Genomic DNA, 57522 nt, shown 5'->3' on the forward strand with positions numbered 1-57522 from the left:
GGTGGTCGCTGACGGCGTCCGCTCGCCGCTGGGCAAGGTGCTCGGCCGCAGCTGGCACCGCGACACCGTGTACGGCGTCGCCGGCCGCTCCTACATCCGCTCGACCCGCAGCGACGACCCCTGGATCAGCTCGCATCTCGAACTGCGTGACGAACAGGGGAGTGTCCTCTCCGGGTACGGCTGGATCTTCCCCCTCGGCTCCGCCGGCGGCGGGCCCGGCGAGGTCAACCTCGGCGCCGGCACCCTGGCCACGGCGAAGCGACCCGCCGAGGTGGCGATCAAGCCGCTGATGCGCCTGTACGCCGAGCAGTGCCGTGCCGAGTTCGGCCTCGAGGGCGAACTCCGCGCCGAGGCATCCGCGCTCCTCCCGATGGGCGGCGCGGTGAGCGGGGTCGCCGGCCGCAACTGGGCCCTGATCGGTGACGCCGCCGGGTGTGTCAACCCGCTCAACGGCGAGGGCATCGACTACGGCCTGGAGACCGGCCGGATGATCGCGGGCGTGCTCACCGAGGGCGCCGGCCCCGAGGACCTCGGCGTGATCTGGCCGGCGCTGCTGCGCGAGCACTACGGCGAGGCCTTCTCCATCGCCCGCCGGCTGGCCGGCATCGCCACCAACCCGAGGCTGGTCGCCGCGCTCGGGCCGGTGGGGATGCGCTCGGACCTGCTGATGACCCTCGCCCTGCGGTGGATGGGCAACCTCGTCACCGACGAGGACCGCGACCGGGCCGCACGGGTGTGGCGGTGGGCCGGGCGGCGTTCCCTCGCCCACGACCACAGGCCGCTGTTCTCATGAACACCCCACGTCGTTCTTCTCCTCCGCTGCGCTCCCCCGAACAACGCCGAGGGGGCCCCGCATGAACACCCCACGCCGTTCTTGTCCTCCGCTGCGCTCCCCCGAACAACGCCGAGGGGGCCCCGCATGAGTTCTGGTCCTTCGCGACGCCGGCCGCGTCATCACAAGCTGCCCAAGGTGCAGCGGGTGGCGGCGTACGCCGTGATCCTGCGACCCGACGCCAAGACCGGCGAGCTGATGATCCTGCTCAGCCGACTCTCCGATGCCCTGGTACGCCGGCCGACCTGGACCCTTCCCGGGGGCGGGCTCGACCACGGTGAGGACCCGCGCCAGGCGGTGGTGCGTGAGGTCTACGAGGAGACCGGGCTGCCGGTGGAGATCGGCGAGACGGCATGGGTCTTCTCCGCGCACCGGGCCAACACCTGGCGGCGCGGCCGGCGGGTCGACTCGCACGCCCTGCGGATCGTCTATGACGGCTGGGTGCCCCTCGACGCGCCACCCCCGCAGACGACCGAGGTCGGCGGCTCCACCGAGGAAGCGGCCTGGCTCCGTCTCGACGACGTCCTGGCCGGCAAGGTCGGCACCCTCGAACTCGTCCGCGAGGCGCTGGCGGTGCACCGTCCCACCCGGTTGCAGCGGGTCGCTGCCTACGCACTCATCACCCGACCCGAGCAGGTGCTGCTCACCCGTATCTCCGAGCGGGGCTTCCACTCCGGTGCCTGGACGCTGCCGGGGGGCGGCATCGACTTCGGCGAGTCCCCGCGGGAGGCGCTGGTCCGGGAGGTGCGTGAGGAATGCGGCCTGAAGGCCCGGATCGGTGAGGTGCTGGAGGTCGACGACGTGTCCGTCACCGGCACCGCGCCCAGCGGTCGGCACGAGGACTTCCACGGGGTCCACCTGGTCTTCGCCGCGACGGTCCGGCCGGGCGCCGAGCCGCGTGTGGTCGAGCAGGACGGCACCACCGACGAGGTCGCCTGGATCTCCCGCGCCGCGATCGACGCCGGCGAGATCGAGGTCCTCGACGTCGTCCGCTCGGCCCTCACGGCCGCCTCCCGGCGGGGCCCCGGCGACGACCTCGGGTCCTGACCACCGGTCGACACCGGCCTGTCGAGTCCCCCGCTCGGTCCAGGCGGGTGTCCGTGTGCGCGGGCGCCGTCCGTAGCGCCGGGCGGCGATGGGAGACTGCACCCGTGCGGTTGCTCTTTCGGCTCATGGTGGCGGTGTACGCCGGCGCCTGGGTCGTGGCCGTCGTGCGACTGCCCGCCGAGGTGCCCCTGCACTTCGGCGCGACCGGCGTCGCGGACCGGTGGGGGTCCCGCACCGAGGCGCTGGTGTTCTTCGGCGTACTCGGGGTGGGCATGACGGCGCTGTTCGAGTACCTGCCGCGTCGGGTGTCACGTACCGGGATCGCGTCGGGTTGGCTGAACCTGCCGTACAAGCAATGGTGGCTCACGACCCCGGAGCGGGCACGCGAGGCGACGCGGCGGCTGCTCGACGACCTGTGGCTGATCGGCGCCCTGGTGATGGCGCTGCTGAGCGCGGTGCTGCTGCTGACCGTGCGCGCCGCCGAGGCGCGACCGGCCGAGCTCGGCGCTTCCGGATGGTCGGTGATCGGTGTGTTCCTGGCCCTGCTGCTGGGCTGGACGGTGTGGATGACGACGGGGCGGTACCGCCCGGAGGAGGGGCGATGACCGAGACGGTGACGTCGACGCAGGTGACCGGCGAGGCGGCCGAGGTGACCCGCGAACTGATGCGGGCCGGTGTGCAGGGTGTGGACGACTCCACCCTGGCGCGGGCGCTGTACAGCTCCGATGCCAGCCTCTACCGGGTCGTGCCGCGGGTGGTGGCGGTGCCGCGGCACCGCGATGAGGTGCTGGCGGTGCACGAGGTCTCCCGTCGGCTGGGGGTGCCGGTGACGATGCGCGGGGCGGGTACCTCGATCGCGGGCAATGCGGTCGGCCCCGGGATCGTGGTCGACACCCGGCATCTGAACCGGGTGCTCGAGATCGATCCCGCGACCCGGACCGCACTGGTCGAGCCGGGCCTGGTCCATGCCGACCTGCAGCGGGCGGCGGCGCCGTACGGGCTGCGTTTCGGGCCGGACCCCTCCACGCACACCCGCTGCACGATCGGCGGGATGATCGGCAACAACGCGTGCGGGTCCCGGGCGCTGGGTTATGGGCGCACGGTGGACAACGTCGAGGGACTCGAGGTGGTCTTCGGCACCGGCGAGGTGGCGAGTCTCGGAGCGTCCGTGGGCGCGGCCGGTGCCGCGGTGGGCGGGGCCGCGGCCCGGCTGGCCGAGCTGGCCGAGGGGCACCTGGGCCACATCCGGACCGAGTTCGGCCGGTTCGGCCGGCAGGTGAGCGGCTACTCGATGGAGCATCTGCTGCCCGAGCGTCGGCGGGTGGAACGCTTCCTGGTCGGGTCCGAGGGCACCTTGGCCACGGTGCTCCAGGCCCGGGTGCGGCTGGTCGCCGACGAGCCGGGCCGCCTGCTGCTGGTGCTCGGCTACGCCTCGATGATCGAGGCGGCCGAGGCGGTGCCGGCGCTGCTGGCCAGTGCGCCCGGCCGGCTGATCGCGTGCGAGGGGATGGACGCGCGGATCGTGGAGTTGGTGCGGCAGCAGGGCAAGCCGGTCCCGGCACTGCCCCGCGGCGCGGGCTGGCTCTTCGTCGAGATCGCGGGCCAGGACGCCCCCGAGCTGGTCGAGCGGCTCCGCGCCGACGGTCAGGCGCTCGACTCCAGACTGGTCACCGACCTCACCGAGGCCGCGGCGCTGTGGCGGATCCGGGAGGACGGCGCCGGACTGGCCGGACGCAGCCTGCCCACCCCCGCCTACTCCGGCTGGGAGGACGCCGCCGTCCCGCCCGAGCACCTGGGCTCGTGGCTGCGCGACTTCGAGGAGATCCTGGCCGCGCACGGCGTCCAGGGCATCCCGTACGGCCACTTCGGCGACGGCTGCCTGCACTGCCGCATCGACTTCCCGTTCGAGGCGGGGTCGCCGGACAGCGCCGCGGTGTTCCGTGAGGTGATGACCGCGTGCGCGGTCAAGCTCAGCGAGTACGGCGGCACCCTGTCCGGCGAGCACGGTGACGGCCGGGTCCGCTCCGAACTGCTGCCCTACATGTACGACCAGACCTCGATCGGCCTCTTCGGCGCGGTCAAGCAGATCTGCGACCCCGACGGCCTGCTGAACCCCGGCAACATCGTCGACCCGGCGTCCATCACCGACGACCTGCGCCCGGTGCGCCCGGTCCACCTCCCGAAGAACCGCGGCCTGCGGCTGCTCCACGACGACGGAGACCTGGGCGCGGCCGTGCACCGCTGCACCGGGGTCGGCAAGTGCGTGGCCCCCAGGACCGGCGGCGTGATGTGCCCGTCCTATCTCGCGACGAAGGACGAGAAGGACTCCACCCGCGGCCGGGCGCGGGTGCTCCAGGAGGCGCTGGACGGTGCCCTGGTGGACGGGCTCGGCGACGACGCGGTCGCCGGGGCGCTCGACCTGTGCCTGGCCTGCAAGGGTTGTTCGACCGACTGCCCCAGCGGTGTCGACATGGCGACCTACAAGGCCGAAGCGCTCTACCAGACCTACGACGGCGAGGACGCCACCAAGCGGCGTCCGCTCTCGCACTACCTGCTCGGCCGGCTGCCGGTGTGGTCGCGGCTGGCCGCACCGCTGGCGCCGCTCGCCAACGCCTCGATGAAGGTCAGGCCGATCGCGGCCCTGGCGAAGAGGACCGCCGGGATGGACCGGCGCCGCGGCGTACCCACCTTCGCGACCACCACCCTGCGCCGGGGCGCCAAGCTGGCCGGCCGCTCGGCCAGCCGGCGTACCGCCGACCACGCGCCGGACGTGTGGGTGTGGGCCGACTCCTTCACCGACCACTTCTTCCCGTCCTCGGGGCGGGCGGCGGTGCGCTATCTGGAGGCGCAGGGCCTCACCGTGCGGGTGATCTCCGAACGGGCCTGCTGCGGTCTGACCTGGATCTCCACCGGTCAGCTCGACCAGGCCAGGGCGATCATGGACCGCACCGTGCGCACGCTGGCGCCGTACGTCGCCTCGGGGGTGCCGGTGATCGGCCTCGAACCCTCCTGCCTGGCCACCCTGCGCAGCGACTCCCGGGAGCTCAGCGACCTACCCGAGGCCGGGACGGTCGCGGCCGGGATGAGGAGCTTCGCCGAGCTCGTCACCGACCTCGACCTGCCACTGCCCGACCTCACCGGCTACGAGGTCGTGGCCCAGCCGCACTGCCACCAGAACGCCGTCTTCGGGTGGGCCGCCGACCAGGCGCTGCTCGAACGGGCGGGCGCGAAGGTCACCAAGGTGCCCGGTTGCTGCGGGCTGGCGGGCAACTTCGGGGTCGAGGACGGGCACTACGAGGTCTCGGTCGCCGTGGCGGAGACCCACCTGCTGCCCGCGGTCCGTTCCCAGCCGGACGCGGTGGTGTTGGCCGACGGGATGTCCTGCCGGGTCCAGCTTGACGACCTCGCCGACGTCCCGACGCTGCACCTCGCCGAACTGTTCGCCTCCCGCCTGTGAGGATGCGACGAGCGCTGCGCGCGCTCCTACACTGGAGCGCGTGAATCCCCGCCATCGCCGTTTCATCATCCCCGCGGCGCTGGTGGGGCTGTTGCTGATCGTGCTCGTCGCGCAGGTGCTCCGCTGATGCCCGCCGAACCGTTGCTCCGCGCGCTCAACCGGATGCGTGGGTTGATCCTGGATCCCGACGTGCTGGTCAAGGCCGTCGCCTCCGGCCGACGGCGGGGCGCCGAGCCCGCCTGGCGGCGGGTGGAGGTGCGCTACGTCGACCTGAAGTCCGGCACCCACCTGCAGGTGGTGAGCTACGACGCCACCCAGGCGCACACCGCCAACCACCCGGCAGGTGCGGCGGCCCGCGACGCCGTGGACGCCCTGCTGGATGAGCCCTTCGGCCACTGGAACGTCGAGACCACGACCGAGCACCACGCCGTCCGGGTCACCAAGAAGCTCGAGGCGATGGTGAACACCAAGCCGCGCACCCCGGCCGACCCGGCCGGAGGCGAGGGCGGCGAGGGCGACGGCGTCCCCGACCGGTCGCACGACCAGGCCAAGCAGCGGCTGCTGCCCGAGGACGACCCGGTCTTCCGGGCCCTGGGCATCAGCGACCACGAGGGCCGGATCAAGCCGAGCCGGCAGGCGAAGTACCGCCAGGTGGAGGAGTTCCTCCGGCTGCTCGAGACCAGCGTGGCGGAGGCGATCGGCAAGGGCCACCTGCGCCGGCCGACCGCCGAGGACCCGCTCCGGATCGTCGACCTGGGCTGCGGCAACGGCTATCTGACCTTCGCCGCGCAGCGCTACCTCACCACGGTCAAGGAGCTGCCGGTCGTGGTGACCGGCGTCGACGTCAAGCAGCAGTCCCGCGAGCACAACAGCGCGGTCGCCACCGAGTTGGGCATGGACGCCGTCTTCGAGGTCGGCACCATCGACGGGGTCGAACTGGACCGGGAGCCGGACGTGGTGCTGGCCCTGCACGCCTGCGACACCGCCACCGACGACGCGCTCGCCCGCGCGGTCCGCTGGGGTGCGCCGCTGGTTCTCGCCGCTCCCTGCTGCCACCACGACATCGCCGCCCAGCTCCGCCGCGCACCCACCCCGGCGCCGTACTCCATGCTCACCCGGCACGGCATCCTGCGGGAGCGGTTCGCCGACACGCTCACCGATGGGTTGCGGGCCTCGCTGATGCGGCTCCAGGGCTACCGCGTCGACGTGGTGCAGTTCGTGGAGAGCCAGCACACCCCGCGCAACACCATGCTCCGCGCGACCCTGACCGGCAGTCCGGTCAAGGGCGGTTCGGTCCGCAAGGAGTACGACGAACTGGTCACCACCTGGCAGTTGCGGCCCAAGCTGGGGGTCCTGCTGGGCCTGGACCCGGTCGGCGACTGACCGTGCGGATCCCGCTCGGCGGCGTCGTACCGCTGCTGGTGGCGGTGCCGTTCCTGATCGGGGCGGCCGCGGCGCCGAGCGACCAGGCGCGGGAGGTCTTCCGCTTCCAGGACCCCGAGATCACCGAGTCCTCGGGCCTGACCGCGGCCGGGGGACTCTTCGCCACGGTCAACGACTCCGGCGACACCGGTCGGGTCTTCACCGTGGACGGGGCAGGGGAGACCGTCGGCACCACCCACTGGTCCGAGGAGCCCCTCGACGTCGAGGCCCTCGCCCCTGCCGGCGCCGGCCAGGTGTGGGTGGGCGACCTGGGCGACAACCGGGCCGAGCGGGAGAGCATCGAGGTCCGCAGGGTGCCGGTCGGACCGGGGGAGCGGACGGCGACCGCCACCGTCCACGCACTGACCTATCCCGACGGGGCCCACGACGCCGAGACCCTGCTCGCCGACCCGGATACCGGCCGGCTCTACGTCGTGACCAAGGGCCTCCTGGGAGGACAGGTGTACGCCGCGCCGGCGCGCCTGGGTCGGGGCACGGGCGAACTCCGACCGCTCGCCGGCGGCGTCCTCCCGCTCGCCACCGACGGCGCGGTGCTGCCGGACGGGCGGCACGCGATCCTGCGCAACTACACCAGGGCGGTGCTCTACACCTTCCCGGACTTCGAGCCGCTCACCTCCTGGGCCCTGCCCGACCAGGAGCAGGGAGAGACGCTCGCCGTCGACGAGGCCGGCCGGGTCTACGCCGGCAGCGAGGGCGTCCGGGCCCCGGTGCTGTGGCTGCGGCTCCCCGCCGACGTACGCCGCGCGCTCGCGCCGCCGGCCCCGGCCGATCCCAAAGCCGGCGCGACCGGTTCCACCCGAGACGGTTCGGCACCAGCCGCGGAACGTTCGGCCGATCCGGCCGATCCGGCACTCGAGGACAACCTCCCCCGAGACCCGTGGCCGTGGATCCTCGGTGGGGCCGTCGCCGTCCTGATCGTGGTGGTCCTGCTCCGCTCGCTGCGCCCACGCTGAGCGCTGGGGTCAGGCAGGACCCGGGCCCCCAGGGTGGGGACCCAGGGCGGACCGGCCGCCTCGGGCGCCGGTCCGGCATCGGGCTTCGGGCAGCCCTGCACTCCCACGCCCCGATCCCGGGTGACCCGCGAGGCCCCGGATCCCCGGTGCCTCCGGACCCGGGGTTGGGTCGTGGCGAGGTTGTGGCCTAGGTTGACACGCCGAAACCGGATGTCGAGCTCGGGTCGGGGGACCGCCTGGCCTCCGGAACAGCTGACCGCGGTGCTCACTCGGGAGCCTGTCGGTCTGTCCGCGCCGAGTCCGGAGGAATCACATGGCCGAGCCATCGACGAGGGACACCTCGCGCCGTCGAGGGCTGCACGGGATCCGTCCGCGCCTGGTCGGCGTGCTGCTGGTGCCGGTGCTCGCCGTCCTCGCGCTCGGCGGGGTCCAGATGCGGGCCGCGCTGACCGACAGCGCCGAGGCGGCGCGCGCGGCCAGCCTGGCCGAGACCCTCCCCGACACCTTCCGCCTCGCGATCGCGATGATCACCGAGCGCGACACGCTCTACGCCGGCGCCCCCGACCCGATGGTGGAGCAGGTCGAGTCCGCCACCGACGGGTACGCCGACACCTGGCGGGCCGAGACGCCCGGCATCGACGCTTCCGAGGACACCGCGCTACGGCAGGACCTCGCCGCGGTGACCGGTTCGCTGGACGACCTCGGCACGATGCGCGAGGACGTGCAGCAGCGGCGTACCGCCGACCGGGCGCGGCTGCAGTACACGGACACGGTCAACACCCTGCTCGGTCTCACCGGGCACCTGCCGGCGCTGGACGACGAGCGGATCTACCAGCAGACCCAAGCGCTGGGCGAGACCCGCACCGCCTCCGAGGCGCTGGGCGCCGAGCGCCTGATCGTGGCGGAGGCCCTCGCGGAGGGCGAGATCTCGCACGAACAGCTGGTCGCGCTCACCCGGGCGCAGGACGCCTGGACGGCTGCCAGCCGGACGTTCTACGAGGAGACCTCGCCCGCGACCCAGGCGGGCTTCGACGAGCTCACCCACGACACCAGCACCGAGGGCGGCATCGGTGCCCCGATGCAGGCCCGGGTGGCGACGATCATCGAGGACGGCGACGTCGACGGGATCGACATGAGTCCCGAGGAGTGGATGTCGCTCTCCGCCGACTTCGTCCAGGAACTCCAGGGCGTCATCATCCGCGCCGCCACCGACCTGGCCTCCGAGGTCACCGCGGCCCGCGACGACGCCCAGCGCACCGCCCTGATCACCGCGGTCACCATCCTCGCCGTCCTACTGGTAGCCCTGACCCTGGCCGCTCTCGCGGCCCGCTCGATCATCGCTCCCTTGCGCCGGCTCCGGCAGGACGCCCTGGAGATCGCGGGGAGGAGCCTCCCCGCGCGGGTGCGCGAACTCGAGGACGCCGAGGGCCCGATGGACACCTCGGTCGCACCGATCGGGGTCGCCCGTCGCGACGAGATCGGCGAGGTCGCCCGAGCCTTCGACGAGGTGCATGCCGAGGCGGTCCGGCTGGCCGGCGAGCAGGCCAGGCTGCGGGCCAACGTCAACGCCATGTTCGTCAACCTCTCCCGGCGCAGCCAGAGCCTGGTCGCCCAGCAGCTGCGCCTGATCGACCAGTTGGAGGCCAACGAGCAGGACCCGGACGAGCTGGCCCACCTGTTCCGCCTGGACCACCTGGCCACCCGGATGCGCCGCAACGACGACAGCCTGATGGTCATCGCGGGTGGCGACACCGGCCAGGGGAGCCGCACCCCGGCGCCCGTGCTCGACGTCCTCCGGGCCGCCTCCGGTGAGATCGAGCAGTTCGCCCGGGTCTCGGTCGACTCGGCCGAGACCGCGTCCTTCCAGGGCCGGGTGGCCGGCGACGTGGTGCACCTGCTCGCCGAGCTGATCGAGAACGCGACGAACTTCTCGCCGCCGCAGACCCCCGTCACCGTCGGCACCACCCGCGACCAGCAGGGCCGGCTGGTGATCGAGGTGCGCGACCAGGGCATCGGCATGTCCGCCGAAGAGCTGGCCGCGGCCAACCTCAAGCTGCAGCGCACCACCGGCCTCGATGCCGACGCCGGCCGGATGATGGGCCTGGTGGTGACCGCGCGTCTCGCCGCCCGACACGGGCTCGCGGTCGACCTGGTCCCGAACGCCCCGACCGGGGTGAGCGCCCGGGTCGTCGTACCGGCCGAGGCGCTGGCGAGCGATCTCGCCCACGACACGGGTTCACTCGAGGACACCAACCTCGCCCTGCGGCCGGTCACCGACCGGGTGCCCGCCAAGGCGCCGATCCCGCCCCCCGCTGCCGCCCCGGTGGCGGCAGGATGGACGGCGCCCGCCCCCGTGGTGCGCTCGGAGCGAGCCCCCGACGACACCGCCGACGTGCCGATCGTGACCGCGCCGATCGTGCCGCCGGCTCCGATCGTGCCGGCCGCGTCCGGCTGGGCGCACGAGGCCACCCACGACCCGCTCTCCGCGCCCCTGGACCCGGTCGGCTCGGCGGCCGCGGGTCCGGGCGACGAGTCGCCGATCTATGCGCGGATGCAGTCCGAGTGGTTCACCCGGCGTACGTCGCTGGAGTCTCGCTACCGCGGCAAGCGGATGCGCGCCGAGGCCGGCGACGCGACGGCCGGCGGTTGGTCCTCACCGGGCGACGAGGGCTGGCGCCGGGCCGCCGAGGTCGGTGCCCGGCAGGATCAGACCCAGCCTGCGGTCACCGCCCACGGGCTGCCTCAGCGGGTGCCGGGGCGCAACCTGGTGCCGGGCGCCGCCGAGGGGCCCGCCCGGCCGGCCGGCACGTCGCGCACCCCCGACGAACGCCGCGCCCGCGGGCTGGCCAGCTTCCAGCGCGGGGTCAGCCAGGCCCGCAGCGCCGACCCGGCGGCCGCACCCGACCCGACCGCCGAGCACGACGCCGAGCACGACGCCGAGCACGACGCCGATCGGGTCGACGAGTGGGCCGATCGGTGATGACACAGCAACGGAGGGACCACGCATGACCACCGCTCCCGCAGGCCTCGACTGGCTCGTCGAGGGCCTCACCCAGCGCACACCGGACATCGCGCACGCGATCCTGGTCTCCGCCGAGGGCCTGCCGATGGCCAGCTCGTCCGGCTTCCCGTCCGACCGGGCCGACCAGCTCTCCGCGATCACCTCCGGGCTCACCAGCCTCACCCAGGGCGCCGCCCGCTGCTTCTCGGCCGGTGCCGTGCAGCAGATGGTGATCGAGATGGACGGCGGCTACCTGGTGGTGATGCAGGTCGGCGAGGGTTCCAGCCTGGCGGCGCTGGCGAGCCCCGAGTGCGACCTGGGCCAGGTGGGCTACCAGATGCAGCTGCTCATCGCGCAGGTCGCGACCGCGCTCACCCCGGCCACCCGCGGACCGGGGCAGTGAGCGAGCCCGAGGACCCGCTGAGCCTGGTCCGGCCCTATGCCCTCACCGGCGGACGGACCAGGCCGAGTACGGCGTACCCGCTCGAAGCGCTGGTGCACACCGACCGCCACGTGCTGGAGGGCCACGTGCGCTCACCGGAGGAGCGCGCCATCGCCGAACTGTGCCGGGAGAGCCGCTCGGTGGCCGAGGTCGCCGCCCTCGCCCAGGTGCCGCTGGGTGTGGCCCGGGTGCTGGTGTCGGACCTGGCCGACCGTGGCGTGGTCCGCGTGCACGAGCCGGCCGGACCGGACTCCGTGTCCGGCGGGCCCGACGAGTCCCTGTTGCACCGCGTCCTGCGCGGCCTGCGGAACCTGTGAGGAGATCCCGTGACTGACAGCAGCCAGGCGACCCAGTCGGCCAAGATCGTGATCGCCGGCGGCTTCGGCGTCGGCAAGACCACCTTCGTGGGCTCGGTCTCCGAGATCGTGCCGCTGACCACCGAGGCCGTGATGACCGCGGCCAGCCTCGGCGTCGACGATCTCAGCGCCGTCCCCGACAAGACCACGACCACCGTGGCGATGGACTTCGGCCGGGTCTCACTGGACTCCGACCTGATCCTCTACCTGTTCGGTACGCCGGGGCAGAACCGCTTCTGGTTCATGTGGGACGACCTCACCAAGGGGGCGATCGGTGCGGTCGTCCTGATCGACACCCGTCGTCTGGCCGACTCCTTCGGGGCGATCGACTACTTCGAGTCGCGGGAGATCCCGTTCGTGGTGGCGCACAACGTCTTCGCCGCCGACCAGGGCTTCACCGCCGATCAGGTCCGCGAGGCACTCGCCCTGCGCGCCGACATCCCCGTGGTCACCTGCGACGCCCGCGACCGTCGTACCACCAAGGCCACCCTGATCACCTTGGTCGAGCACGTACTGCGCCGACTCGCCGAGCCGGCGCCCGCCCGCTGAGCCCACCCGCCCGCTGAGCCATTTGGCGTCGGCGGGTGGGTCAGGGGCGGTCCATCACAGACGCTCGACGAGCCAGTCGATGCAGGCGGTGAGGGCCTCGATGTCGGCGGGGTCGACGGCGGGGTACATGCCGATGCGCAGTTGGTTGCGGCCGAGCTTGCGGTAGGGCTCGGTGTCGACGAGACCATTGGCCCGCAGTGCCGCGGAGAGGGCCGTGGCGTCCACCTCGGGGACGAAGTCGATGGTGCCGATCACCAGGGACCGGTGGGCGGGCTCGGTGACGAAGGGGAACGCGACCGGGGAACGCTCCGCCCAGTCGTAGAGCGTGGCCGAGGAGGCGCTGGTGCGCGCGACCATGGCGGGCAGTCCGCCTTCGCCGTTCATCCAGTCCAACTGCTCGGCCATCAAGAACAGCGAGGCCACGCCGGGGGTGTTGTAGGTCTGGTCGAGCCGGGACTGTTCGATCGCCGTGGGGAGGGAGAAGAACGCCGGGATGTGCCGGTCGCTCGCGCCGATCTCCTCGGCACGGGCGATCGCGGCGGGGGACATGGCGGCCAGCCACAGCCCGCCGTCGGACGCGAAGGACTTCTGGGGGGCGAAGTAGTAGACGTCGGTCTCGGCCAGGTCGACCGGCAGACCGCCCGCCCCGGAGGTCGCGTCGACGAGGACCAACTGGTCCGCGGTCGCCCCCTCCGGCCGCAGGACGGGCGCCATCACGCCGGTGGAGGTCTCGTTGTGCGGCCAGGCGTAGACGTCCACGTCGGCGTCCACGACGGGGGCGGTGCGGGCGCCCGGCTCGCAGGCGATCACCTGCGGCTCCTCGAGCCACGGAGCCAGGGCCGCGGCCGTGGCGAACTTCGCGGAGAACTCGCCGAAGCGCAGGTGCTGGCTCCGGCGACGGATCAGCCCGGCGGTGGCAATGTCCCAGAACGCCGTCGCGCCGCCCAGGCCGAGCACGATCTCGTAGCCGTCGGGGAGGTCGAAGAACCTCGCCAGCCCCTCGCGGACCCGGCGTACCTGGCCCTTGACCGGCGGCTGGCGGTGAGAGGTACCCATCAGTGCGGTGCCGGTGGCCGCGAGGGCGTCCACGTGGGAGACCTGGATCTTGGAGGGACCGGACCCGAAGCGTCCGTCGGCGGGGAGGAGGTCGGTGGGAATCCGCAGGTCCATGCGACGTATTCTCGCAGCGTGCAGTCCACGCCTCTCACCGGTGTCCGTGACGGTGATCTGACCATCCGGCCGGTCGGCTACGACCACCCCGACGCCCACCGACTGATCGGGCTGGTGCAGAAGGAGTACGTCGTGCGGTACGGCGGCCCGGACGAGTCCCCGGTCGAGGTCGCCGAATTCCTACCGCCGGAGGGCAGCTTCTATGTCGGGTACGCCGACGGCGAGGCCGTCGCGACCGGTGCCTGGCGTCGCAGCGGCGTGGACCGGCTCGGCACCACCCGCACCGCCGAGATCAAGCGGATGTACGTCGTCCCGGCGGCCCAGCGACGAGGCCACGCGCGCCGGATGCTGGCCGCGGTCGAAGACGGTGTCCGTGCGGCCGGCTTCGAGGCGGTCGTGCTCGAGACCGGCGTCCGCCAGCCCGAAGCCATCGCGCTCTATCTATCCTCCGGGTACGAAGCGATCCCCGGCTTCGGGCACTACGCCGGCGAGCCGCTCTCCCGCTGCTTCGGCAAGCGGCTGTGAGTCCGCGTCACGCCCGCTCACGCGGCTGACTACGCACCCGCCGCGCAGATCTCCTCGATCGAGTCCTGGTCCAGGCCGACCTCCTGGAGCACGGCTCTGGTGTGCTCTCCCAGTCCGGGCGCCGGTGCCGGTGGCAACGGCGGTGCGCCGAGGCTGAGCGGTGAGCGAGCCAGACGTACCGGCCCGACCCCCGGCTGGTCGAGGGTTTGGAAGTAGTCGGTGGCGCGCAGGTGGGGGTCCGAGAAGAGATCCTCCACGGAGTTGACTGGTCCATGAGGGATGTCCGCCTCGGCCAGTGCCTCCAGCCACTCCGAGGTGCTCCGGGTGCGGATCTCATCAGAGAGCAGTTCGTAGAGTTGGTCGATGTTCTCGGTCCTCGCACCGAGGTCGACGAAGCGCGGGTCGGCGGCCAGTTCGGGTCGGCCGATCAGGTCGAAGAATCGAAGCCAGTGCCTGTCCGTATAGATCATCACGGCCAAGTGACCATCGGTGGTCTCGTAAGGGCGTCGATGTGCTGAGTCGGTGCGCACGTAGCCGGTCGGACCGCTGGGCGGGTCGGTGACCCAGCCGCCTTGGCGGTCCAGAAGGGTGAAGGAGGCCATCCCTTCGAACATCGGGATCTCTACCGGGCGGCCGACTCCGCTGACCTCGCGGGCGCGCAGCGCGGCGCAGGCCGCTGCGGCGCCGTAGATCCCCATCACCTTGTCGGCGGCGGCAGAGCGCCAGTACGCCGGGGCGGAGCCGCCGACTGCCTCCGCCGCCGCGATGCCGCTGGCCGCCTGGATGACGTCGTCGTAGGCGGGGAGGTCGGCGTACGGACCGCCGGCGCCGTACCCTCGAAACGCGCAGTGGACCAACCGAGGGTTGAGCGGCGAAAGCGCCTCCCAGGTGATGCCGAGCCTGGCAGCGGCCGAGGGACGAACGTTGTGCATCAACAGGTCGGCGTCGCGTACCAGCGCGTGTAGGGCCCGCCTACCGCTGTCGGACTTGAGGTCCAGGGCGGCCGACCGCTTGCCGCGGTTGGCGTTGACGAAGACCGGCCCCAGGCCGCGCCCGGTGGCGTCCGCAACTTTGCGCACCTGATCCCCGTCGGGTGTCTCGACCTTGATCACATCGGCGCCCCACTCGGCCAGTATCTGGGCGGCGTAAGGACCCATGAAGACGGTGCTCAGGTCCAGCACCCGGATACCGGTGAGTGGTAGCTGGGGCGCAGGCGCGCTCAGGCCGTCCTGGGGATCGCGCGGAAGCATGGGAGTGGACATGGCCGCCTTACGAGAATCAAGATGGGGTTACGTAATTACGTAGCACGCTACGATGCCTATCGACTCGGGTCAATGGCAGGCGGGTGTCGCGGCCTTCCGTCATGATGTGCGGGTCGGTCCCGATGCGCGAAGGAGTGGTGATGGCCGAGATCGAACGTCCGTCGCGCGTGCGCCAGAGACATCGCATGGTCGATCGGGTGGCGGCGATCCTCGAGCTGGTCGCCCGCTCCGATGGACTGTCCCTGACCGCGATCGCTCGACACCTGGATGCGCCGGTGTCCTCGGTGCAGGGATTGGTGGACGGGCTGGTGGCGGCCGGCTACCTCGACGAGCGAGCTCGCGAGTACCGGCTCGGTGTCGCGCCGTACTTCATCAACTTGCTCGCCGGTCGCGGGGTGGTCAACCGGATCGTCCATCAGGATCTGGTAGAGCTCCATGCCGAGACAGGGAGTACCACCGCTGTTCTCGCGGTCGCGGTCGGGCCCGATGTGATCTACATCGATCACTGCTCGACCGATCCACGGACCGCCTACCTTGCCGAGCGCTTCTTTCGTCGCTCACTGATCCGGACCTCGACCGGGTGGGTGCTGCTCGCCGACTGGGAGAAGCGCGACCTGTGGGCGTATCTCGACACGCTCGGTGATGAGGACGAACATCGGGTCGCGGAGTTCCTCTCCAGCCTGGACGGGATTCGTGAAACGGGCACTGTGGTCCTTCCTGGGACAGCGGAGGACACGGAGGTCGACGGCATCTCGGTCGCGGTTCGCGAGCGTGGTCGAGTGGTCGCGGCGGTGGGGGTGGTCGGTCCGAGTGTGGAGATCGCACCGAGGTCTGCCTCGATCGTGGAGTCGCTGCAACGGCATTCGAAGGGCTGGCATCAGCGCGGCTGAAGTGGCGGCTCGGGCCGTCGAGGGAGATGGTGAGTGATCGTTGACACATCCTCCCGGGTCTGGGTACGTTGCCGCGTCGTTACGTAATTACGTAGCCGCACACGTATTCGGGGCGAGGAGCGGTGGATGGACAGGCATATACGTCAGCGCGTGCTGGCCGGAGGCACGGTTGGTGTATTGATCGCCGCCGTCCTCGGCGGGTGTGGGGGACCGCAGGCAGAGCAGGAGGCTCACGGCGCAACCGTGCTGCGGATCGGGGACAGCTTCCCCGCCACCCATCCGATCGGAGTCGGGGGTGTGACGCCGTTCCTCGAATACCTGGATGAGCACGGGCCGGAGGCAGGGCTCGAGGTGGAGTACTTCGCCAACGGACAGGTGGGCGACCAATCTGACATGCCAGCCCTGCTGCGCAAGCGGGTGGTCGACATGGCGCCGGTCTCGCCGGCGTACGTCGGCACCGAGCTCCCTCTCTCCAACGTAGGCGATCTCCCCGGGCTCGTACCGGACGCCTGCACCGGCGCGGATGCGGTGCTGGCCTCGATGCAGGAGGGGACAACCCTGTTCGAGGAAGAACTCGCGCCGCACGGGATCCGCCCACTGTGGGTCGCCCTAGTGCCTGATTACGAACTGCTCGGGACCAACAAGCCCGTGCTGACCCCGGAGCAGGCCGCAGGCCGGCTCCTGCGTTCCACGGGCGGCGTCGCCGACCGGGTGGTCGACGAGGTCGGCGCCGCCGGGGTGTCGATGCCGCTGGGTGAGCTCTTCGAGGCACTGTCGCGAGGGACGGTGGACGGCACCGTGGCCAGCCCGGTGAGCATCGCGTCGTACAAGCTCGGCGAGGTACTGGACTTCGCCACTGACGGTGCCCGGCTGGGCTCTTTCACGGTGACCTTCTCCATCAGCGAGACCACCTGGGACACGCTCACCGAGGAGCAGCGGGAGATTCTCCTCGCGGCCTCCCGGACGGCCCAGGAGGGCGTGTGTCGCGAGATGGTCGAAAGCGGTGAGACGGCCGTCCAGGAGATGCGTGACCAGGGCGTCGAGCTGATCGAGATCGGCGCCGCCGAGCGCGCACAGTGGGATGCCATTGCCGAACCTGTCCGTGAGGGCTGGGCTGAGGACCTGGAATCGATCGGTCGGCCGGGACGTCAGGTCCTGACCGAGTTCGAGCAGGAACTCGAGAAGGCAAAGCGCGAGCGAGGGAGTGCATCGTGACGGCGTACCGTGACCGTGCCGATCACCTGTCGACGCTGGTGCGTGTCGATGGCATGGGGGAGGCCGCCGAGGAGACTCTCACGGGTTTTCGCACCCTGGACCATCCGGGTCTCGATCGGATCCAGAACACCATCTCGGGTCTCTGCGCCGGTTTGGCGGGAGCTGCGCTGCTCGGCATCGTCGGACTGACCGTCGCAGAAGTAGTGGTGAGAGCGGCCTTCGACCGACCCCTCGGCTGGAACGTGGGTCTGGTCGAGCAGTACCTGATGACCGCAATGGCGTTCTTCGGAATGGTGACCGCGTACCGGTCCAGCGCGCATATCGCGGTTGCGACTTTGTTCGAGCGGATGTCTGGCCGCGCGCGCAAGCTCGTCATGGTGCTGGGCCAGCTCGTCATTCTCTTCGCGCTCGGATGGCTGCTGGTGGCCGGCGCCGACGCTGCGATCTTCTCCTTCCGGACCGGCGAGCAGCCCGCACCCGGCACGGCCGAGCTGCCGCTGCCGACCTGGTGGTGGAAGGCGATCATGCCGGTGGCAGCCGGGCTCGGGATGACCCTGGTCGTCATCGATCTCTGCCGCGAGCTCGTGGGCCCGTGGGATCGCCCCGCTACCGACTACGCAGCAAGTGACGTCGACCGCGAGATCTCGCACGCCGGCACCGCCCTCGGTGGGAGACCCGCCGCACCTGATGCCGAACTTGATGCGGAGGATGCTCGATGATCGCGTTGCTCTTCACCGTGTTGCTGCTGGCGCTCATCATGCTGCGAGTGCCGGTCTCTTTCGCGGTCCTGTCCACCGGAATCCTCGGGCTTCTCTACCTCGGCACCGCAACACAGACGATCGGCGTACTCGAGACGGCACCGCCCAGTGCGGTGATGAGCTACACCCTGTCGGCGGCACCGTTGTTCATCTTCATGGCTCAGCTCATCCTGCTCTCCGGCCTAGTGGACAGCCTGTTCGACGCTGCACGGGCGTTGATGGGTCGGGTGCGGTGCGGCACCGCGGTCGCATCGGTCGCTGCGGGAACGGCGTTCGCCGCCGTGTCCGGATCGAGCACCGCGTCGGCGGCCACGCTCGCCTCGACCTCGACCGCCCAGCTCATCGACGACGGCTATGAGCCTCGGACGGCAGGCGGCCTGATCGCGGTGGTCGGGACCCTGGCCGCGATGATCCCGCCGAGTGTGATCCTGGTCTTCTACGCGATCACCGCCGAAGTGAGCGTGGGCGACACCATCGTGGCTGCGGTCTTTCCGGGGCTGCTGGTCGCGCTCGTGTTGGTCGGCACCCTCTACCTGGTGGTCGGGTTGCGCCCCCATGCCGCGCCGCGCGGTGCTGCGGCCTCCTGGCAGGACAAGGGGCTGGCCGTGGTGGCCGCGCTGCCGATCCTGGTGCTGTTCGCGGCCGTGGTGGGGAGTATCTACACCGGACTGGCGACAGCCACGGAGGCAGCCGGCATCGGCTGTGTGGCGGCGTTCCTCCTGGCGCTCGCCCGCGGTCGGGTCACCTGGATGGGGGTCAAGGTCGCCGTGGTCGAGACGGTGAAGACCAGCGCGATGATCTTCGCGATCATCATCGGTGCGGAGGTCTTCGGTCACTTCCTCACCGAGACTCGGGTCACTGAGGGGCTGGTCGAGTGGATCGGTCGGATGTCTTTGCCTGCGTTCGTGATCATGCTGTTCATCGGGGCGATCTACGTCGTGCTCGGGTTCTTCATGGATCAGATCGCGATCATCGCGCTCACGGTTCCGATCACGCTGCCGATGGTCACTGAGTTGGGCTATGACCCGATCTGGTTCGGCATCTTCATCGTGCTGCTTGCCGAGGTCGGGATGGTGACCCCGCCAATGGGGCTCAACGTTTTCGTGGTCGCCCGGGTGACTCGACGGCCGGCCGGGGAGATCTTCCGGGGCGCGCTGCCCTTCGCGGTGGCGATCGTTGCCCTGGGCGTGGTGCTTCTGGCCTTCCCTGACCTGGTGCTGTGGAGTCTCGGGTGACCTCAGTCGTGGGAGCACGCGACATCGTTCGAAGGTGGCCCCGGCGTACGCGATCCTGCGTACGCCGGAGCTGCGATTCGCCGTACGCGGCGGGGGTGCGGCTCGCCTAGCTTCGGGCCATGGATCTCTCGACCTGGTTCTCCCGCCGCTGGTGGCTGCTCCTGTTCCTGCTCGGTGTCGCCGGTGCGACTCTCGTCAGCAACCCGGGTGATCCGGTGGCGGTGGGCCTGGGAATCGCGGCCGGGCTCGTCGTCGTGGCGGTCGACCGATGGCTGGTGGCGCTGGCGGTCAACGGCGTCCTGATCGGTGTCTACTGCGTCGTGGGCGGCGAGAACGGCCCGGTCTTCTTCACCATCGTCGCCGCGGTGTTCCTGGCCGCGCTGCGGACCGAGGTGCGCCGCTGGCTGCCTGTCCTCCTGGTGTCATCGGTCGCGGTGTGGGCCGGCCTGCTGGTCCGCGGGCTCCGCTTCGAGGTCTCCGGCGACGGGGCCTGGCAGAGCTTCGGGATCGGTGCCCTGGTGGCCGCGGCCGCGGCGGTGGGGACGGCCACCAGGCTGCGACGTGGCGCCGAGCGGGACCGGCGGGGCCGGGCCGCCGCGGACGAGAAGCTGCGGATGGCCCAGGAGTTGCACGACGGTGTCGGACACGGACTCGCCGTGATCGCGATGCAGGCCGGCGCCGCCCTGCACGTCCTCGAGACGGATCCCGCCCGCGCCCGGGAGAGTCTGGAGGCGATCCGCCAGACCAGCCGGGAGTCGCTGGCCGCCCTGCGCGCGGAGCTCGCGGCCATGTCCGGGGGACCGATCGGGGAGCCTGCACCGCGGCGACCGGAGGCCGGCATCGCCGAGCTTCCGGTGCTGCTGGACCGGGTACGCGCGGCAGGGTTGCCGGTCTCGGTGTCGGGGTCGCCGGACCTGGTGCCCGAGCACCTCGGCGGGGTCGTGCATGCGGTGGTCCAGGAGTCGCTCACCAACGTGTTGCGCCACGCCCGGGCCCGCCGCGTGCGGGTCGGCTTCGAGTGGCAGGCACCGGCCACGCTGGTGGTCACCGTCGCCGACGACGGTCCGGAGGCGAGCGCGGTCACCAGGCCTGGCATGGGCATCGCCGGGATGCGGGCCCGCGTCGAGTCGGTCGGGGGAACGCTCAGCGCGGGACCTGCGGGGGAGGGGTTCCAGGTGCGCGCCGAGTTGCCGGTGGCGACTACGGACCGGCCGGAGGTGCAGGATGGGGCGGTGTGATCCGAGTAGCGCTGGTGGACGACCAGCCCCTGGTACGGATGGGGCTGGCCACCCTCGTCGCCGCGGAGGCCGACCTCGACCTGGTCGGTGAGGCCGGCGACGGTCGTGCGGCGCTCGCGCTGCTGCGCCGTACCCGCCCGGACGTGGTGCTGTGCGACATCCGGATGCCGGTGCGGGACGGGCTCGAACTTCTCGCCGACGTCGGGGCCGAGGAGGCATTGGCCGGCGTACGGGTGGTGATGCTGACGACCTTCGAACTGGACGAGTACGTCTTCGAGGCGCTGCGTCTCGGTGCCTCTGGCTTCCTGCTCAAGGACGCCGAACCAGCCGCACTGATCGACGCGATCCGGGTCGTGGCGGCCGGCGGCTCGCTGCTGGCCCCGTCGGTGACCCGTACCGTGATCGAGCATTTCGGGGCCGCCCGCGCCACCCGGCATCACCCCCGACTGGTCGACCTCACCGAGCGGGAGCGTGAGATCCTCGGGTGGGTCGCCACCGGCCGCTCGAACGCCGAGATCGCCGCGGTGCTCGTGGTCAGTCCCGACACGGTCCGCACCCACGTGAGCCGGGCGATGGTGAAGCTGGGCGCCCGCGACCGGGCGCAGTTGGTGGTGTGGGCGATCGAGTCCGGGCTGACCCACTGATCCTCGCTACCCGGACACCCGATCACAGGCCCGGGCGCGCGGTTGTGCAGGTCGGCGAACGGGGCAGAGGTGGCGCCGACTTGGGGCTTATCTGTAACTACAGATATAGTGGAGTCACTGCTCGCCCCTTGGAGGATGGAATGTCGGCATCGTTGAGCCCGCGCCAGGAGATCTGGCGAGGCCTCCTGCTCGGCCAGCGCTCGATGCTGACCGGCTTGGCGAGCGAGCTCAAGAAGGACTACGGCCTCACTGTCGCCGCCTATGAGGCACTGCTGTCGCTGTGGGAGGCGCCCGAGCACACCCTGCAGGCCACCCAGTTGGCGCACTCGTTGGTCTACAGCTCGGGTTCGGCATCCAATCTGATCGGGCGGTTGGTCCAGGCCGGCCATGTCGTCCGCCGGGCGGGGGCCCACGACGCGCGCATCGTCGAGGTCTCGCTGACTCCACGGGGACGCGATCTGGTCGAGCGCGCGACCAAGGCGCACCGGGCGAGCATCGCCCGGGAGTTCGAGCCCCTGGTCGCGGATGCCGAGATCGCCACTCTGCTGGCGTTCGCTCGCCGCCTCGCCGAGCGCGAAGGCGTCACCGCGGCCCCCTGAGCGCGGATCCGGGCTGAGGCGCCGGCGCTCGCCACCGCTCGATCCATCGCGTCCTGCAGTCCGGGGCGACCTCGATAAATATCTGTAAATACAGACAGAAGTGCCGCTGTCGGACCGAAAGGAACCACCATGACCAACCCCGGCCGCATCGCCGTCGTACGCCGTTTCGGCGCACCGGAGGTGATCTCGATCGAGACCCACCCCGTCGCGCCGCTGCGATCCGGCGAGATCCGGGTCGCGGTCCGGACCGGCGGGCTGAACCCGGTCGACGCCCGCCTCCGCTCCGGCACCTTCGGCGGCAGCGTTCCGATGGCGCTCGGCACCGAGTTCGCCGGTGTGGTCCTCGAGTCGGCCGACGCGCGGTGGGTGCCTGGTGCCGAGGTGATCGGCTGGGGCGTCCAGGGCGCCGACGCCGACCTGGTCACCACCGACGCCACCCGGCTGCACCCCAAGCCCGCCGAGCTGGACTGGGCGCTCGCCGGCGGCATCGGCGGGGTCGGCTCGACCGCGGTCACCGCCCTTGACACGATCTCGGCAGCTCCGGGCGACGTGATCGTGGTGCACGGGGCGGCCGGAGGGGTCGGGACCGTGCTGGTCCAACTGGCGGCAGCCCGGGGCCTGGTCGTGATCGGCACCGCCGGTCCGGCCAACCAGGAGCACCTGGTCCGGCTGGGTGCCGCGGCGGTCGAGTACGGGTCCGGCCTGAGCGAGCGGGTCACTGCTGTCGCGCAGGGCAGGCCGATCGCTGCCTCGATCGACCTCGCCGGGTCGGCCGAGGCCGGCGACCTGGCCACCGCTGTTCTCGCAGCAGGAGGACAGGCGATCACCCTGGTGCCCGAGACCATGGCGGGTCACGGGATCCGCCTGGTCCGTGTCCAGCGCAGCAGCGCCACCATGGCTGTGCTCCTGGACGCCATCGCCGCCGGGACGCTCACCCTTCCTGTCGAGTCGCTTCCGTTCACCGAGATCGTCGAGGCCCACCGACGCCTCGACGCCAAGCACGCCCGCGGAAAGCTCGTCCTCGATCTCTCCGACAACCCCCACCTGCCCGTTCTTTGAGCAGCACCGCAAGGAAGCTCGGCATGACCTCACTCGCGCTCATCGGTCATCCCTGCCGCCCCGGAACCGCGGTCGGCGGGGAGCACTGAGCCGACCACGGCTACCGCCCTCGACTCCCACGATCGCGGCTGAGTACGCGATCACCCAGCACCCCTCACCAACAACCCGCAACACGAGAGGAACCACCACCCCATGACCACCATGACTCAGAACACCGCCGCCGAGATCGTCGCCGGCACCTGGACCATCGACCCCACCCACTCCGAGGTCGGCTTCACCGTCCGTCACCTGATGACGAAGGTCCGCGGACACTTCGAGGCATTCGAGGGCACGCTCACCACCGGTGAGGAGGTCGCCGACACCCGCGCCGAGGCGACCATCGAGACCGCCTCGATCACCACTCGCGCCGACCAGCGCGACGCCCACCTGCGCTCGGCCGATTTCTTCGACGTCGAGAACCACCCGCAGATGAGCTTCCGCACGGTCTCCTTCGACGGGACCACCGCGACCGGCGAGCTGACCATCCGGGGGATCACGCGCCCCGTCCACCTCGAGGTCGAGTTCCTCGGCCGCGGGAACGACCCGTGGGGCGGCGACCGTCTCGGCTTGGCCGCGACCGGCGAGATCAGCCGCAAGGACTTCGGCCTCGACTTCAACATCCCGCTCGAAGGCGGCAGCGTCGTGATCGGTGACAAGGTCGGCCTCCAGATCAGCGTCCAGGCCGTTCTCGCAGGGCAGCCCGACCAGGCGTGATCGGCGGCGTCGGGTCAGTTGGTGAACCACCTCCAGGACCTCCGATCGCCGAGGATCCGTGTCGCTGGCACGGCGTTCTCCTACCCTGACTCGGCTTCGTGCCCGGGCCCTTCGTTGTCGGAAACACGGATCGGACCGGCGAGCCCGTGCTCGATGGTGAACATCGCGGCCGCGGCGCGACTGCTTACCCCGATCCGCGCATAGACGTCGCTCACGTGCCGGTCGACCGTCCGCGGCGACAGGCACAGGCGACTCGCGATCTCGCGATTCGAAAGTCCGCGGGCGACGAGCCGCAGGACATCGAGCTGTCTCGCTGTCAGGCCGGCGGCGCCGCTGGGGCGGTGCCGGCGCGACCCAGCGGCGGTCGCGACAACCGCGGCGACGGCGTCAGCGTCCAGCCGGCCGGCGCGGACGTCGGCGTCCAGCCGCTGCCGTGCCCGGGCGGCGGGCAACCCCGAACGATGCGGCCGGTCCTCGACCAGCGTGCAGTATCGATCCGCCGCCGCCAGCACGCGCGCACCTATGGTGAGCCGGTCCGCGCGCAGCCCGCGGTGGTAGCCGCTGCCGTCACATCGCTCGTGGTGCGCAGCGGCCAGTTCCGCTACGTGCGCCAGTTCGGGGGTGCGTGCCAGGACCCGCTCGGTGTAGTAGGTGTGTAGCCGAGCCTCGTCTTCCTCGGCGGCCGTCCACGGGCGGGTGAGATTCCAGATCCGGCTGCTGATCGCAACCCGTCCCACGTCGTGCAGGTGCCCGGCGACGCGAATCTCCGCTGCCTCGACGAGGCCGAGCGCCTCCGCCGCCGCACCCGCGAGGTTTCCGACTCCGGAGGAGTGCCCGTGCAGCCACGGGCTCTTGAGATCAACGAGGTCCCCGAATACCCGGGCGACCTCGAGCAGGTCAATGTCGTCCACCCAGACCACCGGATCGGGCTCGACGTCGAGGGCTGCCCGGAGGGGGTCCTCCGTGTCCAGGCCGGCCAGCAGCTCGGAGGATCTGTTGACGAACACCGCTGCGAGCTCGGGGTCGAGCTCACCCCCGGCGCGTCGGCGTACCTGCTCCACTGCGGCCCGGTCGCCACCCACCCCTCGGAACAGCATTGCCGTCCCCGCGACGTGCATGACCCGAGCTGGGAAAGGGATCTGTTCCCCTCCGGTGCGTGGGAACCCCTTGCCATTCCACATCGCGGCCATGTGTCCGAGCGAGTCCTGCGCGACGGTGTCCAGGCCCAGCCGCCGGCCGGCCTCCTGAGCCACCTCGCAGGTTGCACGTGGCGCGGCGCGAAGCATGCCGCGCATCGACCCGGCCATCGTGAGTGCCACGCGGGCCGGCGAGCGTCCCGTGCTCGAGGCGACCGTCGGGAGGAACGTCCGGAGAACGTCGGACGTCGAGCCCGCGTCCGTCATCAAGACGGCATGCGTCGTGGCGATGTCGTCGCCCCAGATCCCGGCAGCCTCGTAGGAGTACGCCGTGCAGCCGATGTGCTCGAGCAAGGAGACCAGCACGACGTTCCGGACCATCGCATCGTCGGCCATGACGACCCGAGCCAGCCGACCGGCCACGACGCATCGGCGCAGGGACTCGTCGTGCTGACCCCCGGTCCCGAGATCGGTAGCGCCGGCGAGTCCGGCCAGCAGACCCAGCAGCCGGATCACACCTTCAGGGTGCCGCCACGAGTGCGATTCCGCCAGAGCCGGAGCCGCGTAGGCACTGCGCCTGCGAACGCGCGCATGGGTAGTTCTGCACATGCGGCGACGTCTGGGACGGACCACGCTGAGATGGATGGGAGATGAGAGGAGCAGGGCGATGAGCACGAGCTGGGGAGTCCCGATCCGCGACGCGACGTCCTTGAGCACGACTGCGGAGCGGGCTCCGGTCAGCCTCCGCCGAGCGAGCGGTGCTGGTGACCATGCGCGGTGACGGTGTACACGTACTGGTGGTCGGTGCGGGGATCGCCGGGCTCGCGTCCGCACGCACCCTGCACGAGTGGGGAGCCACGGTTGAGGTCATCGATCGACAGCCGGCCCCTCCGCTCGGCGGCACCGGGATCTTCCTCCCCGGGAACTCGGTGCGTGCCCTGGGCCTTCTCGGGATTGGCAGCGAGGTAGCCCGCCGGGCCATCGGCATCGATCGGCAACAGACCCTCGACCACCGAGGCCGCACCTTGTTCGAGATCGAGACCGACAGTTTGTGGCACGGCGTAGCGCCGTGTCTGGCCCTGCACAGGGCCGATCTGCACAGGGTGCTCCTGACAGGTCTTGGTGACATCTCTGTGCGCTGGGCCGCGAGCCCCGAGGCCGTGACGTTCGACGACGCCGGCGTCACCGTCACCGTGGACGGGACTCCGAGCCGGTATGATCTCGTGCTCGGGGCGGACGGAGTTCACTCCACGGTCCGGCACCTCACCTTCGGGCCCGGCGCGGTCCAGAAGGTCGGCCAATGGGCCCGACGCTTCGTCGTCAAGCACGACGTCGAACCGGCGACCTGGTCGGTGCGTCTCGGACGTGGGTCGGCGTTCCTCACGATCCCGATCGGAGAAGACCAGGTCTATTGCTATGTCGATGGTCCGCTCAACGATCACCGCTCCTTGCGCGACCTGCTCGCCGGCTACGCCGATCCGGTGCCGAGTCTGCTCGACGCGCTCGACGCTCACAACGACACGGCGGCGGCCATGCAGACGGGCGACATCGAGGAGGTCATCGTCGGCTCCTGGGTGCGGGACACGGTGCTGCTGATCGGTGACGCTGCACACGCGACCTCACCGAACATGGCCCAAGGCGCCGGCTTGGCGATCGAGGACGCCGCAGTCCTGGCCGAGACCCTCGATTCGGCCACGGATCTCGGCGCGGCACTGACCATGTTCGAGCGGCGCCGTCGACCGCGCACCGATTGGGTTCGCGAGCAGACCCATCGGCGCGACCGCGCCAGGGAGCTGCCTCCCGCCCTGCGTAACGCCCTGCTGAGGTGGTTCGGTGCCCGGATCCAGCGCGCCAACAACCGACAGCTGCGTGAACAACCATGACACAGCACGTGGAGGTCGGCGGGCTGCGTATCGCCTTCGAGCGCACCGGAACCGGACCGGCAGTGGTGCTGGCCCACGGCTTCGTCGGCGACGCCCGCGCGACCTGGGGACGCCAGATCGAGGCGCTTTCCGAGGAGTTCACGGTGGTCGCCTGGGACGCACCCGGTGCAGGTGGGTCGTCCGACCCACCTGAGGAGTTCGGAATGGACTCGTACGCCGATTGCCTCGCCGAGTTCATCCGGGCGCTGCGCATCGAACGAGCCCATCTGGTCGGGCTCTCCTTCGGCGCGGCCTTGGCGCTCGCGATGTTCCATCGGCACCGTGGGCTCGCATTGTCGCTCGTCCTGGTGAACGGCTACGCCGGTTGGGTCGGCTCGCTCGGCCGGGACGAGGCAGATCAGAGGTTGGCGCGATCGCTGGAGGCCTCGCGGTTGAGTCCCCACGAGTTCGTTGCCGTCATGGGTCCGTCGATGTTCTCGCCGTCGGCCGACAGCGAACTCGTGGCTCAGTTTCTCGACAGCGTCCGTGCGTTCCATCCGAGCGGCTTCCGGGCCATGGCGCGCGCCAGCCACTCCGACCAGCGTCACGTGCTGGCGGAGGTCGACGTCCCGACCCTGCTGCTCTGCTCAGACCACGATGTCCGCGCGCCGATGTCACTCGGCCTGGCGATGCACGCCGCAACACCAGGGTCGGCAATCGTCGTCCTCACCGGGCCTGGCCACGCCAGCCCGGTGGAGGCGCCGGACGACGTGACCCGCGAGGTGCGCCGCTTCCTGCGCCGGGCTGCGCCGCACTCCGCCTGACACCAGCAGCGGGCCCAGCTCCGAACGGCAGAGGATCCAGCACCATCGCGATGCGCAGAATCGTGGCAAGTGGAGCGTGTCCCGCACGGGGAGATCCGCTGCGGGACGGGCAGCTCGCGCGGTGACGTCTACGGAGAGGGTTCGGCATTGCGTCGGCGGAGCCGACCTTCGTCGAAGCTCACCGTACGATCCCGGCGCTCAATGGGTGTGCGGAGGTACGGCGCCGCTCTCGGCGGGCTGCACGATGACGAAGCCGTGCCCCTGGAACGCCACCTGCATGGCCTCGCCCGAGCCGCGCCCGATCAGCGCTCCGGCCGACATCGTGGACCGGATCGAGGTCTGCAGGTCGACCGACCACGCGACCAGGGCGTCGGTGTCGGTGAAGGTCGGAGCCTCCGCGGTGTTGAGCACCACCGGGTCGCCGTTGGTGGTGATCGCCACCCACCCGGAGCCGCGCAGGGTGGTGTTGAACAGGCCGCCCGCGGCCATGCTGCCGCCCTTGACCCGCTCGACGTTCCAGTCCAGGCTCGCGGAGAAGGCCAGGATCGAGTCGCTGTTGATCGAGATCCCGCTGCTGGTCAGGTGGAGCAGGTGCACCTTCTTGGCCGCGTCGGCGAGGAAGACGTCACCGCGGCCCTCGACGCGCATCAGGGAGAGTCCCTCCCCGGTCAGGGCCTTCTTCAAGAACCTGGCGGTGCCCGATCCCTGATACTGGAACTGGATGCCGCCCTGGTAGGCGACCATCGCGCCCTGCTTGGCCATGAAGGGCTCGGCCACCCGCACGCGCAGCAATCGGTCGTTCTGCCGCATCGGGCCGGGCCGGTCGCTCGCCGACTCGGTGTAGCGGCCGTCGACCAGATCGCCGCTGACCCCGGGGATCACCCCCGCTGCGGCCGCACTCCCGGCCTGCGGTGCCGCGTGGTGGTCCTCCCGGGGCGGGCCGTGGTGCGCGGCCGGCATGCTCGAGGGCGGCGGCTCGGGGGCCGGGGCGGGTGCGGGCACGGGCAGTGGGTCGGTGGTCTGGACGCCGGCGTCGGCGACGTACTCGGTCCACTGGCCGCCGTCCCAGTAGCGGAACTCGTGCTTGCCGGAGGGATCGGGTTGCCAGTTGGCTTCGGTCATCGGGCTCTTTCATCGGGGTGTGCGGAGACGGGAGGAGTCGGCTCAGTCGGCCCAGGCAGGATCCCAGCCCTCGACGGACTCCGCCGGCCGCGCGGCCGGCCCGGTGTAGATCGCCGAGGGACGGATCAGCCGGCCGGTCCGCTTCTGCTCCAAGATATGGGCCGACCAGCCGCCGGTGCGGGCACAGGTGAACATCGAGGTGAACATGTGGGCGGGCACCTGGGCGAAGTCGAGCACGATCGCCGCCCAGAACTCGACGTTCGTCTCCAGCACCCGGTCGGGCCGGCGCTCGCGCAGCTCGGCCAGTGCGGCCGCCTCGAGGGCCTCGGCCACCTGGTAGCGGGGGGCGCCGAGCTCCTTGGCGGTACGGCGCAGCACCCGGGCGCGGGGATCCTCGGCGCGGTAGACCCGGTGCCCGAACCCCATCAGTCGTTCGCCGGAGTCGAGCAGCGCCTTCACATAGGCCCGGGCGTCACCGGCCCGCTCGACCTCCTCGATCATGCCGAGCACCCGTGAGGGTGCCCCGCCGTGCAGCGGGCCGGACATGGCGCCGATCGCGCCGGAGAAGGCGGCGGCGACGTCGGCGCCGGTGGAGGTGATCACCCGGGCGGTGAAGGTCGAGGCGTTCATGCCGTGCTCGGCGGCCGAGGACCAGTAGGCGTCGATGGCGTGCGCGTGCTTCGGGTCCGCCTCGCCGCGCCAGCGGATGAGGAACTTCTCCGCCAGGGTGTGGCCCTTGTCGACCTCGGACTGCGGCACCACCGGCTGATGGAGGCCGCGAGCGGACTGCCCGGCGTAGGAGAGCACCATCACGGCCACCCGGGCGAGGTCGGCGCGGGCCTGCTCGTCGCTGATGTCGTAGGTCTGGCGGAACCCGAAGGCCGGTGCCAGCATCGGGATCGCGGCCTGGACGTCGACCCGCACGTCACCGGTGTGCACCGGCAGGTTGTAGGCCTCGGCCGGCGGCAGACCGGGGGAGTAGGTGCCATCGATGAGCAGACCCCAGACCTTCTCGAACGGGACCCGGCCGACGATGTCCTCGATGTCGACGCCGCGGTAGCGCAGCGCCGACCCCTCCTTGTCGGGCTCGGCGATCTGGGTCTCGAACGCGATGACGCCCTCAAGCCCGTGGTGTACCTCGGTCATGGCAGCTCCTTCGCTGTGCTCCGGTGTCGTGATTGTGCCCCAGATACCCGACGGGCGGCCATGCCCTACGGTCTGACCATGTCCGACGAGCAGGCCCCAGAACCGACCCCGGTGCAGACCTCAGAACAGACCCCACAAGAGTCCCCAGCGAAGGCGCCGGAGAATCCCACGGAGCGGGCGGCGGCTCAGTCGGCGGAACAGGCGCGACGGGAGGAGTCGGACGCTTCTGGGGGTGGACTCCTCCGGCAGGCGCCGGACGTGGCGGTGCTGCGAGCGGAATACGGCGAGGCGGGCCTACTGGAGGAGGACGCCGATCCGGACCCGATGGGGATGTTCCATCGCTGGTTCGAGGAGACCGTGGCGGCCGGGCTGCCCGAGCCGAACGCGATGATCGTGGCCACCGGGTCCGCGGTCTCCGGCCCCTCGGCCAGGTACGTCCTCCTCAAGGGGGTGCGCGCGGACGGCTTCGTGTTCTTCACCAACCTCGCCTCCCACAAGGGCGCCGACCTCGCGGCCGACCCCCGATGCGCGCTCCTGTTCCCCTGGCACCCCCTGGAGCGCCAGGTCCGCGTCGAGGGGAGGGCGAGCCTGCTCCCGGCCGCGGACGTGGCGGCGTACTTCGCGACCAGGCCGCGCGGCTCGCAGTTGGGCGCCTGGGCCTCCCCGCAGTCGCGGGTGGTCGCGGGCCGCGCAGAACTGGAGGGGACCTACGCCGAGATGGAGAGGCGTTTCGGCGGGGCCGAGGTGCCGGTGCCCGAGGAGTGGGGCGGATATCTCGTACGGCCGGAGATGATGGAGTTCTGGCAGGGCCGTCCGGGTCGGATGCACGACCGGCTGTGCTACCGGCGGGCGGGCTCCGGCTGGCGGCGGGAGCGGCTCGCTCCCTGACCCCTCCCGCACCGCCCGCAGGTCCTCTCGAAGGTCCCAGCCCCTCTCCTTCCGGGAAGACGGCCGCGCGCGGAGGCCCTTCGGCGCTGGCGTAAGTTGGGCAGGCTATGTCTTCGATCTGCGCCACCGGGCGCTCCCACGAGATCGCAGAGGTCGGCTGATGCTCCTCCGACTGCTGCGCGAATATCTCTCCCCCTACCGTCGCTGGCTCGGGATCGTGGTGGTGCTCCAGTTCCTCAGCACCTGCGCGATGCTCTACCTCCCCAGCCTCAACGCTGCGATCATCGACGACGGGATCGCCCAGGGCGACACCGGCTACATCCTGCGCGCGGGCGGCATCATGCTCGCCGTCACGCTGGCTCAGGCGCTCTGCTCGGTCGGCGCGGTCTGGTTCGCGGCGCGCAGCGCGATGGCCTTCGGCCGTGACGTCCGTGCGGCCGTGTTCGCACGGGTGTCGAGCTTCAGCGGCCGGGAGGTGGCCCAGTTCGGGGCGCCCTCGCTGATCACCCGCAGCACCAACGACGTGCAGCAGGTGCAGATGCTGACCCTGATGAGCTGCACGATGGCGGTGACCGTGCCGATCATGATGGTCGGCTCGATCCTGATGGCCATGCGCCAGGAGATCGCGTTGTCGTGGATCATCGCGGTCCTTTTGCCCGTCCTGCTGGTGGTCGTGGCGTTCATCGTGAGCCGGATGGTGCCCAACTTCCGGCAGATGCAGACCCGGATCGACGAGGTCAACCGGGTACTGCGCGAGCAGATCACCGGTATCCGGGTCGTGCGCGCGTTCGTGCGCGAGCGGCAGGAGACCGAGCGGTTCCGGACGGCCAACGACAGCCTCACCGACGTGTCGGTCCGGGCGGGCCGGTGGATGGCGACGATGTTCCCGGTGATGCTGCTGGTGGTCAACGTCGCCTCGGTGATGGTGATCTGGTTCGGTGGCCACCGGGTCGACGAGGGCCTGATGCAGGTCGGCCCGCTCACGGCGTTCCTGGCCTATCTGATGCAGATCATGATGAGCGTCATGATGGGCACCTTCATGCTCATGATGATTCCCCGGGCGGCGGTCTGCGCCGACCGGATCACCGAGGTGCTGGAGACCGAGAGCACCGTCGTACCGGCCGTCGACGGGGTCACGGAGACCGCGACCCGCGGCCACCTCGACCTGGAGGGGGTCGGCTTCACCTACCCCGGTGCCGAGGCCCCGGTGCTGCAGGACATCACCTTCTCGGCCCGGCCCGGGCAGACCGTCGCCCTGATCGGCTCGACCGGAGCCGGCAAGACGACCCTGCTGAGCCTGGTGCCACGCCTCTTCGACGCCACCGCCGGCAGCGTCCGCGTCGACGGATTCGACGTGCGCGACCTCGACGAGGAGACGCTGCACGCCCGGCTCGGACTCGTGCCGCAGAAGGCCTTCCTGTTCTCGGGCACCATCCGCTCCAACCTGCTGCACGGCCGACCCGGGGCCACCGACGACGAACTGTGGCACGCCCTGGAGATCGCCCAGGCCCGTGACTTCGTCGAGCGGATGGCACCCGAGGGCGGCACCGGCCTCGACGCTCCGATCGCCCAGGGTGGGGCGGGGGTCTCGGGCGGGCAGCGGCAGCGCCTGGCGATCGCCCGCGCCGTCGTACGCCGGCCCGCGATCTACCTCTTCGACGACTCCTTCAGTGCCCTGGACACCGCCACCGACGCCCGCCTGCGGGCCGCGCTGGCCCCGGAGACCCGGGAGGCGACGGTGATGATCGTCGCCCAGCGGGTCGCGACGATCCGCGACGCCGACCTGATCCTGGTGCTCGACGACGGCCGGGTGGTCGGCCGGGGCACCCATGAGGAGCTGGTCGCGAACAACCCGACCTATCAGGAGATCGTCGAGTCCCAGCTGAGCGCGGAGGAGGCCGCGTGAGCGCCACGGACCAGCAGAGGAAGAAGGGCGACCTGCAGGCCACCGAGCGCGTGCAGAGCGGCGGCCCCGGCATGGGACCGCCCGGGATCGTCGGGCAGAAGGCGATGCGATTCGGTCCCTCCGCCAAGCGGCTGATCCGCCGGATGGCCCCCGAGCGGGTGCGCGCGATCTCCGTGATCGTGCTGGCGGTGCTGAGCGTCGCGCTCAACGCGCTCGGCCCCAAGCTGCTCGGCTCGGCGACCGACCTGGTCTTCGCCGGTGCGTTCGGCCGGCAGCTGCCCGACGGCATCACGGCCGACCAGGCGATCAGCGGGTTGCGCGCGTCCGGCCAGGACGAGCTCGCGGACGTCCTCACCACCCTCGACCACGTGGTGCCCGGGCAGGGCGTGGACTTCGGTGCGGTCGGGCGGGTACTCCTCGCCGTCCTGACCGTCTACGCCTTCGCCGCGGTCTTCGGCTGGCTGCAGGGCTACCTGCTCAACGACGTCGTCCAGGGCACCGTGCGGCGGATGCGTGCCGACGTCGAGCAGAAGGTCCACGAACTGCCGCTGGAGTACTTCGACCGGCAGCCGCGGGGGGAGCTGTTGAGCCGCGTCACCAACGACATCGACAACATCTCCCAGACGTTGCAGCAGACGATGAGCCAGCTGCTGACCTCGATCCTCACCGTCTTCGCGGTGCTCGGCATGATGATCTGGATCAGTCCGCTGCTCGCCCTGATCGCCGTGGTGTCGGTGCCGGTCGCGATGGTGCTCGCCGGCCAGATCATGAAGCGCTCCCAGCGACAGTTCATCGCCCAGTGGCGTCGTACCGGCAAGCTCAACGCCCACATCGAGGAGACCTTCTCCGGGCACGCCCTCGTCACCGTCTTCGGGCGGCAGCGTGAGGTGCAGGAGGCCTTCGACGAGCAGAACGACGGGCTGTACCAGGCGTCGTTCAAGGCCCAGTTCATCTCCGGGCTGATCATGCCGGTGATGATGCTGGTCGGAAACCTCAACTACGTCGTCATCGCGGTCGTGGGCGGTCTCCGGGTGCTGAGCGGTTCGCTGTCGGTCGGCGACGTGCAGGCCTTCATCCAGTACTCACGCCAGTTCACCCAGCCGCTGACCACGGTCGCCTCGATGATGAATCTGCTGCAGTCCGGTGTCGCCTCGGCCGAGCGGGTCTTCGAACTCCTCGACGCCGAGGAGCAGCGTCCCGACGTCGACTCCTCGCTCGTCGGGTCCTCGGGGACCACCGGGAGGGTGCGGTTCGAGGGCGTGAGCTTCCGGTACGACGAGGACGTGCCCCTGATCGAGCGGCTCTCGCTGGTGGCCGAACCGGGCCAGACGGTGGCCATCGTCGGCCCGACCGGGGCCGGTAAGACCACGCTGGTCAACCTGGTGATGCGGTTCTACGAGCTCGACGACGGCCGGATCACCCTCGACGGGGTGGACATCGCGACCATGCCGCGGGCGGCCCTTCGCAGCCGGATCGGAATGGTCCTCCAGGACACCTGGCTCTTCGAGGGCAGCATCCGCGACAACATCGCCTACGGACGTCCGGACGCCACCGAGGACGAGATCCTCCGGGCCGCGCGGGCCACCTTCGTCGACCGGTTCGTGCACTCCCTGCCCGAGGGGTACGACACCGTCATCGACGGGGAGGGAGGTGCGCTGTCCGCGGGGGAGCGGCAGCTGCTGACCATCGCCCGCGCCTTCCTGGCCGCTCCCGACCTGCTCATCCTCGATGAGGCGACCAGTTCGGTCGACACCCGCACCGAAGTGCTGGTGCAGCAGGCCATGGCCGCGCTGCGCAGCGACCGCACCTCCTTCGTGATCGCCCACCGGCTCTCCACCATCCGTGACGCCGACCTGATCGTGGTGATGGAGAGCGGCCGGATCGTCGAGCAGGGCACCCACGAGGAACTCCTGGCCGCGCACGGCGCCTATCACCGGCTCTACGAGGCGCAGTTCGCCGCACCGGAGGTGGACCCGGACGTCGACCCGCGGTCCGAGCCCGCCGGCGCCGCCGGCCCCGGGCCGAGCGCGGGCTGACCGGGAGGACCGCCTGGAAACCCCGTTGTGAGGGTACGGCGGGCGGCGTACGGTCGTCGTACACGAGAAAGGAGGTGATCCGGAGAATGATTTCTCATCGGACGCGTGAGGTGGCTGCTCGCTAGCAGCTGTCCTGTGACAGGGGATCACCCCTGACTCGCAGACGTCGGCTACCGGCAATCCCCGGCAGCCACCCGACCCGCAGACGCACCGGGCTCGTCCCCCGGCCGGCTCCCCGGAGCCCGTCTGCGGGTCGTTCCATTTCCTGGTGCGGTGCAACTTTCCCCGGTGCACCGGGGAAAGTTGCCCCCCGGAGCCGCAATAGCAGGAGTGCGCGCCGACGCCTCGCGAGTGTGACCCGGGTGACGCACCTGAGCGGACCCTGAAAGTTGTCTGAGTCAACGAAGAGCCATTATCGTTGACCGGGTCAACCACCGCGTGGTGGTGCCGGCCGACGCGTTCAGCAGCCAGCGCGTCCGGCGACTCCCGCTCCAGGCAGCTCTCGCCCCACCGCACAAGAAGGTTCCGTGTCCCAGAACGCCAGCGCCGTCCCCGTCGAGGGTCAGATGACCCACCGGCAGATCCTCGAGGCCCTCTCCGGTCTCCTCATCGCGATGTTCGTCGGCATGCTCTCCGGCACGGTCGTCACCAACGCCCTTCCGCGCATCGTCGGTGACCTGCACGGCAGCCAGACCGGGTACACCTGGGTCGTGGTCGCGACCATGCTGGCGATGACCGCGACCACGCCGATCTGGGGCAAGCTCGCCGACCTGTTCAGCAAGAAGCTGCTGGTGCAGATCGCGCTGGCCGTCTTCGTGGTCGGCTCGGCCCTGGCCGGCATCTCCCAATCCATGGAGATGCTCATCTCCGCCCGCGTGATCACCGGGATCGGGGTGGGCGGCACCATGTCGCTCATCCAGATCATCATCGGCTCGATGGTCCCCCCGCGCGAGCGCGGCCGCTACTCCGGCTACATCGGAGCCGTCTTCGCGCTCGCCACGGTGAGCGGCCCCCTGATCGGCGGTGTGATCGTCGACAGTTCGCTGGGCTGGCGCGGCTGCTTCTACGTCGGGCTGCCGTTCGCGATGGTCGCCTTCATCGTCCTCCAGCGCACCCTCAAGCTCCCCGTCTACAAGCGCGAGGTGAAGATCGACTACCTCGGCTCCTTCCTCCTGGTCGGCGGAGTGAGCCTCCTGCTGGTCTGGGTGTCGCTGGCCGGCGCGGAGTTCGCCTGGTGGTCGACCACGACCGCCGTGATGGTCATCGGGGGTCTGCTCATCCTGGCCGCCGCGGTCTTCGTCGAGGCGAAGGTGGCGACCGAGCCCGTCGTACCGATGTGGCTCTTCAAGGACCGCACCGTCAGCCTCGCCACCCTGGCCACGATCTTCGTCGGCATCGCGATGTTCGGTGCCACCGTCTACCTCAGCGAGTTCTTCCAGATGTCGCACGGCATGTCGCCGACCGAGGCCGGCCTGATGTCGCTGTGGATGGTGCTCGCCATGATGGGGCTGGGAATCCTGAGCGGCAAGGTGATCAGTGACACCGGCCGGTGGAAGATGTGGCTGGTCGGGGGGCTCGCCGCGGTCGTCGTGGGCGTGGCCCTGCTCGCCACCATCGACCACACCACCAACCTGGTGCAGGTCGGCTGCTACATGGCGATCCTCGGTGCCGGCGTCGGAGCGACCCAGCAGAACCTCATCCTGGCGGTCCAGAACAACGTCGACCAGGCCAACATCGGCGCGGCCACCTCGGTCATCTCCTTCTTCCGGACGATGGGCGGCACCATCGGTGTCTCCGCCCTCGGTGCGCTGCTCTCCAGCCAGGTCGCGCAGAACGTCGAGAACGGCGCCGCCGACCTCGTCGCCTCCGGCCAGGTCACCCCCGACCAGCTCGCCGGACTCGGCGACGGCGGCGTCCCGCACCTGGACGGACTGCCCCAGCCGGTGGCCCAGCTGTTCGCGGCCGCCTTCGGTGACGCCACCGGGCACATCTTCCTGCTCTCCCTGCCCTTCGCCGTGCTGGCGCTGATCTGCGTCACACTGATGAAGGAGACCAGGCTGCGGACCACGCTCGACGACGCGGAGTTCGAGCGGGTCAACCCGGACGCAGCCCACCGCGCCGCCCACGCCAGGGGCGAGTCGCTCGCCGTCTCCGAGCCTGAGCCCGCCGCGGCCGGGGTCGCGCCGGCCCGCTGCCAGGGCGAGACGGGGACCCCCGCCGGGACGGCGCGGTGAAGTCGCGCCCCGATTCACTTCGGCAGCTGGAGAACGAGTTCAACATCCTCTGGCGCCGCGTCAAGCGGGTCAGCGCGGAGCGCGCCCGAATGGTCCATCCGGAACTGAGCGGTCCGACTTATTCGATGCTCAACTGGCTGGTGACCGAGGGGGCAGCCCGCGCCTCACGGCTGGTGGAGATCTTCGAGATCGACAAGGCAGCGGTGAGCCGCCACCTGCACCACCTGGAGGCGCTCGGCCTGGTGGACCGCACCCCCGACCCGGACGACGGTCGCGCCACCCTGATCGTGCCGACCGAGGAAGCGATCCGGCGCATCGTGGAAGTGCACGAGGCTCGGCGTCAGGTGCTCGAGGAACGGCTGATGGACTGGAGCCCGGAGGACCTGGCGCGCTTCGCCGACGACCTGGCGCGCTATAACAAGACCCTCGATTGATCCAGCCGGGATCGAGTGGGTGCCGCCACGTCCGCGCCGGTTGGACGAGCGTTTCTGGAACCACCCTAGAATAGGCCCGTGAGCGACCTCATCGACACCACCGAGATGTACCTGCGGACCATTTACGAACTGGTCGAGGAGGGGATCGTCCCGCTGCGTGCGCGGATCGCCGAGCGGCTGCACCAGAGCGGCCCGACCGTCTCCCAGACCGTGGCCCGGATGGAGCGCGACGGTCTGCTGACCGTCGAGGGCGACCGCCACCTCGAACTCACCGACGAGGGCATGCGGCTCGCCACCCAGGTCATGCGCAAGCACCGTCTCGCCGAGCGCCTCCTGACCGACGTGATCGGCCTGGACTGGGAGCTGGTCCACGAGGAGGCGTGCCGCTGGGAGCACGTCATGTCCGAGACCGTCGAGCGACGTCTCATCAAGCTGCTGGACCACCCGACCGAGTCGCCCTACGGCAACCCCATCCCGGGTCTCGACGAGCTCGGCGAGGATGCCGTCGGGGAGTCCTTCATGACCGGTGTGGTGCCGCTCTCCACGGTCGCCTCCGGTGAAAAGAGCACGGTGCTCATCCGCCGGATCTCGGAGGAGATGCAGAAGGACGAGCAGTTGATGAGCGCCCTGCGCCGGGTCGGAGCGACCCCCGACAAGACGGTCACGGTCCTGACCACCGAGGAGGGCATCCTGGTCGCCTCCGGCGGCGAGTCGGCCGAGCTCATCCACGACGCCGCCGAGCACATCTTCGTCCGCCGGCTCTGACCTGAATGCCGCGAGCGGGTCGCCGCGCTGGTGCGTTCAAAGGACAGGGTGCACCGGCGGCGCCACGCTGCCGCGGGCCCTGATTCCCCTAGGCAGGGTCAGGGCGTGGAGCGCAGCGCGGCCAGGTCGGTCAGGAACTCGCTGGTGCCCATGTCCAGCTTGTACGACGCCAGCCCGTCCCCACGGGTCGTGCCGCGGTTGACCACGACCACCGGGGTGCCGGCCCGGGCGGCGCGGCGGGCGAAGCGCAGCCCGCTCATCACGGTCAGGCTCGACCCCGCGACCAGGAGCGCGCCACCGTGGTGCGCGAGCGCGTCGACGGCGGCGTAGCACCGATCGACCCGATCGCGCGGCACGTTCTCACCGAAGAAGACCACGTCCGGCTTGAGCGCGCCGCCGCACACCGGGCAGTCCGGGACGAGGAAGCCGTCGGTCTCCTCCAGTTCCACATCCCCGTCCGGGTTGACGCTGACGTCCGCGTGCCGCTCGATCCACCCCGGGTTGAGTGCGGTGAGCAGCGCGTGCATCCAGGCGCGCGGGGTCACCGTGCGGCAGCCCAGGCAGACCACGTCAGAGACCCGTCCGTGCAGGGCGACCACGCGTCGACTGCCGGCCCGCTCGTGGAGGCCGTCGACGTTCTGGGTGATCAGGAGTTCAGGGTCGATCGTGGCGAGGGCGAGGTGGCCGGCGTTGGGCTCGGCGCGGTGCATCAGGCCCCAGCCCAGGTGGCTGCGTGCCCAGTAGCGCCGTCGCGGCACCGGGCCGGAGACGAACTCCTGATAGGTCATCGGGGTGCGCTGGGGGCTGTCCGGTCCGCGGTAGTCGGGGATGCCGGAGTCGGTGGAGAGGCCGGCGCCGGTGAGTACGACGAGCGGCCGGTCGCGCAGGAGCGCCAACGCATCGTCGTAGGGCGAGGAGGTCGCGAGCGGCGCCTCGGCGCTCATGCGGAGTACCGGGCGGCGGCGCGGGCCCGCGCCTTGGCCGCTTCGACCTCCCGGTCCTTCGGTGCGGCGGTGGTGACCAGCGCGTCCAGCAGGTGCTGGGTGGCGGCCGCGACCTCGGCGACCGCCCGGTCGAACGCAGCCTGGTTGGCCTGTGAGGGCTTGGTGGACCCGCTCACCTTGCGGACGTACTGGAGCGCCGCCGCGGAGACCTCGTCCGTGGTCGCCGGGGGCTCGAAGTTGTGGAGCTGGCGGATGTTACGGCACATGCCCCCAGCCTAGGCCGCGGGTCGAACCCGGGCCCCCGGGAGCGCCCTTCTCCCCGGACGGGGCACCGAGTCCGCAGCGGGCCGAGGTGGTCAGCGCCGCATCCGGACCAGTTGCGCGCTCACCTCCGCGGCGATCGCGCGGCTGAGCGAGGCGACGTCGTCGTCCTCATGCTCCGGGACGACCTTGTGTACGGCGCCGTTGGCGGCCAGGTCGACCGCTCGGACGTGCTGCCGGGCGGCCATCTGCGGAGCGTGGTCGACGTCGCGGTGGACGATGACGCTCGCGCCCTCCGGCGGCAGCGGCGAGAGCCAGGCGTGCTGGGCGGCGATCACGGTCTGTGCCGGCAGCAGGGCCAGTGCGCCGCCGCCGCAGCCCTGGCCGAGCAGCACCGCGCAGGAGGGCACCGTGAGGGTCGTCATGGTGGCGATACAGCGGGCGATCTCGCCGGCGACGGCGCGTTCCTCGGCGTGGGGGGAGAGTTCTGCACCCGGGGTGTCGATGACGGTGACCAGCGGGAGCCGAAGCTCCTCGGCGAGCTCCATGCCCCGGCGAGCCTCGCGAAGCGCCGCCGGCCCCATCGCCTGCCCGCCGTGCTGCCTGGTCCGATCCTGGCCGACGAGGACACAGGGCTGTCCGTCGAGCCGGGTGAGGGCGAGGATCACGGTCTCGTCGCGCTCACCCTCGTCGGTGCCGCTCAGGCGCAGGGTGTCGCTGCCTCCGTGCCTGAGCAGGTCCCGGACACCGGCCCGATCGGTGCTGCGGGTGCGTTCGATCGAGGCCCACGCATCCCCGGTCTCAAGCGCTGCGGCGCCGCGCCGGGGGAGCACCGAGGGTTCGGGCGGGTCGGTCAGCACCCGCAGTGCCTGGTCGAGGAGGTCGGGCAGTTCCTCCACGGCGACCACGGCGTCGATGACGCCCTTGGCGGCGAGGTTCTCGGCCTGCTGCACGCCCTCGGGGAAGGGCTTCCCCTCGAGCGCCTCGTAGACCTTCGGCCCGAGGAACCCGATCATCGCCCCGGGCTCGGCCACGGTCACATGTCCCAGCGAGCCCCAGGAGGCGAACACACCGCCGGTCGTCGGGTGGCGCAGCTGCACCAGGTAGGGCAGTCCGGCAGCGCGGTGGGCGGTGATGGCCCGGGTGATCTCGACCATCTCGACGAAAGCGGGGGTGCCCTCCTGCATGCGGGTGCCGCCGGAGGAGGTGGAGGCGAGTAGCGGCAGTCCTTCGGCGGTGGCGCGTCGTACCGCGGCCTCGATGCGCCCGGCCGCGGCCCGGCCGATCGACCCGGCGAGGAAGGCGAACTCGTTGACGACCACGGCGACCGGCCGCCCGCGGACCCGACCGCGACCGGTCAGGACGGACTCATCAGTGCCGGCCTTCGCGGCGGCTGCCTGCAGCTCGGCCAGGTAGTCGGCCGGGTGGTCGGACACGTCGATCGGCCGGTCCCACGACTCCCAGGAGCCCTCGTCGAGCACCAGCTCGAGCAGCTCCTGGGCACGCCACCGCTTCCGGACGAGGGTCACGACGGGTCCTCGGCGACCCAGGAGCGCAGGGCCTTGCCATGCTGGTCGAGGGTCGGCGGCGCGGCGTGCTCGCGACGGGTGACCTCGCTGCCGTCCTGCGCGAAGAACCGCAACGGCGGGCCGGGCAGGGTGAGGCTGCCCAGGGTGTCGTGGTCGACGTCGATGAGCAGCCCCTGGCTCCGGGTCTGCTCCCAGGCGTACACCTCGTCGAGGGTGCGGACCTTGCCGGCGGGCACGCCGACCTCGGCGAGCCGGTCGAGCAGTGCCTCGGCGTCCCAGTCGGCGAAGACCTGTTCGACCACCTCGACCACCCGCTGGTGGGCGGCCACCCGCTCGCCGTTGGTGGCGAGTCCGGCCGTGTCGGGGTCGAGGCCGAAGCCGGCGCAGAACCGGTGCCACAGTCCCTCGCTGCCCACGGCGATCTGCACGGCCCCGTCGCGGCAGCGGAAGAGCCCGTACGGCGCGATCGAGGGGTGGTGGTTGCCCTGTGCCCGGCCGACCTGGCCGGCGATGGTCCAGCGGGTGCCCTGGAACCCGTGCACGCCGACCACCGAGGCCAGCAGCGAGGTGCGCACCACCTGTCCGGCACCGGTCCGCTCGCGCTCGTGCAGCGCGGCCAGGACGCCGTAGGCGCCGTACATCGCGGCCAGCAGGTCGCCGATCGGCGTACCGACCTTCTGCGGGTCCTCGGGACCCGAGCCGGTGAGCGACATCAGGCCGGCCTCGCCCTGGGCGATCTGGTCGTAGCCGGCGCGCCCGCCGTCGGGGCCGTCGTGTCCGAACCCGCTGATCGAGAGGATCACCAGGCGCGGGTTGCGCGCCTGCAGGGTCTCGAAGTCGAGGCCGAGCCGGTCCATGACGCCGGTCCGGAAGTTCTCGACGAGGACGTCGGCACGGTCGATCAGGCGCAGGAGCACCTCCCGGTCCGCGGTGTCCTTGAGGTCGAGGGTGATCGACTCCTTGTTCCGGTTCGCGGAGAGGAAGTACGTCGACTCCCGCTGGTCCTCCCCGCCCACGAACGGGGGGCCCCAGCCGCGGGTGTCGTCCCCGTGGCCGGGAGCCTCGACCTTGACGATCCGGGCGCCGAGGTCTCCCATCATCATGGTGGCGTGCGGCCCGGCCAGGGCACGGCTGAGGTCGACGACCAGGACGTCGTCGAGGGGGCCGGTCATGCGATCCTCCTGTGGCTGAGGTGATTCATCGGTGACTCCTTGATTCATGGGTGGATCGGTGGCCGGGTCGGTAGGGCGCGCCTTGGGCGGCTGCGCCACCGGTCAATAGCCTTGTGCCCGGCACGTGAACTGTGGCGGCGTACGCGGGCGGGCCGGCGACAGCGTAAACCTGGCTGAGGAGGTGGGAGGTGACCGCGGTGATTCTCGACGACCTGGACCGCCGGATCGTCTGTGCGCTCCAGGTGGACGGACGGGCGCCCTGGCGCAAGATCGCGCGAGTGCTCGGGGAGTCCGAGCGCACGGTCGTGCGCCGCGGTGGCGATCTGCTGGCGCAGGGGACGGTGCGGGTCGCGGCCCTGCGCATGCAGCCGCAGCAGGCGCTGCTCCGACTGCAGTGCACTCCCGGCGGTGCGCCCCTCGCGGCCGAGGCACTGGCCGGCCGTTCCGAGGTCACCTTCTGCTACCTGATGTCCGGCAGCGCCGACGTGGTTGCCGAGTTCGGCATGGGCGCGGACGAGTTCGCCTCCGCGCTGATCTCCAAGCTGCCCGCGACCCCCGGCCTGGTGCGGCTGGTCAGCTATCCCGTGCTGCGCTATTTCCGCACCATCCGCGGCTGGCGTGCCGGGGGGCTCAGCCCGCAGCAGGTCGCCGCGCTGTCGACCCCGCTGACCGTCGACGTCGTGCCGGGCCAGGTGCCACCGCTGGCGCCGCGGGACGCCGACCTGGTGGAGGTGCTGGCCGAGGACGGCCGGGCGCCTCTGGAGTTGCTCGCCAGGCGCGCCGGCGTCTCCGAGGCGACCGCGGCGCGCCGTGTGGAGATGCTGCTGCGCAGTCACCAGATCCAGATCCGCGCGCTCGTCGAGCCGGCGGGCCTGGGCCTCCCGGTCGAGGCGATGCTGTGGATCACCGCACCGCCCGACCACATCGCCGACATCGGCCAGGCGCTGATCGCCCACCCCGAGGTCCGCTACGCCGCCGCGGTGGCCGGCCCTCACCAGATCGTCGCCGACATCACCGTGACCGACGTGGACAGCGTGCACCGGTTCATCACCGGCGGCGGCTGGACCCGCGACGTCACCGCGGTCGACATCGGCCTGGTGCTGGATGCCCGCAAGCGAGGCGGCCGGATCCTGTCCTGACACGGGTCAGCCGATCGAGGGGCGTCGCTTCGCCGTACCGGTCCGCTGCTCGATGACCCGGCTCCAGCGGAGCAGGTCGACGTCGCGGTAGTGGTCGGCGGCGACCTGGACGCCGACCGGCAGTCCGGCGGGGGTGAACCCCGCGGGCAGCGACAACGCCGGGACGCCGGCCGCCGAGAGCACACATGCCGAGCGCATCCAGTCCAGGTAGGTCTCCGAGGGCACCCCGGCGACCTCCTGCGGATAGCGCTGGGACGCCTCGAAGGGCAGCACCTGGGCGGTGGGGGAGAGGAACAGGTCGTAGCGGCCGTAGAAGTCGGCCACCGCCGCGTCCAACCGGGTGCGGGCGGCGGTCACCTCGATCAGGTCCTCCGCGGAGTAGGACCAGCCGAGTTCGACGTTCCAGATCACCTCCGGCTTGACCAGTTCACGGTGGTCGCGGACGAATCCGCCGAGGAGGGTGGCGAAGTCGGTGGCGCGGGTGGCCTGGAAGACGCGGTCGGCCTCGCTCAGGTCGGGCGCGGCCTCGTCGACCACGGCGCCCGCCTCCTCCAGGACGCCGAGCAGCCCGGTGAGGGTCTCGAGCACCTCCGGCTCGACCGGTACGCCGATGCCGAAGTCGGGACTCCACCCGATCCGCACCCCGCGCAGATCGCCGACCGGCTCGTCGGCGAAGCCGGCGAAGTCTGCGCCGGTCACCGGTGCGGAGGGCACCACCCGCGGGTCCGGCCCGGCCACGGCGGCGAGGAAGAACGCGATGTCGTCCACGTCGCGGGCCATCGGGCCGGTGCGGCCCAGCCAGGAACGATTGTTGGCGGCGGTGGGCATCGGGAGTACGCCGTAGGAGGGTCGCATCCCCACGACGTTGCAGAAGGACGCCGGGATCCGCAGGGACCCGCCCATGTCGGACCCCTCGCCGAGCGGTTGGATGCCGGCGGCGATCGCGGCCGCCAGTCCTCCGGACGAACCGCCCGCACTGAGGTCGGGGGCGTAGGGGTTGGTGGTCGTGCCGAACACCTCGTTGAAGGTGTGCGACCCGGCACCGAACTCCGGCACGTTGTTCTTGCCGGTGGCGATCACGCCGGCGCGGCGGAGTCGGTCGATCACCAGGTCGTCGGTGTCCGGCACGTGCTCGGCGAAGATCGGTGATCCGTTCGTCGAACGGATACCGGCCACCAGGTGGGTGTCCTTGTGGGTCATCGGCAGACCGTGCAGCGCCGGCAGGTCGGCACCGGAGGCGGCGAGCTCATCCGCGGCGCTCGCGGCGGCGACGGCCTGCTCCGCGGCGAGGGTGACCACGGCGTTGATGGTCGGGTTCACCTCGGCGATGCGCTCGAGGTGGGCGTCGAGTGCCTCGCGGGCCGAGACCTCGCGTCGCCGTAGCGCTCCGACCAGTTCGCGGGCCGAGAGGGCCAGGATGTCGCTCATGGCTCGAGCATCGGGTGCCCATCGCCCCCGCGCCAGTGAGGAGAGCCGGATTGCGTGATTCGCAGGATCTTGCCGGATCCGTGGCCGTTTCCTTCGTTGCCGGCCGTCCATATGGCGCGGAGCGCATGGTGGATCTCACTCATCCTCGGACCCGACCGGGTCGACCGATCCGGCTACGCCGGTCCGCCGCCACCCGACGGCCGGTGCGCCGGGTCGGCGCGCCCCGCACACCGGCCGGTCAGAGGGGGACGTCGCCGGTGAAGACCACGTCGAGGGCCAGTTCGGCGGCGCCGGTGGCGGCGGCCTCGAGGCCGAGGCCGGAGAGCCGCAGTTCGGGACGGCGTAGGGCAGGGGTCGGAAGCGCCGCGTCCAGGGCCGCCCGTGCCGGTTGGAGGACCTGCTCGCCCAACGGCGCGAAGTAGCCGCCGAGTACGACGACCTCCGGGTTGACGAGTTGGGCGAGGGTGGCCAGGCCCCGACCCAGATCGCGTCCCAGACGGTCCAGGCCGTGGGCGACCGCCGGTTCCCCGGCACGCTCGACCACCATCCGGGCCGACTCCATCGGCGTGGCGAGTTCGCCGAGGCCCACGCGGGAGAGCATCGCGTGCAGCCCGATGGCGGTCTCCCAGCAGCCCGACCGGCCACAGCCGCACCGGTCCGCGGGGTCGCCGAGCGGCAGATGGCCCACCTCGCCGGCGAACCCGTCGACGCCACGCAGCAGCCGCCCGTCCACGACGAACCCGGCCCCGATCCCCACCGTGCCGGTCAGGTAGACCGCCTGATCCACCCCGACCGCGACGCCCCGCCGGCTCTCCGCGTACGCCGCGGCGTTGGCGTCGTTGCCGACGGTGACCGCGCACGGCTCGTGGAGCACGTCGCCGATCCTGGCGCGCACCCGATCGGCGAGCTCCGGGCCGGCCAGTCGCAGGTTCGGCGTCCAGGCGATGGTCGCGTCGTCGCCTCGCACCAGGCCGGGGACCGCGACCCGGGCCCCCAGCAGCCGTCCCTCGACCGCTCCGGCCACCTCGCCGGCCAGGTCGAGCAGGGCTTCGACCCTGCCGCTCGCCCCCGAGGGGATCGGCCGATGTTCGTGGCGGCGTACCGTGCCGGCGAGATCGAGCAGGACCGCCGAGACGTAGTCGACGTTGAGCTCCAGGCCGAGGGCGAGCAGTCGCTCGCCGCTCATCGAGACCGGCCGACTCGGCCGACCGCGCCCCTCCGAGACCACCGTGCCCTCGCTGACCGCACCCGACCCGGCCAGCGATGAGACGATCACTCCGACGGTGGTCTTGGCCAGGCCGGTACGACGGGCCAGCTCGCTGCGGCTCGCCGGACCGTCGCGGCGCAGTGAACGCAGCACCAGCGCGGTGTTGAGCCGGCGCAGCTGCTCGGTGCCGCTGACCGTCACTCCCTGCTCCTTCCCGGCCCGCTGCTGTTGCGCCTCACGCCCGCTGCGGCCCGCCGGCCGGGCATCCGGGTCGCGCAGATGTCCAAGGTCGACATCGAGCGGCTGCGCGGACCCGACCGCCCTGGCGCCGAATCGGCGGGGTGGTCAGCGGACGCCGTACAGGTGCTCGAGGGCCAGCTGATCGAGGTGCTCGAAGGCGGCGCCCCGAGCGGCGAGCAGATCGGGGTCGGGCAGTTCCCAGTCGAGCAGCTGCTGCCAGCCCTCGCCCGCACCGAGGGTGGGGACGGCGAGTTCGGGCACGCGGGCGGCGGTGATCGCCTGCTGGACCGCGGGGTCGGCCCGGAAGGCACGCACCTTCTCGCGCAGGATCAGGTAGTTGTCCATGCACGCCTTCGCCGAGACCCAGACCCCGTCGTCGTCCTCGGTGCGGGCGGGCTTGTAGTCGAAGTGGACCGGCCCGTCGTACCCGCCGGAGAGCAGCGCGTCGACCACCCAGAACGCGCCGCGCACGTTGCCGGCGCCGAAGCGGAGGTCCTGGTCGTACTTGGGCCCGCTCTGCCCGTTGAGGTCGATGTGGAAGAGCTTGCCGTGCCACAGCGCCTGCGCGTAGCCGGCCGCGGCGTTCATGCCGGCCATCTCCTCATGCCCGATCTCCGGGTTGACCCCGACCAGCTCCGGGCGTTCGAGCGAGTCGATGAAGGCGAGCGCGTGCCCGATCGTGGGGAGCAGGATGTCGCCGCGCGGTTCGTTGGGCTTCGGCTCGACGGCGAACCTGAGGTCGTAGCCCTGGTCCACGACGTACTGGCCGAGCAGGTCGAAGGCCTCCTTGTAGCGGTCCAACGCGGTGGCGACGTCCTTGGCTGCCTGGTACTCGGCGCCCTCGCGGCCGCCCCAGCACACGTAGACCTTGGCGCCGACCTCGGCGGCGAGGTCGATGTTGCGCATCACCTTGCGCAGGGCGAAGCGGCGCACGTCGCGCTCGTTGGAGGTGAACCCGCCGTCCTTGAAGACCGGGTGGGTGAACAGGTTGGTGGTGGCAGTGGTGACGACCAGTCCGGTGTCGGCCAGGCCCTTCTTGAACCGCTCGATGATCCGGGCCCGGGTGGGCTCGTCGCTGCCGAAGGGGATCACGTCGTCGTCGTGGAAGTTGACGCCGTAGGCCCCGAGCGAGGCCAGCCGCTCCAGCGCGTACAGCGTGTCCATCGGTGGCCGGGTGGCCTCCCCGAACGGGTCGCGAGCCTGCCAGCCGACGGTCCACAGACCGAAGGAGAACTTGTCCTCGGGGGTGGGGGCGGGGATGTGGATGGTCATGGGATGCCTCTCTCGGAGTGGTCAGTGCCAGGTCTCGGTGCGGTCGCGGAGCGCGGCGTACGCCTCGCGGACATGGGTGTGTGACGGGCCCTCGGGGGTGAGCTCTGTCGCGGCGGTGAGCGGCCAGTCCGGCAGGGTGCCGGTCAAGGACCAGGCCGCCTGCCGGGCGGCGCCGAGGGCGACGTACTCACCCTCGGGCGGCAGCAGTACGGGCCGGCCCAGGATCTGCGGCGCGAGGGCGCGTACGGCGGGCGAGCGGGTCGCGCCGCCGACCATGAGCACCCGGCCCGGTGTCTCACCGGTGAGCGTGGTGACGTGGTCGGCCGCGTCGGCGAGGGAACACAGCAGCGCCTCGAAGGCGGCGCGGGCCAGGTCGGCCCGGGTGGTGCGGTCGGTCAGGCCGCTCCAGACCCCGGTCGCATCCGGCCGGTTGGGGGTGCGTTCGCCGGCGTAGTAGGGGAGCAGGGTCAGCCCGTTCGCACCCGGCGGGGCGGTCAGGGCGAGCGTCGCCAGCTCGTCCAGCGTCAAGCCCAGCAGGGTGGCCTGGAGGGTGAGGATGCGGGCCGCGTTCATGGTGGTGACCATCGGGAGGAAACCGTCGCGCGCGTCGGCGAAGCCCGTCACCGTGCCGGTGCCGTCGGCGATCGGGGTCGTGCTCACCGTCGAGGCGACTCCGCTGGTGCCCAGCGAGAGCAGTACGTCGCCCGGCGCGAGGTCCAGCGCCAGGGCAGCGGCCATGTTGTCGCCGGTGCCCGCCCCCAGCGGCTGACCACCCGGCGCGTACGCCGCCACCTCGCCGCTGCGCACCAGCCGCGGGAGCGTCGCCTCGTGGCCCAGCGCGGCGGCCAGCAGGTCGGGCCGCCAGTCGCCGGTGCGGGTGCTGAAGTAGCCGGTGCCGGACGCGTCGCCACGGTCGGTGAACGCCTCGGCGCCGGGGGCGGCCGCGTGTCGCGAGACGTAGTCGTGGGGGAGCAGCACGCTGCGCACTGCGGCCGCCCGCTCCGGCTCGTGGTCGCGCAGCCAGCGCAGCTTGGCGGCGGTGAAGGAGGCGACCAGGACACTGCCGACCGCTTCGGCGCAGGCCGTGGGGCCGCCGTACTCCTCGATCAGGGTGCGCGCCTCGGGGGCCGAGCGGGTGTCGTTCCACAACAGCGCGTCGCGCACCGGGGCGCCGTCCTCTCCGAGGGCGACCATGCCGTGCTGCTGGCCGCCGACCGCGATCGCCGCAGCTCGCTCGATCAGACCGGCCGTGGCCTCGTCGTACGCCGCGGTCCAGGCGCGCGGGTCGACCTCGGTGCCCTCGGGGTGGGCCACCTGGCGGGCCTCGACCAGGTGTCCGTCGTCCGCGTCGACCAGCAGGACCTTGGTGGACTGGGTGGAGGAGTCGACTCCCATGACGTAGGTCACACCGAGTATTAAGTGCGAGTCGCGCACAAAAGTCAACCGGCCCGGGTCGCCACGTTGGCCGCGGGTGCCTCCGACGATCGAACGTGTGCGCGCCGGGCGCCGGTGATGAGTTCTCCGGCCCATCTCGGTCACACCGTCGAGGAGACCGAGGAGAGGAAGGATGATCAATGAACACGCAGACCTGGCTGGAGGAACTGGACGTGAGCGGATCGGACGGGGTCGAGGAGGATGAGTTCTCCGAGTCGGCCGAGCGGCACCGACGAGAGTTGCATGTGCACTGCTACCGGATGCTCGGGTCGTTCCAGGACGCCGAGGACGCTGTGCAGGAGACCTTCCTGCGCGCCTGGCGGGGCAGGGAGACCTTCGAGGGGCGCTCGACCTTCCGGGCCTGGCTGTACCGCATCGCCACCAACACCTGTCTCGACCAGATCTCCGGGCGGCGCCGGCAGCCCGCGACCGGGGGCGAGGTGCAGTGGCTCCAGCCCTACCCGGACCGGCTTCTCGACGAACTGTCCGCGGACGACGCGGACGAGCCGGAGGCGGTGGCGCTCGCGCGCGAGACGATCGAACTGGCCTACCTGGTCGCAGTCCAACACCTGGCCCCCCGCCCACGGGCCGTCCTGCTCCTGCGGGACGTGCTCGGCTGGCCGGCCAAGGAGGTGGCCGAGGTCCTCGGGGACACGACCAACTCGGTGAACAGCGCCCTCCAGCGCGCTCGCGCCGGCATGCGCGAGCACCTCCCCGCCGAACGGCAGGACTGGACCGGCGACGCGGGGGACGAACAGACACGTGACCTGGTGGCGCGGTACGCCGACGCCGTCGTGGCCACCGACGTCGACGGGGTGGTCGCCATGCTGCGCGACGACGTCCGCTGCTCGATGCCGCCCACGCCGGGCCTGTTCGTCGGCCGTGACGCGGTCGTGGCGAACTGGGTCTCCGACGGCTTCGAGGGCCTCGAGCGGATGGCCGGCGTACCCACCTGCGTGAACCGGCAGCCCGCCGTCGCCTTCTACCAGTGGCGCGAGGACGCGGGCGCCTACCTGCCGCTCACCATCGATGTCCTGCGCATCACCGGTGGCGCGATCACCGAGGTGCTCACCTTCCACGCCGACCAGTTCCCGCGGCTCGGACTGCCCGCGCGGCTGCCGGCGTAGCGCCGAAGGTGCCTCCCGAGCGTGCTCGACGGCCTTGCCGGACATCGCCCGAAAAGTGCCCCGGGTAGGAGTCGAACCTACGACCTTTCGCTTAGGAGGCGGCTGCTCTATCCACTGAGCTACCGGGGCTCGGCGCCCATCTTGTCACCCGAGTCCCGATCGCCGCGGATCGCCCCGTCCTTCGGAGCTCGTCTCCGGGTACGAAGGACTGCGCTGCCCGAGAGATCGGAGATGGGGCGGTGTGTCTCACACGTGAGATGATTTGGGCCGGTGAATGATACCCGAGACACTTGGGTGTCGACCGTAGGCTTCCCGGTGCCCTGGCCCCTGCCCTCCCGAGGACGTGATCCATGACAGACCCACAGCACCCCGGTGCGGGGTCCGATGGCGCGTCCACATCGGGGGAGAGCGAGTCGCCCTCCGCCCCGGGAAGAACTGTACGCCGTGCCGAGAGCCGGGTGAAAGGCGGTAAGCGCCGGGCGCCCACCCGCACCCGCCGCACTGTCGCGACCGTCGTGATCTCGACCCTGGTGGCCGTCGCGATGGTCTCCGGCCTCTCGATGGCCTACTTCTACCGCCACCTCACCGGCAACCTCACCGTCCTGGAGGGTGGCGCCGCGCTCGGCGACCGGGTCGAGAAGTTCGACACCGGAGGCCCCAAGGAACCGCTCAACATCCTGGTGATGGGCTCGGACAGTCGCGACGGCGAGGGCAACGACATCGATGGTCTCACCGGCGGCGGCGAGCGTTCCGACACCACGATCCTGGTGCACCTCTCCGCGGACCGGGAGCACGCCTACGGCATCAGCATCCCGCGCGACTCGATGGTCGACCGGCCCGAGTGCCTCGACGACAACGGCGACCAGCTCAGCCCCGAGGCCGACAACCAGATGTGGAACGCAGCCTTCGCCCTCGGCGGCCCGGCCTGCACCATCCGCCAGGTGGAGGCGACCACCGGCGTCTCGGTCGACCACTTCGTGGTGGTCGACTTCAACGGCTTCAAGGGCATGGTCGACGCCCTCGGCGGCGTCGAGGTGTGCATCCCCGAGACCTGGGACGATCCCGCCCACGACATCTACCTCGAGGAGGGCACCCGCAAGATCTCCGGCAAGGAGGCGCTGAACTACGTGCGGGTGCGCTATGGCATCGGCGACGGCACCGACCTCGGCCGACTCAAGCGGCAGCAGGCCTTCGTGGGCTCGATGGCCCACCAGGTGCTCTCCTCCGACACCCTCGCCAACCCGGTGAAGGTCACCCGCTTCCTGAGCGCGGTCACCGACTCGCTCGCCGTCGACGAGGGCATCAGCAACGTCACTCGGATGGGCAAGCTCGCCTACGAGTTCCGCAACATCGGGCTGGACCGGATCAAGTTCCTCACCGTGCCGTGGATGTGGGACCCCGAAGACCCCAACCGCGTCATCTGGGCACCCGAGGCGAAGCGGGTCTGGCAGAAGATCAAGCGCGACCAACCGCTGCCGGCGCGGCTCACCGGCGACGCGATCTCGGTCAACACCCTGCCCGGCACCGAGGAGGCCAAGCCCGCCACCGACGGCGCCTCGCCCAAGGGCGGTGGCGATGAGGACTCCTCGGAGTCGACCGAGCCCTCCGATGAGTCCGCGGAGACCGAGTCCGGAGACGGCAACGGGTCGGCGGAGGAGAAGGCGACTCCGGAGGGTACGTCTTCCGACGGCCCCTCCGAGGAGGAGATCGCCGAACTCGAAAGCGCGGGGCTGTGCGTGTGACCGCCGCCGCCGACGACGCTCGCCGGCCGGCGCAGCCGGACCGTGAGTCGGACCGTGAGCCGGATTGGCGGCGCCGGCGGAGGCTGGCCGGCATCTTCGGGGACACCCTTCCGGAGAGCACCTCGGACGATCTCGCCGAGCGCGATGGCGCCGGCGGTGAGCGGTCTAAGGACGACTGGCTCCGCGCCCAGGTGCCGCCGCACCACGGCGGGTGACCCTGCGCCGGGTCCCGTGCGTGTCCCGGTCGTTCTGACCCGGCCGTTTCTGACCCGAGTGATCTGACTCGATGGTCGGACCCCGTGGTCGGACCCCGTGGTCCGACTCGACCGGCGTGGGGCGGGATCCGACCCGGCCCGACGCTGAACCGCACCGGCGCGGCGTTGGCCCGGCCGTGTCTGCGGCTCGGGCGAGTCCCGGGCGGCCCTCGGCGCCCACGTCGGGGCGCGCGGGGTGGGCGGCCTGATGGGGTCGGAATCAGTCGTCGGCGCAGGGACGTGCGGGCGGGCAGCCTGGTGGGTTCGAATCACCCCGTGGGTGTTGCGAGCACGACGTTGCTGCCGGCCAGCAGCATCAGTCTTCGACGCCGGTACGCGCGACCAGCGAATCGCGGATCTCGCGGAGCAGTTCGATCTCCTCGGGGGTGCCGGGCTCCGGGGACGGGAAGAACTTCTCCTTGGCGCGGGTATAGGGCATCACGATGAAGAAGTAGACGACCGTGGCCAGGATGAGGAACGAGATCAGGGCGGTCAGGAATGCTCCGACGTGCACGCCACCGGGCGCCCAGTTGGAGAAGTCGGGAGTGCCGCCGGCCTTGCCGATGAGGTCCATGATCACGGTGGTGAAGGCCGTGACCACGGTGGCGAATGCGGTGCCGATGATGAAGCCGACGGCCAGCGAGACCAGGTCGCCTTGAAGGATGAACTTCTTGAACCCGCCCATGGTGTCTTCTCTCCTGTGCTCTCGTGTGTGCTCTGTGTCGATCGTGCTCTGGCGATGAGGTCCTCGGGAGCTCCCTGACCGGTCCACGACGCTAGTGCGTGAAGGCGACGCTCAGGAAGAGCCGGGCGGAAGCTCCGGCCACCGTCGGCACCTCCTCGGTGGGGATCCCGATGATCACGAGACGACCGGTCGTGCCTTCCATGACGGAGTCGGCGGACTCCTCGACCGGAGGCACCGCCAGGACCAGGGCGTCGGGCGCGACCACGCGAGTGCGGCCGGAGGTGGGGTCGGTGGCGAGCAGATCGATCCGCTGGCCGGCCTCGACCAGGCCGGCCGCGCCAGGGTCGGTGATCCGCACCGGGAGCGCGCTCAGGCCATCGGGTCGGCCGGTGAGGAAGGAACCGCCGACCAGTCGCCGGTCGGTGATCGCTTCACCGCGTCGGACCGGCGCGGCGAGGGTCTGACCGACCAGGTCGCCGGCCGGGGCGGTGCCGTCGGGCACGAGGTCGGGGGCGGCGGCAACGGTGGTCAGGTCGGCGGCCAGCAAGGTGGCTCCGGCGGGGAGGTCGCGGGCGGCGACGGTGAGTGGGGCGGTCGCCGGGGCGGGCGGGGCGACGGACTGGAGGCCGGCGGCCACCGCCACCACGGCGAAGAGGGCGGCCAGCAGCCGTCGCCGGATCAGCAGCTGGCGGCCGATCCGGCGACCGAGTCGCCGCAGCGCGGTGGAGGAGGTGTGGAGAGCGGTCACGTCCTCAAGCTAGGACGGCGCGCGGCCCCGCTACGGCGTCCTGCACAGGGCACCGCGGCGGACGCCCTGTCCACAACCAGGAGGATGCGAACCGGCCCGACTCCGGCCGGCACGGACCGGCCGCGGGGGACCGGTCCCGGCGATCGGCCGTGAGGAGGCCGCTCGTGAACTCGGGCGCTGCTCGAGTGTGAGTGGGCAGCCTCAGTCGGCGCTGGCCGCGGCCGCCTTGGTGGTGGCAGAGGCGCCGGAGGAGGACGAGCCGGAGGATGAGTCGGAGGTCGACGTGCCCGCGTTCGACGAGCCCGACTCGCTCGACGACGAGCCCCCCGCGGAGGCCCCGGCCTTGGCGGAGCTGCGGTTGTCGGTGGCATAGAAGCCCGAGCCCTTGAAGACGACTCCGACGGCGTTGTAGACCTTGCGCAGCTTGCCCTCGCAGGCGGGGCAGACGGTGAGCGCGTCGTCGGAGAAGCTCTGGAACTGCTCGAAGGCGTGGCCGCACTCGGTGCAGGCGTACTGATAGGTGGGCACGGTACTCCTCGGGAAGGGCGTGGTGAGAGCCGCAGGTCGTACCTCTGATTTAGCACTCGATGCGGACGACTGCCAATTCTACGTCAAGGCAGAATGTCCGCACCATGTCACGCGCTCCCACGAGGTCCTCGGCCGCGCCGGCCCGCTACCGGCCCACCGGCGAGCCGCGCCATGGCGGGTTCCGCACCTGGCCGCGGCCGCTGCGCTGGAGCGCCTACGTCGCCGTCGTGCTTATGCTGGGCCTCGTGGCCGGGCTGTTCACCGTTTCCTGGCTGTACCAGCGTCCGCTGCCGCAGACCAGCGGCGAGGCCACGTTGCCCGGACTGGACGCCGAGGTGACGGTGATCCGCGACGCGAACGGGATCCCCCAGATCTACGCCGACACCACGGCAGACCTGATGCGGGCCCAGGGGTACGTCGCCGCCCAGGACCGGTTCTTCGAGATGGACGTCCGGCGGCACGCCACGGCCGGCCGGCTCGCCGAGCTGTTCGGGGAGGATGCCCTGCCCAGCGACATGATGGTGCGCACGATGGACGGGCGCGGCGTCGCCGAGGAGGAACTGGCGCTGATCAGCCCTGACACACGGGAGGCGCTGGAGGCCTACGCCGAGGGCGTCAACGCCTACCTCGGGCAACACGACCCGGGCGAGATCGCGGTGCAGTACACCCTGCTCGGTCTCACCGGGGTGGACGGGGCGCCCGAGGAGTGGACCCCGGTCGACTCGCTCGCCTGGCTCAAGGCGATGGCGTGGGACCTGCGCGGCAACATGGACGACGAGATCCAGCGGGTGCTCACCGAATCGGCCGTGGGGCCGCGCCGGGCGGCCGACCTGTGGCCGGCGTACCCCTACGACGAGCACCAGCCGATCGTCTCGCAGGGAGCGGTCGTGGACGGGGTCTTCGAGCAGGACGCCACCCGGGGCGGCACCCGCAACCCCGCCCGGGCGGCGCCGTCCGAGCAGGTGGTGCAGAGCCTGCGCCGGGTGCAGGCCTCGCTGGATGCCATGCCCGCCTGGCTGGGGCGTGGTGACGGCCTCGGGTCGAACTCGTGGGTGGTCTCGGGGGAGCACACCAGCACCGGTGCGCCGCTGCTCGCCAACGATCCGCACCTCGGGACCAGCCTGCCGGGCGTGTGGCTGCAGGTGGGCCTGCACTGCCGGGTGGTGAGCGAGGACTGTCCCCTGGATGTCGCCGGATTCAGCTTCTCCGGCGTGCCCGGGGTGATGGTGGGGCACAACGCCGACATCGCATGGGGGTTCACCAACCTGGACCCCGACGTCACCGACCTGTACCTCGAGCAGATCCGGGGTGACCGGTGGCGGCACGGCGGGCGGTGGCGTCCGCTGCAGATCCGGTCGGAGCGGATTGAGGTGCACGACGCCCCCGACGTCACCATCACGGTGCGAAGGACCGGGCACGGACCGGTGCTCTCCGACGTCGACCCGCAGCTGGGCGAGGTGGGGGACCAGGAGGGCGGGTACGCCGTGAGCCTTGCCTGGACCGCGCTCGAACCCTCGCCCACCGCGGACGCCATCCTCGCGATGAACACCGCCACGGACTGGGACTCCTTCCGGGCCGCGGCCGCGGACTTCGCCGCCCCCGCGCAGAACCTCGTCTACGCCGACCGGGAGGGACACATCGGCTACCAGGCACCAGGCGCCCTACCGGTGCGCAAGTCGGGCAACGACGGTACCCGTCCGTCCGAGGGATGGCTGCCGGAGAACGACTGGCTGAGCGAACCCGTGCCCTTCGACGGACTGCCGAACGTGCTCGACCCCGAGGAGGGGTTCGTGGTGACCGCCAACCAGGCGGTGATCGACCCGGACCGCTACCCCTACCACCTCACCGACGACTGGGACCGCGGCTACCGCTCCCAGCGGATCCGGGACGAGCTGTCCGCGATGCTCGCCGAGGGACCGGTCTCCATCGACGACATGAGCGGTCTGCAACTCGACGATCGGGCCCCGATCGCCGACCACCTGGTGCCGCTCCTGCTCGACGTACCGCTACCCGACGGCTACTGGTCCGACGGACAGGACGTGCTCGCCGACTGGGACGAACAGATGGGGGCCGACAGTGCGGGGGCGGCGTACTACAACTCGGTCTGGCGCCATCTGCTCAGACTCGCCTTCCACGACGAACTGCCCGTGGGGCTGTGGCCCGACGGGGAGGACCGCTGGATCGCCGTGGTCGAACGGCTGCTGGACCGACCGGCGGACCTGTGGTGGGACGACCTCACCACCGACGGCGTGATCGAGGACCGCGACGAGATCCTCGCCGAGGCGATGCGGGCCGCCCGCGACGAGATGACCCGCCTGACCGGCCGCGATCCCGAGGACTGGGAGTGGGGTCGCCTGCACCGCATGGACCTGACCGAGCAGACCCTCGGAACCTCCGGGATCACTGCCGTCGAACGACTGCTCAACCGCGGCGGCTGGCAGGTCGCCGGCGGCACCTCCGCCGTCGACGCCACCGGATGGCTGGCCAGTGCCGGCTACGACGTCATCACCGCCCCCTCGATGCGGATGGTCGTCTCGCTCGACGACCTGGACGACTCGCGCTGGATCAATCTCACCGGTGTCTCCGGCCACCCCGCCTCCGAGCACTACACCGACCAGACCGAACTGTGGGCGCGCGGCGACACCCTGCCCTGGGCCTTCACCCCGGACGCCGTCGATCGCGCCGGCCGGGACACGCTCACGCTCACGCCCGGCGGGTGAGCCGGGCCGCACGTTTCCCCGGTGCACCGGGGAAAGTTACGCTCCGGGCCGGGGACACGCCGAGGAAGTGGCACGCATTGCCTGGGTGGTGTGACCGATGGTGCGGAAGGGGCGGGTACGGCGGGACGCAGACGGGCCCGGGCCGGCCATACCCGACCGGTGACCGGCGTCAGAAGCGGAGGACGCCTGAGGGGGAGACGGCGCCGGTGACCGGCCGGTCGTGGGGCTCGGTGGGTACCTCGACCCCGACCTCGTCGTCGAAGAGCAGGATCCACACCGGCGTACCCACCGGCACCCGGGCGAGCGCCCGGTCGTAGCAGCCGGCGCCGCGCCCCAGTCGCTCACCGGTGCGGGAGACGGCCAGCCCGGGCACGAGTACGACGTCGGCGGTGGCGACCGCCTCGGGGTCCAGTTGCGGACCGTCCGGCTCGAGCAGGCCGTGCCGGGCCGAGTGCAGCCCGCCGGTGTATGCCGCCCACGCGAGGTCGCGGTCGGGGAGAACGACGGGGAGGATCACCCGCTTGCCGGCCTCCCGGAGGGCCTCGATCAGGTCGCTGGTGCCGGGCTCGGTGCCGATCGACGCGTACGCGGCGACACTCGCCGCGCGGCGTACCTCCGGGGTGGCCAGCAGCTGGGCGGCGATGGCCCGTGCGTCCTCGCCCAGTTCGGTGAGGGGACGGCGGCGCCGGGCCGCGAGGAGCTGGTCGCGGGCTGCGGTCTTGGCGGGGTTCACAGAGGGCACTCTCGCAGGGTGGCCGGCGCAGGCGTGAGCAGGAGGGGTGGGACGGTTTGCCGGTCGAGCACCTGACCAGCCTACGATCGTAGGTATGGGTAGTGCAGGCCTGAACCAGGCGCGCGAGAAGATGCGGGCAGCGGGGATCGACGAGGTCGCCGTCGACACGTTCGCGCACTATTACCGCCTGCTCGAGCACGGCGAGACGGGGATGATCCCCGAGCAGACGATCGAGCCGGTCGGCATGGAGGCGCTGCGCGACATCGAGGTCGCCGACGACGTGGCCGCGGACGCGCTCGGGAAGACCGCGGTGATCAAGCTCAACGGCGGGCTCGGCACGTCGATGGGCATGGGCCGGGCCAAGTCGCTGCTGTGCGTGCGCAAGGGGATGAACTTCCTCGACATCATCGTGCGCCAGGTGCTGCATCTGCGCCGGCAGCACGACGCCACCCTGCCGCTCATCTTCATGAACTCCTTCCGCACCAGCGAGGACACGATGGCGGCCCTGGCCCGTTACACCGACCTGCCGGTGGACGGGGTGCCGCTGGAGTTCCTCCAGAACAAGGAGCCCAAGCTGC

51 protein-coding genes and 1 tRNA gene (2 of these 52 running past the window's edge) are annotated in these 57522 nt (G+C 71.2%); 34 read left to right on the forward strand and 18 right to left on the reverse strand.

Going from position 1 to position 57522, the window contains the following annotated elements:
• The 10 genes from G515_RS0105110 to G515_RS0105160 all read left to right on the forward strand — a co-directional run.
• Window positions 1-793, forward strand: the 3' portion of a protein-coding gene (locus tag G515_RS0105110; protein ID WP_028659290.1) for a geranylgeranyl reductase family protein. Its footprint begins 476 nt before the window's first position; 793 of the gene's 1269 nt are visible here — the last part of the coding sequence; its start codon lies off the left edge, out of view; it ends in the stop codon at window positions 791-793.
• 126 nt (window positions 794-919) lie between these two features.
• A complete protein-coding gene (locus G515_RS19595) occupies window positions 920-1879 on the forward strand; it encodes an NUDIX hydrolase (RefSeq protein ID WP_051217894.1) in 960 nt (319 codons plus the stop codon).
• 104 nt (window positions 1880-1983) lie between these two features.
• Window positions 1984-2484 carry a DUF1648 domain-containing protein gene (locus G515_RS19600; protein WP_157571010.1) on the forward strand — a complete coding sequence of 167 codons (501 nt, stop codon included), beginning with the start codon at window positions 1984-1986 and terminating at the stop codon, window positions 2482-2484.
• Window positions 2481-5336: an FAD-binding and (Fe-S)-binding domain-containing protein gene (locus G515_RS0105125; RefSeq protein ID WP_051217896.1), complete on the forward strand. Its 2856-nt coding sequence runs from the start codon at window positions 2481-2483 to the stop codon at window positions 5334-5336. The genes G515_RS19600 and G515_RS0105125 overlap by 4 nt, the downstream gene beginning before the upstream one ends.
• A gap of 126 nt (window positions 5337-5462) precedes the next feature.
• Window positions 5463-6719, forward strand: coding sequence for a class I SAM-dependent methyltransferase (locus tag G515_RS0105135; protein ID WP_028659292.1), 1257 nt, complete (start codon window positions 5463-5465; stop codon window positions 6717-6719).
• Between the two features lie 2 nt (window positions 6720-6721).
• On the forward strand, window positions 6722-7732 hold the full coding sequence (locus G515_RS19605) for a hypothetical protein (protein ID WP_051217897.1): 1011 nt from the start codon (window positions 6722-6724) through the stop codon (window positions 7730-7732).
• A gap of 313 nt (window positions 7733-8045) precedes the next feature.
• On the forward strand, window positions 8046-10712 hold the full coding sequence (locus G515_RS19610) for a sensor histidine kinase (RefSeq protein ID WP_036554342.1): 2667 nt from the start codon (window positions 8046-8048) through the stop codon (window positions 10710-10712).
• Window positions 10713-10737: 25 nt separating this feature from the next.
• Entirely contained in the window at window positions 10738-11136 is a 399-nt protein-coding gene (locus G515_RS0105150; protein WP_028659293.1) for a roadblock/LC7 domain-containing protein, read from the forward strand.
• A complete protein-coding gene (locus G515_RS0105155; protein WP_084653121.1) occupies window positions 11133-11492 on the forward strand; it encodes a DUF742 domain-containing protein in 360 nt (119 codons plus the stop codon). Before G515_RS0105150 ends, G515_RS0105155 begins: the two co-directional genes overlap by 4 nt.
• A 9-nt stretch (window positions 11493-11501) precedes the next feature.
• Window positions 11502-12080: a GTP-binding protein gene (locus tag G515_RS0105160; protein ID WP_028659295.1), complete on the forward strand. Its 579-nt coding sequence runs from the start codon at window positions 11502-11504 to the stop codon at window positions 12078-12080.
• 54 nt (window positions 12081-12134) lie between these two features.
• Here the strand turns inward: G515_RS0105160 and serC are convergent, their stop codons facing one another.
• Window positions 12135-13250 carry a phosphoserine transaminase gene (gene serC, locus G515_RS0105165; protein WP_028659296.1) on the reverse strand — a complete coding sequence of 372 codons (1116 nt, stop codon included), beginning with the start codon at window positions 13248-13250 and terminating at the stop codon, window positions 12135-12137.
• Between the two features lie 18 nt (window positions 13251-13268).
• Between serC and G515_RS0105170 the strand changes: the two genes are divergently transcribed.
• The gene (locus G515_RS0105170) at window positions 13269-13775 is read left to right on the forward strand and encodes a GNAT family N-acetyltransferase (RefSeq protein WP_245565216.1); all 507 of its coding nucleotides are present in this window, start codon (window positions 13269-13271) and stop codon (window positions 13773-13775) included.
• 29 nt (window positions 13776-13804) lie between these two features.
• On the opposite strand, the gene G515_RS0105175 is transcribed toward G515_RS0105170, so the two are convergent.
• Window positions 13805-15037 carry a CaiB/BaiF CoA transferase family protein gene (locus G515_RS0105175; RefSeq protein ID WP_211220950.1) on the reverse strand — a complete coding sequence of 411 codons (1233 nt, stop codon included), beginning with the start codon at window positions 15035-15037 and terminating at the stop codon, window positions 13805-13807.
• A gap of 140 nt (window positions 15038-15177) precedes the next feature.
• On the opposite strand from G515_RS0105175, the gene G515_RS0105180 reads away from it, so the two are divergent.
• The 9 genes from G515_RS0105180 (at window position 15178) to G515_RS0105220 (ending at window position 23428) form a co-directional block, all read left to right on the forward strand.
• Entirely contained in the window at window positions 15178-15927 is a 750-nt protein-coding gene (locus G515_RS0105180) for a helix-turn-helix domain-containing protein (protein ID WP_028659299.1), read from the forward strand.
• A 126-nt stretch (window positions 15928-16053) separates the two neighbouring features.
• Window positions 16054-17142 carry a TRAP transporter substrate-binding protein DctP gene (gene dctP, locus G515_RS0105185; RefSeq protein WP_084653122.1) on the forward strand — a complete coding sequence of 363 codons (1089 nt, stop codon included), beginning with the start codon at window positions 16054-16056 and terminating at the stop codon, window positions 17140-17142.
• On the forward strand, window positions 17139-17861 hold the full coding sequence (locus G515_RS19615) for a TRAP transporter small permease (RefSeq protein WP_051217900.1): 723 nt from the start codon (window positions 17139-17141) through the stop codon (window positions 17859-17861). Before dctP ends, G515_RS19615 begins: the two co-directional genes overlap by 4 nt.
• The gene (locus tag G515_RS0105195) at window positions 17858-19135 is read left to right on the forward strand and encodes a TRAP transporter large permease (RefSeq protein WP_028659301.1); all 1278 of its coding nucleotides are present in this window, start codon (window positions 17858-17860) and stop codon (window positions 19133-19135) included. Before G515_RS19615 ends, G515_RS0105195 begins: the two co-directional genes overlap by 4 nt.
• Window positions 19136-19254: 119 nt before the next feature.
• Complete coding sequence (locus G515_RS22515) at window positions 19255-20373, forward strand: sensor histidine kinase (RefSeq protein WP_051217901.1); 1119 nt, start codon at window positions 19255-19257, stop codon at window positions 20371-20373.
• Complete coding sequence (locus G515_RS0105205; protein ID WP_028659302.1) at window positions 20370-21017, forward strand: response regulator; 648 nt, start codon at window positions 20370-20372, stop codon at window positions 21015-21017. The genes G515_RS22515 and G515_RS0105205 overlap by 4 nt, the downstream gene beginning before the upstream one ends.
• A 140-nt stretch (window positions 21018-21157) precedes the next feature.
• Window positions 21158-21616, forward strand: coding sequence for a MarR family winged helix-turn-helix transcriptional regulator (locus tag G515_RS22520; RefSeq protein WP_051217902.1), 459 nt, complete (start codon window positions 21158-21160; stop codon window positions 21614-21616).
• A 129-nt stretch (window positions 21617-21745) separates the two neighbouring features.
• Window positions 21746-22675: an NADP-dependent oxidoreductase gene (locus G515_RS19630; RefSeq protein WP_051217903.1), complete on the forward strand. Its 930-nt coding sequence runs from the start codon at window positions 21746-21748 to the stop codon at window positions 22673-22675.
• A gap of 192 nt (window positions 22676-22867) precedes the next feature.
• Window positions 22868-23428: a YceI family protein gene (locus G515_RS0105220; RefSeq protein WP_028659303.1), complete on the forward strand. Its 561-nt coding sequence runs from the start codon at window positions 22868-22870 to the stop codon at window positions 23426-23428.
• An 80-nt stretch (window positions 23429-23508) separates the two neighbouring features.
• Here the strand turns inward: G515_RS0105220 and G515_RS19635 are convergent, their stop codons facing one another.
• The gene (locus tag G515_RS19635; protein WP_051217904.1) at window positions 23509-25080 is read right to left on the reverse strand and encodes an HD domain-containing phosphohydrolase; all 1572 of its coding nucleotides are present in this window, start codon (window positions 25078-25080) and stop codon (window positions 23509-23511) included.
• 254 nt (window positions 25081-25334) lie between these two features.
• Between G515_RS19635 and G515_RS19640 the strand changes: the two genes are divergently transcribed.
• Together G515_RS19640 and G515_RS0105235 are read left to right on the forward strand one after the other, a co-directional pair.
• A complete protein-coding gene (locus G515_RS19640) occupies window positions 25335-26447 on the forward strand; it encodes an FAD-dependent monooxygenase (RefSeq protein ID WP_036554540.1) in 1113 nt (370 codons plus the stop codon).
• Window positions 26448-26455: 8 nt separating this feature from the next.
• Complete coding sequence (locus G515_RS0105235) at window positions 26456-27250, forward strand: alpha/beta fold hydrolase (RefSeq protein WP_211220952.1); 795 nt, start codon at window positions 26456-26458, stop codon at window positions 27248-27250.
• A gap of 198 nt (window positions 27251-27448) precedes the next feature.
• Here the strand turns inward: G515_RS0105235 and G515_RS0105240 are convergent, their stop codons facing one another.
• Both G515_RS0105240 and G515_RS0105245 read right to left on the reverse strand, forming a co-directional pair.
• The gene (locus G515_RS0105240; RefSeq protein WP_028659305.1) at window positions 27449-28372 is read right to left on the reverse strand and encodes an AIM24 family protein; all 924 of its coding nucleotides are present in this window, start codon (window positions 28370-28372) and stop codon (window positions 27449-27451) included.
• A gap of 42 nt (window positions 28373-28414) precedes the next feature.
• The gene (locus tag G515_RS0105245) at window positions 28415-29518 is read right to left on the reverse strand and encodes a citrate synthase 2 (RefSeq protein WP_028659306.1); all 1104 of its coding nucleotides are present in this window, start codon (window positions 29516-29518) and stop codon (window positions 28415-28417) included.
• 264 nt (window positions 29519-29782) lie between these two features.
• On the opposite strand from G515_RS0105245, the gene pdxH reads away from it, so the two are divergent.
• The 6 genes from pdxH to G515_RS0105275 all read left to right on the forward strand — a co-directional run bounded on the left by pdxH (window position 29783) and on the right by G515_RS0105275 (window position 37781).
• Window positions 29783-30406 (forward strand): pyridoxamine 5'-phosphate oxidase, encoded by a 624-nt coding sequence (pdxH, locus tag G515_RS0105250; RefSeq protein WP_245565217.1) that lies wholly within the window; start codon window positions 29783-29785, stop codon window positions 30404-30406.
• Between the two features lie 160 nt (window positions 30407-30566).
• Complete coding sequence (locus G515_RS0105255) at window positions 30567-32312, forward strand: ABC transporter ATP-binding protein (RefSeq protein ID WP_028659308.1); 1746 nt, start codon at window positions 30567-30569, stop codon at window positions 32310-32312.
• Window positions 32313-32383: 71 nt separating this feature from the next.
• A complete protein-coding gene (locus G515_RS19645) occupies window positions 32384-34348 on the forward strand; it encodes an ABC transporter ATP-binding protein (RefSeq protein ID WP_084653202.1) in 1965 nt (654 codons plus the stop codon).
• 527 nt (window positions 34349-34875) lie between these two features.
• Window positions 34876-36582, forward strand: coding sequence for an MDR family MFS transporter (locus G515_RS19650; protein WP_245565218.1), 1707 nt, complete (start codon window positions 34876-34878; stop codon window positions 36580-36582).
• Window positions 36579-37016 (forward strand): MarR family winged helix-turn-helix transcriptional regulator, encoded by a 438-nt coding sequence (locus G515_RS0105270; RefSeq protein WP_028659309.1) that lies wholly within the window; start codon window positions 36579-36581, stop codon window positions 37014-37016. Before G515_RS19650 ends, G515_RS0105270 begins: the two co-directional genes overlap by 4 nt.
• 78 nt (window positions 37017-37094) lie before the next feature.
• Window positions 37095-37781, forward strand: a complete 687-nt coding sequence (locus tag G515_RS0105275; protein WP_028659310.1) for an iron-dependent transcriptional repressor DtxR — start codon at window positions 37095-37097, stop codon at window positions 37779-37781.
• 98 nt (window positions 37782-37879) lie between these two features.
• Here the strand turns inward: G515_RS0105275 and G515_RS0105280 are convergent, their stop codons facing one another.
• From G515_RS0105280 to G515_RS0105295, 4 genes are all read right to left on the reverse strand, one after another.
• Window positions 37880-38725, reverse strand: coding sequence for a Sir2 family NAD-dependent protein deacetylase (locus G515_RS0105280; RefSeq protein WP_028659311.1), 846 nt, complete (start codon window positions 38723-38725; stop codon window positions 37880-37882).
• Window positions 38722-38991: a DUF2277 domain-containing protein gene (locus G515_RS0105285; protein ID WP_028659312.1), complete on the reverse strand. Its 270-nt coding sequence runs from the start codon at window positions 38989-38991 to the stop codon at window positions 38722-38724. Before G515_RS0105285 ends, G515_RS0105280 begins: the two co-directional genes overlap by 4 nt.
• 90 nt (window positions 38992-39081) lie before the next feature.
• On the reverse strand, window positions 39082-40515 hold the full coding sequence (locus tag G515_RS0105290; RefSeq protein WP_028659313.1) for a carboxyl transferase domain-containing protein: 1434 nt from the start codon (window positions 40513-40515) through the stop codon (window positions 39082-39084).
• A complete protein-coding gene (locus G515_RS0105295) occupies window positions 40512-41687 on the reverse strand; it encodes a CaiB/BaiF CoA transferase family protein (protein WP_028659314.1) in 1176 nt (391 codons plus the stop codon). The genes G515_RS0105290 and G515_RS0105295 overlap by 4 nt, the downstream gene beginning before the upstream one ends.
• A 188-nt stretch (window positions 41688-41875) precedes the next feature.
• Here G515_RS0105295 and G515_RS0105300 point away from each other — a divergent pair, with 188 nt between their 5' ends.
• Window positions 41876-42826 carry an Lrp/AsnC family transcriptional regulator gene (locus G515_RS0105300; protein WP_028659315.1) on the forward strand — a complete coding sequence of 317 codons (951 nt, stop codon included), beginning with the start codon at window positions 41876-41878 and terminating at the stop codon, window positions 42824-42826.
• Window positions 42827-42832: 6 nt separating this feature from the next.
• On the opposite strand, the gene G515_RS0105305 is transcribed toward G515_RS0105300, so the two are convergent.
• The 4 genes from G515_RS0105305 to G515_RS0105320 all read right to left on the reverse strand — a co-directional run bounded on the left by G515_RS0105305 (window position 42833) and on the right by G515_RS0105320 (window position 48407).
• Window positions 42833-44254 carry an amidase gene (locus G515_RS0105305; protein WP_028659316.1) on the reverse strand — a complete coding sequence of 474 codons (1422 nt, stop codon included), beginning with the start codon at window positions 44252-44254 and terminating at the stop codon, window positions 42833-42835.
• 238 nt (window positions 44255-44492) lie between these two features.
• The gene (locus tag G515_RS19655; RefSeq protein WP_036554349.1) at window positions 44493-45662 is read right to left on the reverse strand and encodes an ROK family transcriptional regulator; all 1170 of its coding nucleotides are present in this window, start codon (window positions 45660-45662) and stop codon (window positions 44493-44495) included.
• 144 nt (window positions 45663-45806) lie between these two features.
• Entirely contained in the window at window positions 45807-46973 is a 1167-nt protein-coding gene (gene xylA / locus G515_RS0105315; RefSeq protein ID WP_028659317.1) for a xylose isomerase, read from the reverse strand.
• 21 nt (window positions 46974-46994) lie between these two features.
• Window positions 46995-48407: an FGGY family carbohydrate kinase gene (locus G515_RS0105320; protein WP_245565219.1), complete on the reverse strand. Its 1413-nt coding sequence runs from the start codon at window positions 48405-48407 to the stop codon at window positions 46995-46997.
• 140 nt (window positions 48408-48547) lie between these two features.
• Between G515_RS0105320 and G515_RS0105325 the strand changes: the two genes are divergently transcribed.
• Window positions 48548-49534 carry an RNA polymerase subunit sigma-70 gene (locus G515_RS0105325; protein WP_028659319.1) on the forward strand — a complete coding sequence of 329 codons (987 nt, stop codon included), beginning with the start codon at window positions 48548-48550 and terminating at the stop codon, window positions 49532-49534.
• Between the two features lie 56 nt (window positions 49535-49590).
• Here the strand turns inward: G515_RS0105325 and G515_RS0105330 are convergent.
• A tRNA-Arg gene (locus G515_RS0105330) sits at window positions 49591-49663 on the reverse strand.
• 329 nt (window positions 49664-49992) lie between these two features.
• On the opposite strand from G515_RS0105330, the gene G515_RS19660 reads away from it, so the two are divergent.
• Window positions 49993-51276: an LCP family protein gene (locus tag G515_RS19660; RefSeq protein WP_245565220.1), complete on the forward strand. Its 1284-nt coding sequence runs from the start codon at window positions 49993-49995 to the stop codon at window positions 51274-51276.
• Window positions 51273-51491 carry a hypothetical protein gene (locus tag G515_RS0105340; RefSeq protein WP_036554353.1) on the forward strand — a complete coding sequence of 73 codons (219 nt, stop codon included), beginning with the start codon at window positions 51273-51275 and terminating at the stop codon, window positions 51489-51491. The genes G515_RS19660 and G515_RS0105340 overlap by 4 nt, the downstream gene beginning before the upstream one ends.
• Window positions 51492-51846: 355 nt before the next feature.
• Here the strand turns inward: G515_RS0105340 and G515_RS0105345 are convergent, their stop codons facing one another.
• From G515_RS0105345 to G515_RS0105355, 3 genes are all read right to left on the reverse strand, one after another.
• Window positions 51847-52215, reverse strand: a complete 369-nt coding sequence (locus tag G515_RS0105345) for an MscL family protein (protein ID WP_028659321.1) — start codon at window positions 52213-52215, stop codon at window positions 51847-51849.
• A 91-nt stretch (window positions 52216-52306) separates the two neighbouring features.
• Complete coding sequence (locus G515_RS0105350; RefSeq protein WP_051217905.1) at window positions 52307-52963, reverse strand: SAF domain-containing protein; 657 nt, start codon at window positions 52961-52963, stop codon at window positions 52307-52309.
• 201 nt (window positions 52964-53164) lie between these two features.
• Window positions 53165-53491 (reverse strand): FmdB family zinc ribbon protein, encoded by a 327-nt coding sequence (locus tag G515_RS0105355; RefSeq protein WP_028659323.1) that lies wholly within the window; start codon window positions 53489-53491, stop codon window positions 53165-53167.
• 104 nt (window positions 53492-53595) lie between these two features.
• On the opposite strand from G515_RS0105355, the gene G515_RS0105360 reads away from it, so the two are divergent.
• On the forward strand, window positions 53596-56211 hold the full coding sequence (locus G515_RS0105360; RefSeq protein ID WP_157571011.1) for a penicillin acylase family protein: 2616 nt from the start codon (window positions 53596-53598) through the stop codon (window positions 56209-56211).
• Window positions 56212-56380: 169 nt separating this feature from the next.
• On the opposite strand, the gene G515_RS0105365 is transcribed toward G515_RS0105360, so the two are convergent.
• Complete coding sequence (locus G515_RS0105365) at window positions 56381-56953, reverse strand: 5-formyltetrahydrofolate cyclo-ligase (RefSeq protein WP_084653127.1); 573 nt, start codon at window positions 56951-56953, stop codon at window positions 56381-56383.
• 85 nt (window positions 56954-57038) lie between these two features.
• Between G515_RS0105365 and G515_RS0105370 the strand changes: the two genes are divergently transcribed.
• Window positions 57039-57522, forward strand: the start of a protein-coding gene (locus G515_RS0105370) for a UTP--glucose-1-phosphate uridylyltransferase (protein ID WP_028659326.1). 896 nt of this gene lie beyond the right edge of the window; only the first 484 of its 1380 coding nucleotides appear in the window; the start codon lies at window positions 57039-57041; its stop codon lies off the right edge, out of view.

This window comes from Nocardioides insulae DSM 17944 (assembly GCF_000422825.1).
In the GTDB taxonomy this organism is placed as follows: Bacteria; Actinomycetota; Actinomycetes; order Propionibacteriales; family Nocardioidaceae; genus Nocardioides; species Nocardioides insulae.

Coding starts and splice junctions, on each gene's coding strand:
- G515_RS0105195 (WP_028659301.1), top strand. CDS start 17,858: ATGATCGCGTTGCTCTTCACCGTGTTGCTGCTGGCGCTCATCATGCTG.
- xylA (WP_028659317.1), bottom strand. CDS start 46,973: ATGACCATCCACATCCCCGCCCCCACCCCCGAGGACAAGTTCTCCTTC.
- G515_RS22515 (WP_051217901.1), top strand. CDS start 19,255: ATGGATCTCTCGACCTGGTTCTCCCGCCGCTGGTGGCTGCTCCTGTTC.
- serC (WP_028659296.1), bottom strand. CDS start 13,250: ATGGACCTGCGGATTCCCACCGACCTCCTCCCCGCCGACGGACGCTTC.
- G515_RS0105220 (WP_028659303.1), top strand. CDS start 22,868: ATGACCACCATGACTCAGAACACCGCCGCCGAGATCGTCGCCGGCACC.
- dctP (WP_084653122.1), top strand. CDS start 16,054: ATGGACAGGCATATACGTCAGCGCGTGCTGGCCGGAGGCACGGTTGGT.
- G515_RS0105245 (WP_028659306.1), bottom strand. CDS start 29,518: ATGACCGAGGTACACCACGGGCTTGAGGGCGTCATCGCGTTCGAGACC.
- G515_RS0105280 (WP_028659311.1), bottom strand. CDS start 38,725: ATGAGCGCCGAGGCGCCGCTCGCGACCTCCTCGCCCTACGACGATGCG.
- G515_RS0105180 (WP_028659299.1), top strand. CDS start 15,178: ATGGCCGAGATCGAACGTCCGTCGCGCGTGCGCCAGAGACATCGCATG.
- G515_RS19595 (WP_051217894.1), top strand. CDS start 920: ATGAGTTCTGGTCCTTCGCGACGCCGGCCGCGTCATCACAAGCTGCCC.
- G515_RS0105255 (WP_028659308.1), top strand. CDS start 30,567: ATGCTCCTCCGACTGCTGCGCGAATATCTCTCCCCCTACCGTCGCTGG.
- G515_RS0105360 (WP_157571011.1), top strand. CDS start 53,596: ATGTCACGCGCTCCCACGAGGTCCTCGGCCGCGCCGGCCCGCTACCGG.
- G515_RS19610 (WP_036554342.1), top strand. CDS start 8,046: ATGGCCGAGCCATCGACGAGGGACACCTCGCGCCGTCGAGGGCTGCAC.
- G515_RS0105345 (WP_028659321.1), bottom strand. CDS start 52,215: ATGGGCGGGTTCAAGAAGTTCATCCTTCAAGGCGACCTGGTCTCGCTG.
- G515_RS0105175 (WP_211220950.1), bottom strand. CDS start 15,037: ATGTCCACTCCCATGCTTCCGCGCGATCCCCAGGACGGCCTGAGCGCG.
- G515_RS0105325 (WP_028659319.1), top strand. CDS start 48,548: ATGAACACGCAGACCTGGCTGGAGGAACTGGACGTGAGCGGATCGGAC.
- G515_RS22520 (WP_051217902.1), top strand. CDS start 21,158: ATGTCGGCATCGTTGAGCCCGCGCCAGGAGATCTGGCGAGGCCTCCTG.
- G515_RS0105240 (WP_028659305.1), bottom strand. CDS start 28,372: ATGACCGAAGCCAACTGGCAACCCGATCCCTCCGGCAAGCACGAGTTC.
- G515_RS0105285 (WP_028659312.1), bottom strand. CDS start 38,991: ATGTGCCGTAACATCCGCCAGCTCCACAACTTCGAGCCCCCGGCGACC.
- G515_RS0105150 (WP_028659293.1), top strand. CDS start 10,738: ATGACCACCGCTCCCGCAGGCCTCGACTGGCTCGTCGAGGGCCTCACC.
- G515_RS0105125 (WP_051217896.1), top strand. CDS start 2,481: ATGACCGAGACGGTGACGTCGACGCAGGTGACCGGCGAGGCGGCCGAG.
- G515_RS19640 (WP_036554540.1), top strand. CDS start 25,335: ATGCGCGGTGACGGTGTACACGTACTGGTGGTCGGTGCGGGGATCGCC.
- G515_RS0105295 (WP_028659314.1), bottom strand. CDS start 41,687: ATGACCGGCCCCCTCGACGACGTCCTGGTCGTCGACCTCAGCCGTGCC.
- G515_RS19630 (WP_051217903.1), top strand. CDS start 21,746: ATGACCAACCCCGGCCGCATCGCCGTCGTACGCCGTTTCGGCGCACCG.
- G515_RS0105135 (WP_028659292.1), top strand. CDS start 5,463: ATGCCCGCCGAACCGTTGCTCCGCGCGCTCAACCGGATGCGTGGGTTG.
- G515_RS0105305 (WP_028659316.1), bottom strand. CDS start 44,254: ATGAGCGACATCCTGGCCCTCTCGGCCCGCGAACTGGTCGGAGCGCTA.
- G515_RS19645 (WP_084653202.1), top strand. CDS start 32,384: ATGGGACCGCCCGGGATCGTCGGGCAGAAGGCGATGCGATTCGGTCCC.